44 protein-coding genes and 2 pseudogenes (2 of these 46 only partly in view) are annotated in these 57,671 nt (G+C 69.9%); 26 read left to right on the forward strand and 20 right to left on the reverse strand.

The features are described 5' to 3' along the window. The 9 genes and pseudogenes from ACZ4UU_RS14190 to ACZ4UU_RS14230 all read right to left on the reverse strand — a co-directional run. On the reverse strand, positions 1-1,852 hold the 5' portion of the coding sequence (locus tag ACZ4UU_RS14190) for a CocE/NonD family hydrolase (protein ID WP_468039693.1). The gene continues 806 nt to the left of window position 1, outside the view; only the first 1,852 of its 2,658 coding nucleotides appear in the window; its start codon is at positions 1,850-1,852; the stop codon falls past the left edge of the window. Between the two features lie 187 nt (positions 1,853-2,039). Next, positions 2,040-3,461 carry an APC family permease gene (locus tag ACZ4UU_RS14195; protein WP_468039694.1) on the reverse strand — a complete coding sequence of 474 codons (1,422 nt, stop codon included), beginning with the start codon at positions 3,459-3,461 and terminating at the stop codon, positions 2,040-2,042. 206 nt (positions 3,462-3,667) lie between these two features. Beyond that, positions 3,668-5,170 carry a CoA-acylating methylmalonate-semialdehyde dehydrogenase gene (gene mmsA / locus ACZ4UU_RS14200; protein ID WP_468039696.1) on the reverse strand — a complete coding sequence of 501 codons (1,503 nt, stop codon included), beginning with the start codon at positions 5,168-5,170 and terminating at the stop codon, positions 3,668-3,670. 14 nt (positions 5,171-5,184) lie between these two features. Next, positions 5,185-7,068: a 3D-(3,5/4)-trihydroxycyclohexane-1,2-dione acylhydrolase (decyclizing) gene (iolD, locus tag ACZ4UU_RS14205; protein WP_468039698.1), complete on the reverse strand. Its 1,884-nt coding sequence runs from the start codon at positions 7,066-7,068 to the stop codon at positions 5,185-5,187. Positions 7,069-7,189: 121 nt separating this feature from the next. Then, positions 7,190-7,300 (reverse strand): annotated as a pseudogene (locus ACZ4UU_RS14210) (5-deoxy-glucuronate isomerase); the annotation flags it as partial. Between the two features lie 19 nt (positions 7,301-7,319). Then, positions 7,320-8,210 (reverse strand): Cgl0159 family (beta/alpha)8-fold protein, encoded by an 891-nt coding sequence (locus tag ACZ4UU_RS14215; RefSeq protein WP_468039700.1) that lies wholly within the window; start codon positions 8,208-8,210, stop codon positions 7,320-7,322. Then, the gene (gene iolC / locus ACZ4UU_RS14220; protein ID WP_468039702.1) at positions 8,207-9,157 is read right to left on the reverse strand and encodes a 5-dehydro-2-deoxygluconokinase; all 951 of its coding nucleotides are present in this window, start codon (positions 9,155-9,157) and stop codon (positions 8,207-8,209) included. Before iolC ends, ACZ4UU_RS14215 begins: the two co-directional genes overlap by 4 nt. A 212-nt stretch (positions 9,158-9,369) precedes the next feature. After that, the gene (locus ACZ4UU_RS14225) at positions 9,370-10,239 is read right to left on the reverse strand and encodes a hypothetical protein (protein ID WP_468039704.1); all 870 of its coding nucleotides are present in this window, start codon (positions 10,237-10,239) and stop codon (positions 9,370-9,372) included. A 68-nt stretch (positions 10,240-10,307) separates the two neighbouring features. Then, the gene (locus tag ACZ4UU_RS14230) at positions 10,308-14,780 is read right to left on the reverse strand and encodes a P-loop domain-containing protein (protein WP_468039705.1); all 4,473 of its coding nucleotides are present in this window, start codon (positions 14,778-14,780) and stop codon (positions 10,308-10,310) included. Positions 14,781-15,153: 373 nt separating this feature from the next. Here ACZ4UU_RS14230 and ACZ4UU_RS14235 point away from each other — a divergent pair, with 373 nt between their 5' ends. Together ACZ4UU_RS14235 and ACZ4UU_RS14240 are read left to right on the forward strand one after the other, a co-directional pair. Next, positions 15,154-15,354 (forward strand): helix-turn-helix transcriptional regulator, encoded by a 201-nt coding sequence (locus ACZ4UU_RS14235; RefSeq protein ID WP_217208248.1) that lies wholly within the window; start codon positions 15,154-15,156, stop codon positions 15,352-15,354. A 62-nt stretch (positions 15,355-15,416) separates the two neighbouring features. Next, the gene (locus ACZ4UU_RS14240) at positions 15,417-15,983 is read left to right on the forward strand and encodes a GNAT family N-acetyltransferase (RefSeq protein WP_468039708.1); all 567 of its coding nucleotides are present in this window, start codon (positions 15,417-15,419) and stop codon (positions 15,981-15,983) included. On the opposite strand, the gene ACZ4UU_RS14245 is transcribed toward ACZ4UU_RS14240, so the two are convergent. Together ACZ4UU_RS14245 and ACZ4UU_RS14250 are read right to left on the reverse strand one after the other, a co-directional pair. Next, a complete protein-coding gene (locus ACZ4UU_RS14245) occupies positions 15,964-17,007 on the reverse strand; it encodes a zinc-dependent alcohol dehydrogenase family protein (protein ID WP_468039710.1) in 1,044 nt (347 codons plus the stop codon). The two genes, ACZ4UU_RS14240 and ACZ4UU_RS14245, sit on opposite strands and share 20 nt — an antisense overlap. 116 nt (positions 17,008-17,123) lie before the next feature. Next, positions 17,124-19,379: an MMPL family transporter gene (locus tag ACZ4UU_RS14250; protein ID WP_468039712.1), complete on the reverse strand. Its 2,256-nt coding sequence runs from the start codon at positions 19,377-19,379 to the stop codon at positions 17,124-17,126. Positions 19,380-19,539: 160 nt separating this feature from the next. Between ACZ4UU_RS14250 and ACZ4UU_RS14255 the strand changes: the two genes are divergently transcribed. From ACZ4UU_RS14255 to ACZ4UU_RS14265, 3 genes are all read left to right on the forward strand, one after another. Beyond that, positions 19,540-20,199 carry a TetR family transcriptional regulator gene (locus ACZ4UU_RS14255; protein ID WP_468039714.1) on the forward strand — a complete coding sequence of 220 codons (660 nt, stop codon included), beginning with the start codon at positions 19,540-19,542 and terminating at the stop codon, positions 20,197-20,199. A gap of 129 nt (positions 20,200-20,328) precedes the next feature. Beyond that, positions 20,329-20,568 (forward strand): heavy-metal-associated domain-containing protein, encoded by a 240-nt coding sequence (locus tag ACZ4UU_RS14260; RefSeq protein WP_468039716.1) that lies wholly within the window; start codon positions 20,329-20,331, stop codon positions 20,566-20,568. Positions 20,569-20,575: 7 nt separating this feature from the next. Beyond that, on the forward strand, positions 20,576-22,840 hold the full coding sequence (locus ACZ4UU_RS14265) for a heavy metal translocating P-type ATPase (RefSeq protein ID WP_468039717.1): 2,265 nt from the start codon (positions 20,576-20,578) through the stop codon (positions 22,838-22,840). A 678-nt stretch (positions 22,841-23,518) separates the two neighbouring features. Here ACZ4UU_RS14265 and ACZ4UU_RS14270 read toward each other — a convergent pair. The 4 genes from ACZ4UU_RS14270 to ACZ4UU_RS14285 all read right to left on the reverse strand — a co-directional run bounded on the left by ACZ4UU_RS14270 (position 23,519) and on the right by ACZ4UU_RS14285 (position 28,349). Beyond that, positions 23,519-24,808, reverse strand: coding sequence for a citrate synthase (locus ACZ4UU_RS14270; RefSeq protein ID WP_468039719.1), 1,290 nt, complete (start codon positions 24,806-24,808; stop codon positions 23,519-23,521). Between the two features lie 264 nt (positions 24,809-25,072). Next, positions 25,073-27,334, reverse strand: coding sequence for an SF1B family DNA helicase RecD2 (gene recD2, locus ACZ4UU_RS14275; protein WP_468039721.1), 2,262 nt, complete (start codon positions 27,332-27,334; stop codon positions 25,073-25,075). Positions 27,335-27,393: 59 nt separating this feature from the next. Then, a complete protein-coding gene (locus tag ACZ4UU_RS14280) occupies positions 27,394-27,717 on the reverse strand; it encodes a hypothetical protein (protein WP_468039723.1) in 324 nt (107 codons plus the stop codon). 266 nt (positions 27,718-27,983) lie between these two features. Beyond that, a complete protein-coding gene (locus ACZ4UU_RS14285) occupies positions 27,984-28,349 on the reverse strand; it encodes a cupin domain-containing protein (protein WP_468039725.1) in 366 nt (121 codons plus the stop codon). A 238-nt stretch (positions 28,350-28,587) separates the two neighbouring features. Here ACZ4UU_RS14285 and ACZ4UU_RS14290 point away from each other — a divergent pair, with 238 nt between their 5' ends. The 16 genes from ACZ4UU_RS14290 (at position 28,588) to ACZ4UU_RS14365 (ending at position 40,869) form a co-directional block, all read left to right on the forward strand. After that, positions 28,588-29,625, forward strand: coding sequence for a LacI family DNA-binding transcriptional regulator (locus ACZ4UU_RS14290; protein WP_383451506.1), 1,038 nt, complete (start codon positions 28,588-28,590; stop codon positions 29,623-29,625). Next, positions 29,622-31,163: a sugar ABC transporter ATP-binding protein gene (locus ACZ4UU_RS14295; RefSeq protein WP_468039727.1), complete on the forward strand. Its 1,542-nt coding sequence runs from the start codon at positions 29,622-29,624 to the stop codon at positions 31,161-31,163. The genes ACZ4UU_RS14290 and ACZ4UU_RS14295 overlap by 4 nt, the downstream gene beginning before the upstream one ends. Further along, on the forward strand, positions 31,153-33,108 hold the full coding sequence (locus tag ACZ4UU_RS14300; RefSeq protein ID WP_468039729.1) for an ABC transporter permease/substrate-binding protein: 1,956 nt from the start codon (positions 31,153-31,155) through the stop codon (positions 33,106-33,108). The genes ACZ4UU_RS14295 and ACZ4UU_RS14300 overlap by 11 nt, the downstream gene beginning before the upstream one ends. Before the next feature lie 94 nt (positions 33,109-33,202). Then, positions 33,203-34,105: a ribokinase gene (locus ACZ4UU_RS14305; RefSeq protein WP_468039731.1), complete on the forward strand. Its 903-nt coding sequence runs from the start codon at positions 33,203-33,205 to the stop codon at positions 34,103-34,105. Then, complete coding sequence (gene rbsD, locus ACZ4UU_RS14310; protein WP_468039733.1) at positions 34,102-34,491, forward strand: D-ribose pyranase; 390 nt, start codon at positions 34,102-34,104, stop codon at positions 34,489-34,491. Before ACZ4UU_RS14305 ends, rbsD begins: the two co-directional genes overlap by 4 nt. Positions 34,492-34,743: 252 nt before the next feature. Then, the gene (locus ACZ4UU_RS14315) at positions 34,744-35,130 is read left to right on the forward strand and encodes a DUF937 domain-containing protein (protein ID WP_468039735.1); all 387 of its coding nucleotides are present in this window, start codon (positions 34,744-34,746) and stop codon (positions 35,128-35,130) included. A 108-nt stretch (positions 35,131-35,238) separates the two neighbouring features. Next, positions 35,239-35,568 (forward strand): gas vesicle protein GvpO, encoded by a 330-nt coding sequence (locus ACZ4UU_RS14320; protein WP_468040198.1) that lies wholly within the window; start codon positions 35,239-35,241, stop codon positions 35,566-35,568. Positions 35,569-35,631: 63 nt separating this feature from the next. Then, positions 35,632-36,114: a gas vesicle protein GvpJ gene (gene gvpJ / locus ACZ4UU_RS14325; RefSeq protein ID WP_468039737.1), complete on the forward strand. Its 483-nt coding sequence runs from the start codon at positions 35,632-35,634 to the stop codon at positions 36,112-36,114. 8 nt (positions 36,115-36,122) lie between these two features. Next, positions 36,123-36,836, forward strand: coding sequence for a GvpL/GvpF family gas vesicle protein (locus ACZ4UU_RS14330; protein ID WP_468039739.1), 714 nt, complete (start codon positions 36,123-36,125; stop codon positions 36,834-36,836). A gap of 25 nt (positions 36,837-36,861) precedes the next feature. Further along, a complete protein-coding gene (locus ACZ4UU_RS14335) occupies positions 36,862-37,134 on the forward strand; it encodes a gas vesicle protein GvpG (protein ID WP_468039741.1) in 273 nt (90 codons plus the stop codon). Between the two features lie 22 nt (positions 37,135-37,156). Continuing rightward, positions 37,157-37,705 (forward strand): ABC transporter substrate-binding protein, encoded by a 549-nt coding sequence (locus ACZ4UU_RS14340; RefSeq protein ID WP_468039743.1) that lies wholly within the window; start codon positions 37,157-37,159, stop codon positions 37,703-37,705. Further along, a complete protein-coding gene (locus tag ACZ4UU_RS14345; protein WP_468039745.1) occupies positions 37,698-38,918 on the forward strand; it encodes an SRPBCC family protein in 1,221 nt (406 codons plus the stop codon). Before ACZ4UU_RS14340 ends, ACZ4UU_RS14345 begins: the two co-directional genes overlap by 8 nt. 38 nt (positions 38,919-38,956) lie before the next feature. Next, positions 38,957-39,418 (forward strand): gas vesicle protein, encoded by a 462-nt coding sequence (locus ACZ4UU_RS14350; RefSeq protein WP_468040200.1) that lies wholly within the window; start codon positions 38,957-38,959, stop codon positions 39,416-39,418. Continuing rightward, positions 39,415-40,218, forward strand: coding sequence for a GvpL/GvpF family gas vesicle protein (locus tag ACZ4UU_RS14355; protein ID WP_468039747.1), 804 nt, complete (start codon positions 39,415-39,417; stop codon positions 40,216-40,218). Before ACZ4UU_RS14350 ends, ACZ4UU_RS14355 begins: the two co-directional genes overlap by 4 nt. Further along, positions 40,215-40,484: a gas vesicle protein gene (locus ACZ4UU_RS14360; RefSeq protein WP_468039749.1), complete on the forward strand. Its 270-nt coding sequence runs from the start codon at positions 40,215-40,217 to the stop codon at positions 40,482-40,484. Before ACZ4UU_RS14355 ends, ACZ4UU_RS14360 begins: the two co-directional genes overlap by 4 nt. Continuing rightward, entirely contained in the window at positions 40,468-40,869 is a 402-nt protein-coding gene (locus tag ACZ4UU_RS14365) for a gas vesicle protein K (protein WP_468039751.1), read from the forward strand. The genes ACZ4UU_RS14360 and ACZ4UU_RS14365 overlap by 17 nt, the downstream gene beginning before the upstream one ends. 83 nt (positions 40,870-40,952) lie before the next feature. Here ACZ4UU_RS14365 and ACZ4UU_RS14370 read toward each other — a convergent pair whose 3' ends face one another. From ACZ4UU_RS14370 to ACZ4UU_RS14380, 3 genes are read right to left on the reverse strand one after another with little or no spacing between them, the layout of a single operon-like run. Further along, positions 40,953-41,750, reverse strand: coding sequence for a sugar phosphate isomerase/epimerase family protein (locus ACZ4UU_RS14370; RefSeq protein ID WP_468040202.1), 798 nt, complete (start codon positions 41,748-41,750; stop codon positions 40,953-40,955). Positions 41,751-41,803: 53 nt separating this feature from the next. Next, the gene (locus ACZ4UU_RS14375) at positions 41,804-42,958 is read right to left on the reverse strand and encodes a dihydrodipicolinate synthase family protein (RefSeq protein ID WP_468039753.1); all 1,155 of its coding nucleotides are present in this window, start codon (positions 42,956-42,958) and stop codon (positions 41,804-41,806) included. Continuing rightward, a complete protein-coding gene (locus ACZ4UU_RS14380) occupies positions 42,955-44,112 on the reverse strand; it encodes a Gfo/Idh/MocA family protein (protein WP_468039755.1) in 1,158 nt (385 codons plus the stop codon). The genes ACZ4UU_RS14375 and ACZ4UU_RS14380 overlap by 4 nt, the downstream gene beginning before the upstream one ends. Before the next feature lie 350 nt (positions 44,113-44,462). Between ACZ4UU_RS14380 and ACZ4UU_RS14385 the strand changes: the two genes are divergently transcribed. Then, positions 44,463-45,509, forward strand: coding sequence for a LacI family DNA-binding transcriptional regulator (locus tag ACZ4UU_RS14385; protein ID WP_468040203.1), 1,047 nt, complete (start codon positions 44,463-44,465; stop codon positions 45,507-45,509). A gap of 55 nt (positions 45,510-45,564) precedes the next feature. On the opposite strand, the gene ACZ4UU_RS14390 is transcribed toward ACZ4UU_RS14385, so the two are convergent. Both ACZ4UU_RS14390 and ACZ4UU_RS14395 read right to left on the reverse strand, forming a co-directional pair. Then, positions 45,565-45,789, reverse strand: a complete 225-nt coding sequence (locus ACZ4UU_RS14390; RefSeq protein WP_468039757.1) for a DUF397 domain-containing protein — start codon at positions 45,787-45,789, stop codon at positions 45,565-45,567. After that, the gene (locus ACZ4UU_RS14395; RefSeq protein WP_468039759.1) at positions 45,776-46,600 is read right to left on the reverse strand and encodes a helix-turn-helix domain-containing protein; all 825 of its coding nucleotides are present in this window, start codon (positions 46,598-46,600) and stop codon (positions 45,776-45,778) included. The genes ACZ4UU_RS14390 and ACZ4UU_RS14395 overlap by 14 nt, the downstream gene beginning before the upstream one ends. 297 nt (positions 46,601-46,897) lie before the next feature. On the opposite strand from ACZ4UU_RS14395, the gene ACZ4UU_RS14400 reads away from it, so the two are divergent. The 4 genes and pseudogenes from ACZ4UU_RS14400 to ACZ4UU_RS14415 form a co-directional block, all read left to right on the forward strand. Further along, positions 46,898-47,209, forward strand: coding sequence for a hypothetical protein (locus tag ACZ4UU_RS14400; RefSeq protein ID WP_468039760.1), 312 nt, complete (start codon positions 46,898-46,900; stop codon positions 47,207-47,209). A gap of 62 nt (positions 47,210-47,271) precedes the next feature. After that, a pseudogene (locus tag ACZ4UU_RS14405) lies at positions 47,272-47,484 on the forward strand (helix-turn-helix domain-containing protein); the annotation flags it as partial. A 669-nt stretch (positions 47,485-48,153) separates the two neighbouring features. Continuing rightward, complete coding sequence (locus tag ACZ4UU_RS14410) at positions 48,154-51,477, forward strand: laminin G domain-containing protein (protein WP_468040205.1); 3,324 nt, start codon at positions 48,154-48,156, stop codon at positions 51,475-51,477. A 104-nt stretch (positions 51,478-51,581) separates the two neighbouring features. Beyond that, a protein-coding gene (locus ACZ4UU_RS14415; RefSeq protein ID WP_468039762.1) for a polymorphic toxin-type HINT domain-containing protein crosses the window boundary here: on the forward strand, positions 51,582-57,671 show its 5' portion. 858 nt of this gene lie beyond the right edge of the window; only the first 6,090 of its 6,948 coding nucleotides appear in the window; its start codon is at positions 51,582-51,584; its stop codon lies beyond the right edge, outside the window.

The following is a 57,671-nucleotide window of genomic DNA, read 5'->3' on the forward strand; positions in this document are numbered from 1 at the left end:
GCAGGCCGAGCACCTGGCCCTTCTCCACCCGGAAGGACAGGTCCTTGACCGCGTACCGGTCGGCGGACTTCGCGTAGCGCTTGCTCAGGTCGGTGATCTGGAGCGGCACTTCGGCCAGTACGGGGTCGGGGGGAGAGGGTGCCGCGGTGCGGCGCCGTCCGGTCGCCAGCAGGGCCAGCGCGATCACCACGCCGGCCAGCGGCAGCCACCACACCCAGGCGGGCAGCCCCGTCGGCGTGTTCGTGTCCCCGAGCGGCGTCGGCACCGACAGGTCGCCCTTGAGGGAGACGGTGTACTTCGCCGGGGTCGTCGGGGAGGCGTAGCCGAGGTCGGTGGAGGCGAGGACCAGCCGCAGGCGGTGGCCGTCGTCGATCTCGTGGTCGATCGCCGGGAGCGTGAGGGTGACGTCCTTGCCGGCCTTCGCGCCCTCGACCTTGACGGGCTCGACGAGCTGCGAGGGCAGTACCTGACCGGCCTGGCCGCCGGGGCCGACGTCGTACAGCTTGGCGAAGAGCACGGCGTCGTCGCTCGTGGACCTCACATGGACGGTGGCCTTCGGCGACCCGGTGATCTGGAGGTCCTCGCGGACGGGCGCCGACTCGAACGCGGCGAACTGGCCGGGGAAGTCGAGGGACACGCCGATGCCGAGCGAGGACAGCTGGGCGAGGCCGCCGGCGCTGCCGAGGCCGGGGAGGGCCGACACGGCGGGCGGGTTGGCGCCGGCCGGGTTCTGGAAGCTCTGCTCCCGTCCGGTGAGGGCGATCGAGCGCCGGTCGCCCTCCAGACCGGGGTACTTGTCGGCGCTCACGCCGCTCAGCCGGGTCTCGCCGTCCCCGCTGCCGGTGCCGAGGATGCGGGTGACGCGGAAGGCGGGGCCGGTGTCGGTGCCCTTGTCGTCCTTGAGGTAGCGGTCGAACCAGGTCCGCACCCGTTCCTGGATCCGGCCCGTCTCCATGTCGCCGCCGTCGTGGCCGCCCGCGATCCAGTCGACGTCCACGGGGGCGCCGTTGGCCCGGATCGCCTTCGCGGCGGCGTCGGCCTGGTCCAGCGGGAAGAGGGAGTCGGTCTGGCCCTGCATCAGCAGGGTGGGCACCTTGATGCGGTCGCCGACGGCGGACGGCGAGCGTTCCTGAAGCATCCGCTCGGCCTGCGCGTCCGGGGTTCCGGACTCCGCGACCCGCTCGTACATCTCGCAGATCCGCGTCTCGAACTTGTCGCAGCCGCCCGCCGAGTTGACGAAGATTCCCGCCCAGAGCTTCTTGAAGACGCCGTTCGGGAACAGCGCGTCCGAGAGGTTCCAGTACGTGATCGCCGGGGCGATGGCGTCGACGCGGTCGTCGTGCCCGGCGGCCAGCAGCGAGATCGCGCCGCCGTAGGAGCCGCCCGCCATGCCCACCCGCGGGTCGCCGGCCTTGTCGAGCTCGACCTGGGGCTGCTTCGCCAGCCAGTCGAGCAGCTTGGATACGTCGGCGACCTCGCCCTTCGGATCGTTCAGGCCGACCTTGCCGGTCGACTTCCCGAAGCCGCGGGCCGACCAGGTCAGCACGGCGTAGCCGTCCCGGGCCAGGTCCTGGGCCTGCTGGCGTACGTCGCCCTTGCTGCCGCCGAAGCCGTGCGCCAGGAGGACGGCGGGGCGGCGCTCACTTCCGGCGGTCGTGAAGTACGAGGTGTCGATGCGTACCCCGTCGCCCATGTCCATGACGCGGTCGGCGCGGCGCACCGCGGGCGGGTCGTCGTCGGCGACGGCGGTCCATGTCCCGGCCCCGACGAGGACGACGACGGAGGCCGCGCCGGCGATCCACCGGCGCGGCCTCCGTACGCGCCCGCGCAGGCCGGGCAGTCGAAGATCCATGTTTCAACGGTACGGGGTGAAGCTGTCGGTCAGTTATCGACCGAGGGCTGAATCCCGGCCCCTTCCGTGGGGGTACGACGGGGGGTTTGTCTACCGCGTTCGTGGTACGGCGAGGGAGAGCTCGGGGCTTTCTGTGACCTGCCGGGTGCGGGTGCGTGGGGGTTGATCGCGCAGTTCCCCGCGCCCCTCAGGGGGTCTCCTCTGCCGGGATTGATACCAGCCAGCGCGATGCCCTTCGGGGGCGGAGGTACAGGGCCCAGTACAGGGTCGCCACCGCCGTGATGCCGCCCGTCCACAGCAGATACCTCATCTCCTGTTGGCTCAGGATGTACACCAGCACCGCGATCAGCAGGATCGGCATCGCCGGCCACAACGGCATGCGCCATGCCGGTACGTGGTGGTGGGCGCCGCGGCGGGACAGCAGCGCGGCGACCGCGACCAGCAGGTACATCCCCGTCACCGAGACGCCCGTGATGCCGTACAGGGTGTCGAGGTTGACGAAGCAGAGGACGGCGCCGGGGATGCCGACCGCGAGGGTGGCCACCCAGGGGGAGCCGAAGCGGCCGAGCTTGGCGAGGAGGCTGTTGACCGGGGTGGGCCAGGCCTTGTCGCGGGCCGAGGCGAACAGGACGCGGGAGTTCTGGATGACCATGACGATGCCGGCGTTGATGATCGCGAGGGCCACGCAGAGGCTGACGAAGGTGCCGACCGCGGAGTTGGACCAGGCGGTGACCATGGTGCCGATGTCGCCGCCGGTGAGTTCGCCGATGTCCGACGCGCCCAGGGTGATGGCGACGACCGGCACCAGGATGATCACGGCGGAGATCGCGAGGGTGGCGAGGACGGTGCGGGCGACGTTGCGGCGCGGGTTCTCCAGTTCCTCGGAGAGGTAGACAGCGGTCGAGAAGCCCTGGGTGACGAAGAGCGCGATGGCGAGTCCGGAGACGACCAGCAGGGCCGTCACGCCGTCCGTACGGCCGTCCGCGCCGGCCACCTCCATCGAGACGAGGCTGCCGGGTCCGCGCTCGGCGTGGGCGAAGCCCAGTACCGCCACGACGGCCGCCGCGATGACCTCCAGGACCAGGAAGACGCCGGTGATCCATGCGTTGGCGCGCAGGTCGAGCAGGCCGGCGAGGGTGGCGAGCAGCATGACGGCGGCGCCGGTCATCGACGGGTCCAGGTCGACGATCGGGGCGAGGTAGTCGGCCGTGCCCATCGCGATCACCGGCGGGACGATCATGACGACCAGCAGGGAGAGCACGAAGACCAGCCAGCCCGCCAGCCGTCCGGCAAGCGTGGACACCATCGCGTACTCGCCGCCCGCACTGGGGATGAGGGTGCCCAGCTCGGAGTAGCAGAACGCCACGGCGATACAGAGCAGCGAGCCGATGGCGATCGTCAGGGCGGTGGCGGTGCCGAGCGAGCCGAACAGGTCGGGGACGACCACGAAGAGGGTGGACGCCGGGGTGACGCAGGAGAGCGTGAGCAGCGTGCCGCCGACCACGCCGATCGAGCGCTTGAGCTTTTGGGGGCTGTCCTGAGGGCTGTCCTGGAGGACGTCCGGCGCCTCGACGACGGCGCCCTCGACAGAGGTGAGGGTGTCGGTCACGAGGTGGATGCAACATTGACGGAAACCGTCACGTCAATGGCTGATTAGCTACGGAATTCGTTGCCGGAAGGCCTTCTGACGCGTGTTAACGTTGCGTCAGAGCCGTGTACAGCACGACTTTCGAGCATGCGGGAACCGCAGCGCGGGCCCGCAAAAAAATGGGGCCGTCCGCGATCCGGACGGCCCCAGACGCTCGGGTCGGTGCGTCAGTGGTTGCGCGGGAAGCCGAGGTCGACTCCGGACGGGGCGTCCGCCGGGTCGGGCCAACGGGTGGTGACGACCTTGCCGCGGGTGTAGAAGTGCGTGCCGTCGTTGCCGTAGATGTGGTGGTCGCCGAAGAGCGAGTCCTTCCAGCCGCCGAAGCTGTGGTAGCCGACGGGGACCGGGATCGGGACGTTCACGCCGACCATGCCGGCCTCGATCTCCAGCTGGAAGCGGCGGGCGGCGCCGCCGTCCCGGGTGAAGATCGCGGTGCCGTTGCCGAACGGCGAGCCGTTGATCAGCGCCACACCGTCCTCGTAGGTCTCGGCGCGCAGCACGCACAGCACCGGGCCGAAGATCTCGTCCTGGTACGCCTTCGCGGTGGTGGGCACCTTGTCGAGCAGTGAGATGCCGATCCAGTGACCGTCCTCGAACCCGTCGACGGTGTAGCCGGTGCCGTCGAGGACGACCTCGCAGCCCTCGGCCGCGGCGCCGGTGACGTACGAGGCCACCTTGTCGCGGTGGACGGCGGTGATCAGCGGGCCCATCTCGGAGGTCGGGTCGTTGCCGGGACCGATCTTGATCTTCTCGGCGCGCTCGCGGATCTTCTCCACCAGCTCGTCGCCGATCGAGCCGACCGCGACGACCGCCGAGATGGCCATGCAGCGCTCGCCCGCCGAGCCGTACGCGGCGCTCACGGCGGCGTCGGCGGCCGCGTCGAGGTCTGCGTCCGGGAGGACCAGCATGTGGTTCTTGGCGCCGCCCAGCGCCTGGACGCGCTTGCCGTTGGCGGAGGCGGTGGTGTGGATGTAGCGGGCGATCGGCGTCGAGCCGACGAAGGAGACCGCCTTGACGTCCGGGTGCTCCAGGAGGCGGTCGACGGCCACCTTGTCGCCGTGCACGACGTTGAAGACGCCGTCCGGCAGACCGGCCTCCGACAGCAGCTCGGCGATCTTGATCGAGGCCGACGGGTCCTTCTCGCTCGGCTTGAGCACGAAGGTGTTGCCGCACGCGATGGCGATCGGGAACATCCACATCGGGACCATCGCCGGGAAGTTGAACGGCGTGATGCCCGCGACGACACCCAGCGGCTGCCGGATCGACGAGACGTCGACACGGCTGGCGACCTGCGTCGACAGCTCACCCTTCAGCTGCACGTTGATGCCGCACGCGAGGTCGACGATCTCCAGGCCGCGGGCGACCTCACCGAGGGCGTCGGAGTGCACCTTGCCGTGCTCGGCGGTGATCAGCTCGGCGATGGCGTCCCGGTTGGCGTCCAGCAGCGCCCGGAACTTGAACAGGATCGAGGTGCGCTGGGCCAGCGAGGACTGGCCCCAGGTCAGGTACGCCTCCTTGGCGGCGGCGACCGCGGCGTCCACCTCGTCGACCGAGGCGAACGCGACCTTCGTCGTGACCGCGCCGGTGGCCGGGTCGGTGACCGGCCCGAACGTGCCCGACGCGCCTTCGGCGGTCTTGCCGCCGATCCAGTGGTTGACGATCTTCGTCATGCCCAGTAACTCCTTCACAAGTGGCGGCGTCGGGTCGAGACGTGCCGTTCGTACAGCTCGCGGGCCTTGACCGCGGACGCTCGGCTCGCGGTCTCGGCCACGGGAACATCCCACCAGGCCTGCGCGGGCGGCGCGCCCGACACTGTGTCTGCCGTTTGGGTCTCGACGTAGACACAAGTGGGAGTGTCGGCCGTGCGGGCCTCGGCGAGCACCTCGCGCAGGGCGCTCACGGTCTTCGCGCGCAGCACCCGCATGCCCAGGCTGGCGGCGTTGGCGGCCAGGTCGACGGGGAGCGGCGCGCCCGTGAAGGTGCCGTCCTCCGCGCGGTGGCGGTACGCCGTGCCGAAGCGCTCGGCGCCGGTCTCCTCCGACAGTCCGCCGATGGACGCGTACCCGTGGTTCTGCACCAGCAACACCTTGATCGCGATCCCCTCCTGCACGGCGGTCACGATCTCCGTCGGCATCATCAGATACGTGCCGTCGCCGACCAGCGCCCAGACAGGCCGGTCCGGGGCCGCCAGCCGCACGCCGATCGCGGCCGGGATCTCGTAGCCCATGCAGGAGTAGCCGTACTCCAGGTGGTACTGGTCGCGCGAGCGCGCCCGCCACAGTTTGTGCAGGTCGCCGGGGAGGGAGCCGGCCGCGTTGATGATCACGTCCGACTCGTCCACCAGAGCGTCCAGGACGCCCAGCACCTGCTGCTGCGTCGGCCGTACGTCCGGTTCGTCGGCCTCGTAGCAGGCGTCGACGCGCTGCTCCCAGCGCTCCTTGTCCTCGGTGTACTCGGTGACGTAGGAGGCGGGGACCCGGTAGGCGTGCATGTCCAGCGCCGCGGTCAGCTCCATCAGCCCGCTGCGGGCGTCCGCGATCAGGGGCATCCCGGCGAGCTTGTGGCCGTCGTAGGGCGCGATGTTGAGGTTGAGGAAGCGGACGCCGTCGCCGGCGAAGAGGGTGCCGGAGGCGGTGGTGAAGTCGGTGTAGCGGGTGCCGACGCCGATCACCAGGTCGGCGGTGCGGGCGAGTTCGTCCGCCGTCGCCGTACCGGTGTGGCCCACGCCTCCGACGTCCTGGGGGTGGTCGAAGCGCAGGGAGCCCTTGCCGGCCTGGGTGGCGGCGACCGGGATGCGGGTGGCCTCGGCGAACTCGGCGAGCGCCTCCTCGGCGCGACTGTGGTGGACGCCGCCGCCCGCGATGACCAGGGGCCTGCCGGCGGACCTGATCGCCCGTACGGCCTCGGCGAGTTCGGTCGGGTCGGCGCCCGGCCGCCGTACGACCCAGGTGCGCTCGGCGAAGAGGTCGTCGGGCCAGTCGTACGCCTCGGCCTGGACGTCCTGGGGCAGCGCGAGCGTGACGGCGCCGGTCTCCACGGGGTCGGTGAGGACCCGCATGGCTTGGAGAGCTGACGGAATCAGGGATTCCGGGCGGGTGATCCGGTCGAAGTACCTCGACACCGGCCGCAGACAGTCGTTGACCGACACATCGCCGGCGTACGGCACTTCGAGCTGCTGGAGGACCGGGTCGGCGGGGCGGGTGGCGAAGATGTCGCCGGGGAGGAGCAGGACCGGGAGGTGGTTGACGGTCGCGAGCGCGGCGCCGGTGACGAGGTTGGTGGCGCCGGGGCCGATGGAGGTGGTCACGGCGTGCGTGGAGAGGCGGTTCGACTGGCGCGCGTAACCGACCGCCGCGTGCACCATCGCCTGCTCGTTGCGGCCCTGGTGGTAGGGCATGACATCGCCGTACTCGACGAGCGCCTGGCCGATCCCGGCGACGTTGCCGTGGCCGAAGATGCCCCAGGTGGCGCCGATCAGGCGGCGCCGTACGCCGTCGCGCTCGGTGTACTGGGCGGACAGGAAGCGGACGAGCGCCTGTGCGACCGTGAGCCTCGTCGTTGAGGTCATCGGTTACCTCCGTGTGGTCCGGATGGAAGCAGATCCGCCACTTCCTTACGGCTCAGCCGCCCCGTATGCCTCAGCCGCCCTGTAGGCCTCAGCCGCCCCGTTCGACTCGATGTACCGGGTCGGGGACCTCCGGCGCGGGGCCGTAGCGGGCGGGGAGTCTTCGCTCGCACTTCGCTCCTGCCAAAGCAAAGCGGCTTCCCGCGCCGGAGGCGTTCTGTGGGTGGAACGTACGGCTCGTGGTCATGGCGACCTCACAGCAGTCCTACGGCAGTGTCCACCGCGGCGGCAACGTCCCCGTCGGCCGGGTAGAGCAGCGAACGGCCCACCACCAGGCCCTGCACGGTGGGCAGTTGGAGGGCGCCCCGCCACTTCTCGTATGCCCCGGCCTGTTCCTCCGCGGAGCCGCCGACCTCGCCGCCGAGGAGTACGGCGGGCAGCATGGAGGTCGCCATGACCTCGGCCATGTCGTCGGGGTTCTCGGTGACCGGCAGCTTCAGCCAGGTGTAGGCGGAGGTGCCGCCGAGGCCCGAGGCGATGGCGATGGACTTGGTGACGGCCTCGGCGGACAGGTCGTTGGTGACCTTCCCCTCGGGGGTGCGGCGGCTGAGGAACGGCTCGACGAAGACCGGAAGTCGGCGCGCCGCCATGTCGTCGATGGCGCGGGCGGTGGACTCCAGGGTGGTGAGGGAGCCCGGGTCGTCGTAGTCGACGCGCAGGAGCAGCTTGCCGGCGTCGAAGCCGAGGCGCTCGATGTCCTCGGCGCGGTGGCCGGTGAAACGGTCGTCCAGCTCGAAGCTGGCGCCCTGCAGGCCGCCGCGGTTCATCGACCCCATGACGACTTTGCCGTCGAGCGCGCCGAGCAGCAGCAGGTCGTCGAGGATGTCGGCGGTGGCGAGGACGCCGTCGACGCCGGGGCGGGACAGGGCGAGGCAGAGGCGTTCCAGCAGGTCGGCGCGGTTGGCCATGGCCAGGCCGCGGCCGCCGACGCCGAGCGCGCCGCGGGCCGGGTGGTCGGCGGCGACGATCATCAGGCGGCCGCTGCCCTTGATGAGAGGCCTGCGTACGCGCCGGGCGGCGGCCTCCGCTATCGCCTCGGGGTGCCGGGTGCGGGTGCGGACGAGTTCCGCGATGTCGACGGTCACTTGACGGCCCCCGCGGCGATGGCGGCCTCGATCTCGTCCGGCGTCGGCATCGCGGAGGAGCACTCCAGACGGGAGGCGACGATGGCTCCGGCGGCGTTGGCGTGCCGCATGATCTTCTCCAGGTCCCAGCCCTCGAGCAGCCCGTGACAGAGGGAGCCGCCGAAGGCGTCACCGGCGCCGAGTCCGTTGAGCACGTTCACGGGCAGCGGCGGGACCTCGGCCTGGTCGCCCTTGCTGTTGACGGCGAGGACGCCCTTGGGGCCCTGCTTGACGACCGCGACCTCGACACCGGCGTCGAGGAGGGCGCGGGCGGCTGCGTGCGGTTCGCGTACGCCGGTGGCGACCTCCACCTCGTCGAGGTTGCCGACGGCGACGGTGGTGTGCTTGAGCGCCTCCGCGTAGAAGGGGCGGGCCGCGTCCGGGTCGTTCCAGAACATGGGGCGCCAGTCGAGGTCGAAGACCGTCGTACCGGACTTGGCGCGGTGCGCGAGGGCCGCGAGCGTCGCCGTACGGCTGGGCTCCTCGCTCAGTCCGGTGCCGGTGATCCAGAAGATCCGGGCGTCGCGGATGGCGTCGAGGTCCAGCTCGTGGGCGTCGATCTCCAGGTCCGGGGCCTTGGGCTGCCGGTAGAAGTAGAGGGGGAAGTCGTCCGGCGGGAAGACCTCGCAGAAGGTGACCGGGGTAGGCAGTCCGGGGACCGGGGTGACCCAGCGGTCGTCGACGCCGAAGCCCCGCAGGGCCTCGTGGAGGTAGGTGCCGAAGGGGTCGTCGCCAGTGCGGGTGATCACCGCGGTACGGCGTCCCAGGCGGGCCGCGGCGACCGCGACGTTCGTCGCCGAGCCGCCGAGGAACTTGCCGAAGGACGTGACCTGCGGCAGCGGGACGCCGGTCTGCAGCGGGTAGAGGTCCACGCCGATCCGGCCCATGGTGATCAGGTCGTACGCCATCGGTGTCCCTCGGTCTCCCTCGTCGCGGCTGTACTGCCGACTGCGCGGGTCGGCCCTCCAGGGCTTTGTAGCCCTGCTGGGGGAGGCCTGTCAATGTTTTGTCCGGACATTCGAACGAAGGCATTCGTACGTGTCGGTCTTCTCCGGGATCGATGAAGCCACCGCCTCGGTGTTCTGTCAGCGCGTCTCCCTTCGAGGCGGGTATCGGTCGGTCAGGTGACGTAGGGGGTGATGGCCGCGGCCAGGAGGCCGTTTGCCAGATACCCGCCGAATCCGTGAACGCCCAGCCCGGTGTCGCAGACGGCGTCGTCGTCGACGGGGAACACGCGGCCCAGCTTGGGCGGAACCGCCACCAGGTCTCCGGTGCCGGCGATGTTCACCCAGCGCGCCAGCCCCGAGGGCTTCGCTCCTCGCCCCGCGCGCAACGCAGGCTCCAAGCGGCGTGCCAGAGCCGGGACCCTGAGCGGCGAGCCGACCGTGACCAGCAGGTCCACCTCCAGGTCCGGGTAAGCGTGCAGCGTTTCGTAGGTGACGTACGCACCCAGCGAATGCGCGATCACCACCGCGGGCTTCTCACGCCGGATCACCCCGGACACGCGTTCGCGCACCAGACGGCGCCGCTCCGGCCAGGTCGTGTACGCCTCCACCTCGCGCAGGTTCGCCACCAGGGTGCGCTCCAGACGACCGATCGTCTGCTCGCGCACCGCCGCGGTGAGGCGTCCGCCGCGTTCGTCCACCAGCCAGCCCAGCATCTGCCGCAGCGGGGCCAGCCCCACGTTCTGCGGATCCGCCGGCATTTCGGCGCCGGCAGCGGCCAGCCACGCCGCCACCTCCGATCGTTCCGCGGCGCTGAGATCGTCGAAGCCTTCCGGCTGCTGGAACGACTGTGGCTCCCCGGGCACCTTCCGCCGCAGCAAGTCGGCGTAGTAGGCCATCGTCACGTCGGGGACGTCCACCGCCAATTCGCTCAAGCTCTCGGCCAACCTCGGCCGACAGTCCGAGACCCGCCGCGCCGCGGCTTCGTCCGGTGTCGCTTTGCGGACGTGGTTGAAGATGCCGTGCACCAGCACGATCGATGTCATCGAAGTCCCCCTGTCATCGACGGTGATTCGTCGTCACACACACTCGAACCGTGCACGGCTTCGAGGCCTCACAGGTCACGGGGATGGCCGGGCGTCTTCCAGGCATAACAGATGACCTCGCGCCCACAGACGAGAACGCCGAACTCCCCTGTCCCAGCCACCGCGATCCCCTCGTCCGGCAAATGCAGGACCTCTTCGAGAATGAGCCGGTCCTCGGTCGCCCAGATCGCCGCGGTGTTGTCCGTGCTCACCGTGATCACCCGACTTCGCCCCCCGATCTGTACGACGGTGGCCGCATTGACCCAGCTCCCATGCGCGGTCAGTTCCTGCAGATGCTCGCCGGTGAGCGGATCCCACACCCTGACGGTGGCGTCGTCGCTGGTGGTGAGGGCCAGCGTACGGTCGCGGGCATGCGCGAACACCACGCCGGTCACCCAGTCACGGTGCCCGGCCAAAGTGTGTATGCGTTCACCGCTGAGGGGATCCCACACTATGGCCGTCCTGTCCTCACTGCCCGTCATGGCGAGGGGACGGCGGCCCTCCATGAAGTTCAGCGCGCACGAGGTCAGCGGTCTGGTGTGGCCATGGAGGGAGCGGAGAAACCGCCCAGAGGCGACGTCCCACAGCGCAGCGCTCTTGTCCCTGCTGGCGGTGAGGGCGATGGACCGGGATCTGAGACGGCCGGCGCAAACGGCGACCACGAGCCCCGTATGGCGTCTGGCTGAGCGAAGTTGCGCGCCCGTCACAGCGTCCCAGAAGGCGATCGATCCATCACCGTCCGCGGTGATGGCCAGCGATTGCTCCCGGGTGTTCGCCAGGGCGGCCCCGTGGATGCTGCTGGATTGGGTCGTGAAGGTGTGCAGACGTCGTGCCGTAGCGAGATCCCAGAGGATCGCGGTCTTGTCGTCACTGGTCGTGAGGGCGACGGCACGACCATCGACGTCACCTGCGGCCACCGCGTTCACCCGTTTGGTGTGCGCGGTGAAAACCTGCTGGTCCTGTACGGCGAGATCCCAGACGACCCCCGTTCCGTCGTGGCACACCGTCACGGCCACCGGTTTGCCGGCTGATTCGGGGACCGCCACTTTCGTCAGGCGTTTCGTGTGACCGGCGAATTGCCGGATGTAGTTCCCGGTGTTCAAGTCCCACATGATGGCGGTCTGATCGACGCTCGTCGTGATGGCGACAGGCCTCGCGGACACCTCGGCCAAGGCGACATCCGTGATGGGGCTCACGTGCCCCTTGAGAGCGAGAGGCGGTCTACCGGGACGCAGGACGTTGACGACCCTGTCATCCGCCGTCGCTATGAAGAATTCTTCGCCGCGATCAAGCCCCGCCAGAACTCCCGCGCGACCGGCCACCGAGTTCCATGAACCAGAAGCCTTGCCCGTCTTCACGTCATACGCGCCGACGTGCTTTCCTTCACTCGCGGTGACGGCGTGCTCCCTGCCCATCATCGTCACCACGATCACGCTCGTCACAGCAGTGGAGCCGTGACTGAGCAGATGTAACGCCTTCCCCGAACTCATGCTCCACACAATGGCGTTACCGTCAGCGCCCACGGTGACCACATGGGGATCTCCTCCGTTCCCGGCGACGGCAATCGCGTTGATCTTCTTGCTGTGGATCTTGGGCTTTTCCTTTTCGGCCTTTCCTTCGGTATCCGTGCTCTCCTTCCGAGTGCTCCCTTCCGGGGGCGCCTGGGGATCGGGGAAGGTGAGCAGATGCGAGCCGGTCAGGAGATCCCACGACCTCGCTGTCTTGTCCTCACTCCCCGTGATCACTGCGGGGCGGCCATCGAGTTCGGCCATGGCGAGGGCCGTGACCATCCCTTTGTGTCCGACCAGGCAGTGCATCCGCTGCCCCGTCCCCAGATCCCACACCGTGGCTGTGTCCTTGGACGCCGTGACGGCGAACGAGCGGCGGCCGTACTGTGCCACGGCGAGAGCCGTTATCTCCCCGGGATGCTGCCTGAGCGCGCGTATCTCTTCCCCCGTGTCCAGATTCCAGATGATCGCCGCTCCATCGGCTCCCGCGGTGATCGCGACTTCGAGTTGCTCACCGTTCGCTGCCCACACATGCGTTGTCGCGACGTGCGTGACCGAATCCGTGTGTCCCGTCAGCGTGTGCAATCGGGCGGAACTGCCCTGGCTGTTGGTGGCCCACCGAGCAACGGCTGAGGTGACTCGGCGGTCGACGGGCAGGTTGCCCAGAGCCTCCGCCAACGACGGTTCGCGCCAGGCCGCCGCGTCCAAGGCCAACAGGCTGCGTCGTGCGCCCAGTTCATGACGGTGGCGATGATGCGTCGTGTGGGAGCGATAGATCGTTGCGATACGTGCCGAGCGGGGGTCTGTGGCCTTGTTCAGATGACGCTTGAGGTCGTCGGGGGAGACGTGCAGCAGGAAGGAGGGATCGTCCAGCAGCCCGGCCAGTTCGTCGCACGCCGCCGCATGCTCGGCGGCGTGTCGCAGCAGGTACGGGTGAGCGCGGTCCCAGTCAGGGGTGTTGTCGTCAGCCGTCGGGATGGCGGCGATGAGGGCACGGTGCAGCGCGGTGAGGTCGGTGCGGCCCTTGGTGTGGTCGGTCAGGGCCTGGTGGAAGTACCGATAGAGCAGGCACTGATCGTCCTCGGGAGTGGTGCGGAGGTAGAAGGCCGCCTTGGCGAGGGCGCGACGGGTGTCGGCGAGGGGGCGTGCGCTCTGGGGGCCGTCGGCCGGGTGCTGGGCCAGGGCGGCGGCGTGGATGAGGTCGAGTGGCATGCCTTGGCCACGAGCCTGACCGAGGACGTTCAACACTGTGCGCATCCACGGCTCCCTGTCCGCCAACGTGTTGACGTGCAGGTCGAAGACCTCCGTGATACTGCACGGCGGGGCAGCATGGGCTTGATGGGGAGTGGTGAGGAGATGGTTGGCGTAGAGGGAGGCCACGAGAAAGGCCCCGTGGTCGCTGTACTGGGCGAGCCGGTCGGCTGTGCGACGGAGCTCGTCCCGGGGAAAGCGGCGGCGCGGCAGGAGCCGGCACAGATAGGTGTCGAGATCGTCGGCGAGGACACTTCGGTCATGCATGGTGACCGGGTCGAGGTCGAGCTCCGCATCCGGGTGCTCGGCCAAATGCTGCCGCAGCGCGGGCAGCGAATCCCACCACTTCCTGGTCCCGATCATGACGCGGCAGCCGCCCCCGGCGGCTTCAAGAGGCAGGAGCAGGTCATCGAGTACGGCTGCGGGGTCTGCTGCCTCGTCGAGGGCGTCCAGCAGCACGAGAACGTCTCCGGCGGCGCGCAGCTCGTCAAGGAGCAGCCGCACGTCTGAATGGGGCGTGTCCTGGCGGGTATGGGCCCGGCCGGAACTCCGTTGCTGCTGCAGCTGATGTCGCAGGGAGTCGGTGATCTGCTGAAGCGTGAGCTGACGGGCGTGAACGGCGAGAACGATCTCCGGCTGCCGTGGGTCGAAGTACTCGACAACGCGGGCGATGCGGTCACCGAGGGGTTCGAGTTCGGGGTGGAGTGCGCATGCTGTGACGCCGAGGAGTGCGGACTTGCCGCTGCCGGGACCGCCGGTGACCACCAGTAGCCCGCCCTGTCCGGCGTTGCCGACCCATTCGTGAATACGATCCAGCTGGGAGCGTCGGCCGGAGAAGAGAATGTCGTTCGCGGTGGGAGTTCCGGCGGCGCGCGTGGCGAAGTGCAGCGGGTCGAGATCGGGTGAGCAGCCGAGCGCGAATTCCCTCAGCCTCGGATCCATACCGGCCAGCAGGTCTCGGTGCGGCGTACGGCTGTGCGCGGGGTTTCGGAAGAACGGCTGCGGTTCGGCGTCGGCCTGGACGTGAGCGGTGCGGACGATGGTCTGCCGGGCGCGCCCGGCGGCTCGGTCCGTGCGGGCGAGGTGCCGGTCGACGGCGGTGGCGAGGGTCTCGACAGGTACGTGTCTGAGGGTTGGGGTGATGTCGAGGTCGCCGTCGGCGAGCTGCTGAAGGACATGAGCAGCCGCGACGGTGAAACGGGCGCCGTAGGTGATCGCGTCGCTGGTGCAGGCGCCGATGATCCAGACGTTGCGTGGTGCGTCCTGGCGGCGTCGGGCGGCGAGGTCGATCAAATGCTGCTGGACGAGGGCCTGACCGGCCGCGCAGACGTCCAGGAGGAACAACACGGGACGTCCGCTGTTCTCGGCCGTCTCCAGGAGTTGCCCGAAGCTGACACAGGTGTCGGACAGCAGTTCATCACAGGCCTGACCGCCGGAGGCGGCCAGATACAGGCCCCCGCTTCGCGCCTGGACGCCGTGACCGGCGAAGTGCAGGACAAGGGTCTCCCCGGGCCCGGCCGTTCGGCGCAGCTCCTTCCACCGCTGTAACAACTCGGTCGCATCGCTCTCCAGCAGCAGTTCCCTGCTCTCCGTGGCGCCTGCCCGCTCCAACGCCGAAGCCATCTCCCGCACCGGCTCGGTCAGGGCCGGCAGCGGTGCGAACCTCGCGATCCCGTCAGCCTGTTCATCCTCGGTCTCATAGGGCTCTGGGAAGTCCCCGACTCCCGCCACAAGCACCTTCACCTGGCGCCTCCCGCCCACCCCGACCGCAAGGTTCCTCACCACACGCTACCCGGATCCACACCAATAGCCCTGTCGCGGACAAAGCCTGAGGCAACGGACCTGCCACGAACGGCTGCGCGGCGAGACATCATGTCAACGCGCCGCGCCCTTGTATCCGCGGGCGCCTTTGCGTCAGCCGTGTCACGAAGGCCGCTTTCCTGTTACGCATGTCGCATGTACGCGGCCCCTGTGTCACACCCGGCGCACAGCCCCTGTCCGCCTCTCACCGGGCGTCGTTGACGGGGCACAGGCTTTGTGATCGCCAGCGCAGCGCACGGTACCCCCGACGACCGCCCCAGGTCGCCGCCGCGGCGCGCGCAGGGAGGTGCAACCGATGACCGACCGAACGCTCTGGTCCTACAAGGAGATCGCGGCGCACATCAAGGTGCAGCCGGACACCGTGCGGTCGTACCGCAAGCACGGGTTGCTGCCGCCGCCGGACCATGTGGAGGGCGGCAAGCCCTTCTGGTACCCGGACACCGTGCGGGCGTGGGTGGAGTCCCGACCGGGGAACCGGGGCCGAAGGGTGGATTGACGTCCCGGCGTCGCGGAAAAACAAGCTGTGCCCCATCTGACCAGTGGGGCACAGTGCTGGTCATGCGCAGCTTCTCCGTCAAACCCACGCTCACCGGCGACAGGACCGTGCTCCGGCCGTTCACCGGGGCCGACGCGGACGTCATGTGGGAGATCATCGAGGACCCCGAGGTCGAGCGCTTCACCTTCTCGCCGAACAACGAACTCACCCTGGAGCGGGTGCGTTCCTGGTACGGCTCGCTGTCCGGCCGGCCCGACCGTCTCGATCTCGCCGTCACCGACCGCGCCACCGGCGAACTCGTCGGCGAGGTCGTCCTGTACGAGTGGGATCCGCACGCCCGCAGCTGTACCTTCCGCACCCTGATCGGCCCGCGCGGCCGCGACCGTGGCATCGGCACCGAGGCCACCCGGCTCATCGTCGGCTATGGCTTCGAACAACTCGGGCTGCATCGGATCGAGTTGGGTGCCTACGGTCACAACCACCGGGCCCTGCGGGTGTACGAGAAGGTCGGGTTCGTGAGGGAAGGGATCCGCCGGGAAGCGCAGACGAGGGACGGTGAGTGGCTGGACGAGGTCCTGATGGCCGTCCTCGACCACGAGTGGGCCGCCCTCAACTCCACGGCTCGATAACCGTCACCCCCGCCCCGGGCGCCGCCCCCATCGCCGTCAGCGCGGCCGGTACCGCGTCCAGCCCGATCGTCGACGTCACCAGCAGATCCGGCCGCAGCACACCGGCCCGGACCAGCTCCAGCATGGGCGGGTAGGTGTGCGCCGCCATGCCGTGGCTGCCCAGCAGTTCCAGTTCCAGGGCGATGGCGCGGGCCATGGGGACCGGTGTCGTGCCGGACGTGGAGGGCAGCAGGCCCACCTGGATGTGCCGGCCCCGGCGCCGCAGGCCGTTGACGGAGGCCGCGCAGGTGGTGGGTGAGCCGAGGGCGTCCAGGGAGAGGTGGGCGCCGCCGGCGGTGAGGTCGTGGATCGCGGCCGCCGTGTCCGGCACGCCCGACGCGTCCACGCACTCCGTCGCCCCGAACTTCCGCGCGAGCTCCAGGGCCCGCGGTGAGACGTCCACCGCGACGACCCGCGCGCCCGACGCCGCCGCGATCATCACCGCCGACAGGCCGACCCCGCCGCAGCCGTGCACCGCGACCCACTCCCCCGCCGCCACCCGGCCCTGCTGCACGACCGCCCGGAACGCCGTGGCGAACCGGCAGCCCAGCGAGGCCGCCGTCGCGAAGGACATCTCCTCGGGTACGGCGACGAGATTGACGTCGGCGTGGTCCAGCGCCACGTACTGGGCGAAGGATCCCCAGTGGGTGAAGCCGGGCTGGGTCTGCCGCTCGCACACCTGCTGATCGCCCTCCGCACACGCGGCACAGCTGCCGCACGCGCACACGAACGGCACGGTGACCCGGTCGCCGGGACGCCAGCCGGTCACCCGGTCGCCCACCGCCTCGACGACACCGGCGAGTTCATGGCCCGGCACATGCGGCAGCGCGATGTCCGGGTCGTGCCCCTGCCAGCCGTGCCAGTCGCTGCGGCACAGCCCCGTGGCCTCGACCCGCACGGTCACTCCGTGGGGAGCGGGGCGCGGGTCGGGCACCTCCCGTACCTCGGCCGGCTCCCCGTACCGCTCGAACACCACTGCCCGCATGCCGCTCTCCTTTTCGCCGCGCCGCTCAGGTACACGGAGATCATCGCGAACGCCAGACGCTCCGTCGGCCCAGCGGGTAGGGCGCCCGTGCGATCGGCGCAACCCCGCGTCCCAGGTCAGCCGCGTGCGCTCGCCTTCTCCCGCTCCGGCGCGGGCGCCGTGGCCGGGACCGGTGCCGACTCCCCCTCACTCAGCCCGAACCGCTCGTGGAACCGTCGCAGCGGACCCGGCGCCCACCAGGTCGCCCGCCCCGTGAGGCGCATGACCGCCGGGACCAGGAGGCTGCGGACGATCATGGCGTCCATCAGCACCGCCAGGGCGATCCCGAGGCCGAGCATCTTGGTGTTGGTGACCCGGGAGGTGCCTATCGCGACCATCACGACCGCGAGGATCACGGCTGCCGCGGTGATCAGTCCGCCCGTGCGCTGAAGGCCGTGCCGGACCGCCTCGTCGTGGTCGCCGGTCGTGTCGTACTCCTCCTTGATGCGCGACAGCAGGAACACGCCGTAGTCCATCGACAGTCCGAAGGCGACACAGAACATCAGCACCGGGAGGGTCGTCTCGATCGAGCCGGGGCTGGTGAAGCCGAGCAGGCCGGACAGGTGGCCGTCCTGGAAGACCCAGACCACCGCGCCGAACATCGCCGTCAGGCTGAGCGCGTTGAGCACCACCGCCTGGATCGGGATCAGCACGCTGCCGGTCAGCAGGAACACCAGCAGCAGGGTGACGATCGTGATGAAGGCGACCGCGAGCGGCAGGCGTTCGGCTATCGCGTCCTTGGAGTCGACCAGGACCGCCGCCGCGCCGGTCACCTTGGTGTCGAACGGGGCCCGGGTGGCGCGCAGGTCGTCGACCAGCCGCTGAGCCGGGTCGTCGACCGCCTCGCCCTTCGGCAGCACCGTGAAGTACGCGGACTCGCCCTTGACCAGCGGTCCGTCGACCCGCAGCACCTCCGGGAGAGCGGCGATCCGCTCCTTGTAAACCGCGTACTGCGCCGGCGTCGCCCGTCCCTCGGCGAGCACCTCCAGGCCGCCTCCGGGGCTGCCCGGGAAGCCGTCGCGGATGTGCTGCTGCACCACATGGGACTCGGCGCTCGACGGGAGCTGACGGTCGTCGGCGGTGCCGAACTTCACGCCCAGGAAGGGCAGTCCGAGCAGGACCAGCACGGCGGTGGTGCCCAGGGCGAAGAAGGGGGCGCGGCGCATGACGAGGTTCGCGGTGCGGGTCCATGCCCTGCCCTCCGTCGCACCGGCCGTCGGGGCGGGCGGAGTTTTCGCCTGTCCTCGCCGGAACAGCTTGCGCAGGTCCAGGGCGTTGACCCGGTGGCCGAGCAGCACCAGTGCGGCCGGGAGCAGGATCAGGGCGGCCGCCGCGGCCAGCAGGACCACCGCGATCCCGGCGTAGGCGAAGGACCGCAGGAAGTACTGCGGGAAGAGCAGCATCGCCGCGAGGGACACCGCGACCGTGAGGGCCGAGAAGAGGACGGTGCGGCCGGCCGTGCGCAGGGTCGTGCCGACGGCTGTGAGCGGTTCGGCGCCGGTGGCGAGTTCCTCGCGGAAGCGGCGGACGATGAACAGGGCGTAGTCGACGGCGAGGCCCAGGCCGAGGGCCGTGGTGAGGTTCATCGCGAAGACCGACACGTCGGTGACCTCGGTGAGGCCGCGCAGCACCGCGTTGGTGCCGAGGATGGCGACGATGCCGATGCCCAGCGGCAGCAGGGCGGCGACCGCGCTGCCGAAGACCATCACCAGCAGCACCAGGGTGACCGGCAGGGCGATCACCTCGGCCCGGACCAGGTCCTCCTGGATGGTCGTCTGCATCTCGTGGCGCACCGCGACCGGACCGCCGACACTGACCTCCACCGGCCCGTGCGCACCCCGGAACTCGGACGCGATGCGGTCCAGGGTCTCCCCCGCCTGCTTCTCATCGCCGGTGATGCGGGCGGCGATCAGCGCCTCGTGGCCGTCCTCGGCGCGCAGGGCGGGAGCCGCCGAGGCGTCCGCCTGCCAGTAGGAACCGACCCCGGTGACGCCCTTCTCCTCGGCCAGGCGCGCCGCTGTGCGCCGGGCCTCGGCGGCGACCGCGGGGTCGTCCACGGAGGCGTCGCCCGCGTCCACGAGGAGCAGGAGGTTGGGCTGGGAGGCGGGGAACTCGCGCTCCAGTGCCCTGGTCGCGTAGGTCGACTCGGCGTCCGGGTCCTCCCAGCCGCCGCTGCCCAGCCGGTCGGCGACGCCGCTGCCGGCCAGCACGGCGAGCGCGGTGATCACGAGGGCCACGAGCAGCGACAACCGGGGCCGGGCCGTCACGAAGCGGGTCCAGCCTCCGACGCGGGTTGGCCCTCCGGCGCCGGGTGGCCTGTTGACTTCGGTCATCGTGCGGTGTCCCCTCACCCTGATCCGTGCCGTTCACAACCGGGCAGCATGGAGCCGTCACTGCCATAGACTGACAAACACGAGTCATCGCTCGCGTTCTCCAAGAATGCGAGCGACCACTCGCGTTTGTCAATCGCGTTCGGAGAGCTGGGGATAACGCGTGTCCGCCAACCAGGAGAAGGAGCGGCCGCGCCGCCGTCAGGCGCGCGGCGAGCGCCGCATCGCCCAGCTGCTCGAGGCCGCGGCCACCGTCTTCACCACCGCCGGCTACACGGCCGCCAGCACCAACGCCATCGCCCGCGAGGCGGGCGTCTCGCCGGGCACGCTGTACCAGTTCTTCCCGAACAAGGAAGCCATCGCGATCGAGCTGGGCGAGCGGCTCATGCGCGAGATGCGCGAGGCGTACGGCGAGGCGCTCGCCCCGGTCGACCCCACGACCCCGCTGGAGGAGGCGGTAGGCGCGGCCGTCGACCGGTTCATCGCCTTCAACTGCGAGCACCCGGTGTTCTTCGCGCTGATGCACGGCCCCGACATCCCCGGCCGGATCACCGAGGAGCACGACGCCCTCCACGCGACCCTGCTGTCCCGGATCGAGGGCCTGCTCTCCTCGTTCCTGCCCGACGCCGCCCCGGCCGACCTCGCCCGGACCTCCCACATGTGCCTGGGCCTGTACAAGGCGGGCCTGGAGCTGATCCTCGCCCACGAGGGCGCCGAGCGGGACGCCTATGTCCAGGAGCTGAAGCACGCCCTGACCCGCTACCTCGAACCACTGGTGGGCGACCGGCTGGGCCGCCCCGCCCCGACCCGGTCGGCGACGTGACATCCGGCGCCCACGCCGTGCCGTCAGGTGCCGACCCGCCTTGGAGAAATACCCCGTAGGGGTATATCTTGGCAGTGGAGGGACCCCGCGGGTCCCGTCAACCCCACATGCCTCGACGAGGAGAACGACATGACCGCGCAGACCGACGCCCCGGGTTCCGTCACCGCCGTGTACAAGGTGAGCGGCATGAGCTGCGGACACTGCGAGGGAGCCGTCTCCGGTGAGCTCTCCGAACTCCCCGGCGTCAGCTCGGTGAAGGCCGTCGCCTCCACCGGCGAGGTCACCGTCGTCTCCGCGGCCGCGCTGGACGAGGAGGCCGTGCGCGCGGCCGTCGACGAGGCGGGCTTCGAACTGGTCGCCAAGATCTGAGCCCGAGATGCCCCGCACCACCGACCAACCCGCGATAGCCGGGGCGGCCGCCACCTCCGCCGCCCCCGCCGAAGTCGAGCTGCTCATCGGCGGCATGACCTGCGCCTCCTGCGCCGCCCGCGTCGAGGAGAAGCTCAACCGCATGGACGGCGTCACCGCCACGGTGAACTACGCGACGGAGAAGGCGAAGGTCAGCTTTCCCGCGGGCATCGAGGTCGCCGACCTGATCGCCACGGTGGAGAAGACGGGCTACACGGCCGAGGAACCGGCTCCCCCGCGGCCCGAGCCGCAGGAGGCCCAGGAGGCTCGGGAGGACCCCGAAGCGTCCTCCTACCGGCACCGCTTCACCGTCTCCGCCCTGCTCGCCGTACCGGTCGTCCTGCTGTCGATGATCCCGGCCCTGCAGTTCGACAACTGGCAGTGGCTCGCGCTCACCCTCGCCTCGCCGGTCGTCGTCTGGGGCGGGCTGCCCTTCCACCGGGCCGCGTTCACGGGCGCCCGGCACGGCGCGGCCACCATGGACACGCTGATCTCGATGGGCACGCTGGCGGCGTACGGCTGGTCGCTGTGGGCGCTGTTCCTGGGCGACGCGGGCATGAGCGGCATGCGCGACGACTTCGAGTTCACGGTCGCGCGCGTGGACGGCTCCTCGCAGATCTACCTCGAAGTGGCCTGCGGGGTCGTCACCTTCCTCCTCCTCGGCCGGTATCTGGAGGCGCGTGCCAAGCGCCGCGCGGGAGCCGCGCTGCGGGCGCTGATGGAGCTGGGCGCGAAGGACGTGGCCGTGCTGCGGGACAGCCGCGAGGTCCGCGTGCCGGTGGACCGGCTGGTCGTCGGCGACCGGTTCGTCGTACGACCCGGCGAGAAGATCGCCACCGACGGCATCGTCGTCGAGGGCGCCTCGGCGGTGGACGCCGCGCTGCTGACCGGTGAGTCGGTCCCGGTGGACGTGACGGTGGGGGACGCGGTGACCGGGGCGACCGTCAACGCCGGGGGCCGGCTGGTCGTGGAGACGACCCGGGTCGGCGCCGACACCCAGCTCGCGCGGATGGCGAAGCTGGTGGAGGACGCGCAGAACGGCAAGGCCGAGGTGCAGCGGCTCGCCGACCGGATCTCCGCGGTCTTCGTGCCGACGGTCATCCTCCTCGCGGTCGCCACCTTCGGGGCCTGGCTCGCCGTCACCGACGACACCGCCGCCGCGTTCACCTCGGCCGTCGCGGTGCTGATCATCGCCTGCCCGTGCGCGCTGGGCCTGGCCACGCCGACGGCCCTCATGGTCGGTACGGGACGCGGGGCGCAGCTGGGCATCCTCATCAAGGGCCCCGAGGTGCTGGAGTCCACCCGCCGGGTCGACACCGTCGTCCTGGACAAGACCGGCACGGTGACCACGGGCCGGATGACCCTGCAGAAGGTGTACGCCGCCGAGGGCACCGACGAGGAGGAGGTGCTGCGGCTCGCGGGCGCCGTGGAGCACGCCTCCGAGCACCCCGTCGCGCGGGCCGTCGCCGCGGGCGCGCAGGAGCGGCTCGGGCGGCTGCCGGAGGTCGAGAGCTTCGAGAACGTGGCCGGGCGGGGCGTACGCGCACGCGTGGAGGGCCGTGACGTGGCCGTGGGGCGCCTCTTCGACGCGCTGCCCACCGGGCTGGCCCGCGCCAAGGCAGAGGCCGAGAGGGACGGCCGTACGGCCGTCGTGGTCGGCTGGGACGGAACGGCGCGGGGTGTGCTCGCCGTCGCGGACGCGGTGAAGGAGACCAGCGCCGAGGCGGTGCGCGAGCTGCGGGCGCTGGGGCTGACTCCGGTGCTGCTGACCGGGGACAACCGGGCGGTCGCCGAGTCGGTCGCCCACGCGGTCGGTATCGATGCCGATCAGGTGGTCGCGGAGGTCCTGCCCGAGGAGAAGGTCGAGGCGGTACGGCGGCTGCGGCGCGAGGGACGGTGCGTGGCCATGGTCGGCGACGGCGTCAACGACGCGGCCGCTCTTGCCACCGCTGATCTGGGTCTCGCCATGGGGACGGGGACGGACGCGGCGATCGAGGCGAGCGATCTGACGCTGGTGCGCGGTGATCTACGGGTGGCGGCGGACGCGATCCGGCTGTCGCGGCGGACGCTGGGCACGATCAAGGGCAACCTCGTGTGGGCCTTCGGATACAACATCGCCGCGTTGCCGCTGGCCGCGGCGGGGTTGTTGAACCCGATGATCGCGGGGGCCGCGATGGCGTTCTCGTCGGTGTTCGTGGTGACGAACAGTCTGCGGCTGCGGACGTTCCGGTGAATTCGTAGTAAGAACCCCACTGGGTCCCTCTGGAGTCCGGCGCCCCGCTCACATAAGCTCTTCACAAGGCTCGCGCATCATCCTTACGCTTGGGTCCCGATCGCCATATCGGGGCTCTTGCGTATCTAACGGACATATGCAAGAGACGCAAATCACAGTGATGTGAACGTAACCATCGAAGGGGTTCGAAGGTCTAAATTGACGATGTCAGGCAGCGTCTTGGGGGGCGCTTACTGGCATCTGAGGATGTCTTGGGGGACTTCCTCAGAGTTGCGTTGCCGGGGCACGTACTTCGGGAAGCTTTGAGCGGCCCTCCCGAGCGTGCGCTGTCCCGGCAGACCGCATCCACCCATGAGTACGACGAGTTTTGCTCGTTCTGCTCAATGGCAGCACAGAAAGACAGCGAATTCAGGCGCTGGTCTCTCAGACGCCCGGCCGGATCCCGTGGGGGGAATCCGCACCGGGACATGGGAAGGCGCCCTGGACGTCGGCCCGTGGGGGGACCGCCGCCAGGGCGCCTTCTGTTTTTCGCCTACGGAGGCGCAGCACCCCAAAGGGGCCGCAGGCCCCTGAAGGGGCGCGGGGCGGTGGCCGATATGCGGCTCCGCCGCGTGGGCGCGACCGGCCACAACCAACCCGCAGCCGACCGACAACCCCCTCCGCGCCCCGAGCGGAGCGCTACCGCTGCTCCACGGGAACGAAGTCGCGCTCCACGACACCCGTGTAGATCTGGCGCGGGCGGCCGATGCGGGAGCCCGGCTCCTTGATCATCTCGTGCCACTGGGCGATCCAGCCCGGGAGGCGGCCCAGGGCGAAGAGGACCGTGAACATCTCGGTCGGGAAGCCCATGGCCCGGTAGATCAGGCCGGTGTAGAAGTCGACGTTCGGGTAGAGGTTGCGCGAGACGAAGTACTCGTCGGAGAGCGCGTGCTCCTCCAGCTTCAGGGCGATGTCCAGCAGCTCGTCGGACTTGCCGAGGGCGGAGAGGACGTCGTGCGCCGCGGCCTTGATGATCTTCGCGCGCGGGTCGAAGGACTTGTACACCCGGTGGCCGAAGCCCATCAGGCGGACGCCGTCCTCCTTGTTCTTCACCTTGTTGATGAAGGAGTCGACGTCGCCGCCGTTCGCCTGGATGCCTTCCAGCATCTCCAGCACGGACTGGTTGGCGCCGCCGTGCAGCGGGCCCCAGAGGGCGGAGATGCCGGCCGAGATCGACGCGAACATGTTGGCCTGCGACGAGCCGACGAGGCGGACCGTCGAGGTCGAACAGTTCTGCTCGTGGTCCGCGTGCAGGATCAGCAGCTTGTCCAGCGCGGAGACGACGACCGGGTCGAGCTCGAACTCCTGGGCCGGCACCGAGAAGGTCATCCGCAGGAAGTTCTCGACGTAACCAAGGTCGTTGCGCGGGTAGACGAACGGGTGGCCGATCGACTTCTTGTACGCGTACGCCGCGATCGTCGGAAGCTTGGCGAGCAGCCGGATCGTCGAGAGGTTGCGCTGCGTCTCGTCGAACGGGTTGTGGCTGTCCTGGTAGAACGTGGACAGCGCGGAGACGACCGAGGACAGCATGGCCATCGGGTGGGCGTCGCGCGGGAAGCCCTTGTAGAAGTTCTTGACGTCCTCGTGCAGCAGGGTGTGCTGCGTGATGTCGTTCTTGAAGTTCGAGAGCTCGTCGACGGTGGGCAGCTCACCGTTGATCAGCAGGTAGGCCACCTCCAGGAAGGTGGAGCGCTCGGCCAGCTGCTCGATCGGGTAGCCGCGGTAGCGGAGGATGCCCGCCTCGCCGTCGAGGTAGGTGACGGCGGATTTATAGGCGGCGGTGTTGCCGTAACCGCTGTCCAGCGTCACCAGACCGGTCTGGGCGCGGAGCTTGCCGATGTCGAAGCCCTTGTCGCCGACGGTGCTGTCGATCACCGGGTAGGTGTACTCGCCGTCGCCGTACCGCAGTACTACAGAGTTGTCGCTCACGTCTTCCCTCACCGACGTTGTGCCTCATCTTCGAGGTTGCCCTGACTGTCTCTACCCTCCCCCATTCGGCTCAGGAGAGTGCACTCGGGGTCGACCATTGGGCCTATTGGCGGCACTGAGTGCCGCCAACTTGTCATCCTGCCCGCTGTTTTCCCCATCCGGAAGTGCTCTGTGACCTTCACGACTCGTTTGATCGATCATTTTTTTCGATGCCTCACGAACCGCCAGGTCAGGAGGGTGACCTCCGACGGTCCCCGAACAAGATCAGAAACCGGCGAGCCGGAAGTCGAGCGCCGTGCAGCGCCGGCCCGCCGACACCGTGCGCACCGCCTGGCCGAGGGCCTTGCGCGACCCCACGAGAACGACCAGTTGCCTGGCGCGGGTCACCGCGGTGTACAGCAGGTTCCGCTGGAGCATCATCCATGCCCCGGTCGTGACGGGGATCACCACGGCGGGATATTCACTTCCCTGTGAACGGTGGATCGTCACCGCGTACGCGTGCGCCAGTTCGTCCAGTTCGTCGAATTCATACGGAACCTCCTCGTCCTCGTCCGTCAGTACGGTGAGGCGCTGGTCGACCGGGTCGAGCGAGGTGACCACGCCCACGGTGCCGTTGAAGACGCCGTTCTTCCCCTTGTCGTAATTGTTGCGAATCTGGGTGACCTTGTCGCCGACGCGGAACACCCGGCCGCCGAACCGCTTCTCCGCCAGGTCGGGCCGCCCGGGGGTGACGGCCTGCTGGAGCAGCCCGTTCAGCGTGCCCGCGCCGGCCGGGCCGCGGTGCATCGGGGCCAGCACCTGGACGTCCCGTCGTGGGTCGAGGCCGAACTTGGCCGGGATGCGCCGGGCCGCCACGTCCACGGTGAGCCGGCCGGCCGCCTCCGTGTCGTCCTCGACGAAGAGGAAGAAGTCCTTCATGCCGTCGGTGACGGGGTGCTGTCCGGCGTTGATGCGGTGCGCGTTGGTCACCACGCCGGACTGCTGGGCCTGTCGGAACACGCGCGTGAGGCGGACCGCGGGGATGGGGCTGCCGTCGGCCAGCAGGTCCCGGAGGACCTCTCCGGCGCCGACGCTGGGCAGCTGGTCCACGTCGCCCACGAAGAGCAGATGGGCGCCCGGCGGTACGGCCTTGACCAGCTTGTTGGCGAGGAGCAGGTCCAGCATGGACGCCTCGTCGACCACCACCAGGTCGGCCTGGAGCGGACGATCCCTGTCGTACGCCGCGTCGCCGCCGGGCTTGAGCTCCAACAGGCGGTGGACGGTGGAGGCCTCGGCTCCGGTCAGCTCGGCGAGGCGCTTGGCGGCGCGGCCGGTGGGGGCGGCGAGCACGACCCTGGCCTTCTTCGCGCGGGCCAGCTCCACGATCGAGCGGACCGTGAAGGACTTGCCGCAGCCGGGGCCACCGGTCAGCACGGCGACCTTCTGCGTCAGCGCCAGCTTGACGGCGGCCTCCTGCTCGGGGGCCAGGTCCACGCCGGTCCGGCCCTTGAGCCAGCCCAGCGCCTTGTCCCAGGCCACGTCACGAAAGCCGGGCATCCGGTCCTCGTCGGTGCGCAGGAGGCGCAACAGCTGGGCGGAGAGGGCGAGTTCGGCCCGGTGGAAGGGGACGAGGTAGACGGCCGTCACCGGTTCCGAGCCGCCGCCGGGGCCGGGGACCTTCTCCCGTACGACACCGGGGTCGCCGCCGTCGTCGGGGACCTGGGCCAGCTCCGCGAGGCACTCGATGACAAGCCCCGTGTCGACCTGGAGCAGCTTCACCGCGTCCGCGATCAGCTGCTCCTCGGGGAGATAGCAGTTGCCCTGGTCGGTGGCCTGCGACAGCGCGTACTGGAGGCCCGCCTTCACGCGCTCCGGGCTGTCGTGCGGGATGCCGACGGACTGGGCGATCTTGTCGGCGGTGAGGAAGCCGATGCCCCAGACGTCGGCCGCGAGCCGGTAGGGCTGGTTCTTCACGACGGAGATAGAGGCGTCGCCGTACTTCTTGTAGATCCGCACGGCGATGGAGGTGGACACCTCGACGGTCTGGAGGAAGAGCATGACCTCCTTGATCGCCTTCTGTTCCTCCCAGGCGTCGGCGATCTTCTTGGTGCGCTTGGGGCCGAGTCCGGGGACCTCGATGAGCCGCTTGGGCTCCTCCTCGATGACCGTCAGGGTGTCCAGGCCGAAGTGCTGGGTGATGCGGTCGGCGAAGACCGGGCCGATCCCCTTGACCAGGCCGGAGCCGAGGTAGCGGCGGATGCCCTGGACGGTGGCCGGGAGGACGGTGGTGTAGTTCTCCACCGTGAACTGCTTGCCGTACTGCGGGTGGGAGCCCCAACGGCCCTCCATTCGCAGGGACTCGCCGACCTGGGCGCCGAGCAGCGCGCCCACGACCGTGAGGAGGTCGCCGGCTCCTCTGCCGGTGTCGACGCGGGCGACCGTGTAGCCGTTCTCCTCGTTGGCGTAGGTGATGCGCTCCAGGACGCCTTCGAGTACCGCCAGTCGCCGCTCGCCGCTCCCCGCCTGGCTCCCCACCTCATTGGACATGATCCGACGCTACCGCCCGGCACCGACAACGGGTCGCTCGTCGGTGCCGGGAGGCGGGGTCAGTTCTCGTTCACGAGCACGCAGGTCCCGACCACGTAGCCGGTGACGCCGCTCCTCGTGACCTTCACCCAGCGCTTGCTGACGATGCCGCACTTCTCGTACGAGGAGCTGCCGTAGTACATCGTGCAGGACGCCGGTGCGCTCTGGCCCTTGTTGAGCTGGGCGAGCGCCGTACCGCTGGTGCTCGTCGTGGACCGGATGAGCACGGTCTCCAGGGCCTTCGCCGTACAACCGGCCGCGGCCGCCGGAGCGGCGACGACGAACGACGTCCCGACCAGGGCCGCGGCCCCCATGGTGGCACCGAGCATCCGAGCTGCGCGCATTGCCTGTTTCTCCCCGTTCGATTGGCGCGGGCATGCCACCCGCAACGACCGGGAGGCAGCCTAGCCTGCGCCGGGCGAGGACCTGACGGAATTTCACGAGCATTCCGGGGGCGGCGCCCGACTGCGACGCCGGCCGCCGTCAGGCCCGGACAGCCCTGGCGAAGATCGTTACCGGCAGCCCGCTGCGCCGGGGGCGTGCCGAGCGCGGTGACCGGCCGCCACCGTGGCGCCACGCTCCACGCCCCCGTGTCTCAAGGCTCCGTCGCTCACCCCGCCTGCGACCTCACGTGGTCCAGGACCGCCTGGAAGTCCTCGGACGGCGAGAACTCGACGAACTCGCAGTCCTCCAGGGCCACGGGGACATGGCCGGGCCCCCAGTAGTACGCCTGGCCGGCCTCGTATTGCTCCTCACCCTCGGGGGTCAGCATCCGCAGCCGGCCCTTGAGCAGATAGCCCCAGTGCGGGCACGGGCAGGCGTCGCCTTCGAGGCCCTTGAGGGCGGGGCCCATGTCCGTGCCCTCCGGCAGGCTGACGTAGCCGACGGACATGCCGCCGCCGATGGGCTGGGTGCGCACCTCCACGCCGTCACCGCCGAGGGTGACGGGTGTGCTGTCGCGCGTCGCTGCCGTCATGACTCCTCCGCTCCGGCCCACGAGGACGAGGGCCTTGCATCGGGAACGACCCCCTGCCCTTCCAGCGTGAACCCGCCCGGGCGTGCGCCGCGACATCACGATCCGGTCTCGGGATGTGGTTGAGGGCTTGATTAACCCCCGTGTAATCGATTCCAATCCTCCGTACACGTCGATGTAATCGATTCCACGAACATCGGACCTCGACACCACGAACGATCCACGAGGAGGTGGAGCGGCGATGGCGAGCATCAAGGACGTCGCTGCCGAGGCGGGCGTCTCCGTCGCCACGGTCTCGCGCGTGCTGAACGACCATCCGTCGGTCAGCGCCGAGGCACGCGCACGCGTGCTGGCCGCCGTCGAGGCCCTGGGCTACCGCCCGAACGCCGTGGCCCGCTCCCTGCGCACCGACCAGACCCACACCCTCGGCCTGGTCATCAGCGACGTGATGAACCCCTACTTCACCGAACTGGCCCGCTCCGTCGAGGAGGAGGCCCGCGCGCTCGGCTACAGCGTGATCATCGGCAACGCCGACGAACGGCCCGACCTCCAGGACCACCACGTACGGAACCTGCTGGACCGCCGTATCGACGGCCTCCTCGTCTCCCCCACCGACGGCGGCTCGCCGCTGATGCTGGACGCCGTCCGCGCGGGGACCCCGATGGTCTTCGTGGACCGGTGGATCCCGGGCGTGGACGTGCCCGTGGTGCGGGCCGACGGACAAGGCGCCGTACGGGATCTCGTGGCTCATCTGCACGGGCTGGGGCACCGGCGGCTCGCGATCATCGCGGGGCCGGCGGCGACCACCACCGGGCGCGAACGTGTCGAGGCGTTCCGGGAGGCGCTCGGGGCGTACGGGCTCGAACTGCCCGACGCCTACATAGGCCAGGGCGACTTCCAGGCCGACAGCGGGCGCCGGGTCACCGAGGGCTTCCTCGACCTGCCCGAGCCGCCCGAGGTCGTGTTCGCGGCCGACAACCTGATGGCACTCGGCGCGCTGGACGCCGTACGCGCGCGTGGCCTGCGCGTGCCGGACGACCTCGCGCTGGCCGCGTTCGACGACATCCGGTGGTTCGTGCACACCGACCCGCCCATCACCGCCATCGCCCAGCCCACGGGCGAGCTGGGCCGGGCCGCCGTACGGGCCCTGGTCGACCGCATCGAGGGACGGCCCGGCGAGTCCGTCACCCTCCCCGCCCGTCTCGTCGTACGCCGCTCCTGCGGCGAACCACCGGCTTCACCGGAGCCGTCCCCCGCAACGAACAGGAGCCAGTCGTGAGCAACGCGGACGAGTTGCTGCGCATCGAGGGCATACGGAAGACCTTCCCGGGCGTGGTCGCCCTGGACGGCGTCGACTTCGATCTGCGCCGCGGCGAGGTGCACGTCCTCCTCGGTGAGAACGGCGCCGGCAAGAGCACCCTCATCAAGATGCTCTCCGGCGCCTACACGCCCGACGCCGGGCGGATCCTGGTGGGCGGCGAGGAGACGCGCATCCACGGTGCGCAGGACTCCGAGCGCCTCGGGATCGCCACCATCTACCAGGAGTTCAACCTCGTTCCCGATCTGACGGTCGCCGAGAACATCTTCCTGGGGCGCCAGCCCCGCCGCTTCGGGATGATCGACCGGAAGAAGATGGAGGCCGACGCCGAGGTGCTCCTCGCGCGCGTGGGCGTGAACGTGTCGCCACGCGCGCGCGTGCGTGAACTCGGCATCGCGCGCCTGCAGATGGTCGAGATCGCGAAGGCGCTCAGCCTGAACGCGCGAGTGCTGATCATGGACGAGCCGACCGCTGTGCTCACCTCGGAAGAGGTGGACAAGCTCTTCTCCATCGTGCGCAAGCTGCGCGAGGACGGCGTCGGGATCGTCTTCATCACGCACCACCTGGAGGAGATCGCCGCGCTGGGAGACCGGGTGACGGTCATCCGGGACGGCAGGAGCGTCGGGCAGGTCCCCGCCGCCACGCCCGAGGACGAGCTCGTACGGCTCATGGTGGGGCGCTCCATCGAGCAGCAGTACCCGCGTGAACGGGCCGACCGCGGTGCCGCGTTGCTGTCCGTCGAGGGGCTGACCCGCGACGGCGTCTTCCACGACGTCAGCTTCGAGGTGCACGCCGGCGAGGTGGTCGGCATCGCGGGGCTGGTCGGCGCCGGCCGTACCGAGGTCGTGCGGGCCGTGTTCGGGGCGGATCCGTACGACAAGGGGGCCGTGAAGGTCGGCGGTTCCTCCCTTCCCAAGTACGACGTCAACGCGGCGATGACCGCGGGCATCGGGCTCATCCCCGAGGACCGCAAGGGCCAGGGCCTGGTCCTGGACGCGTCCGTGGAGGAGAACCTCGGCCTGGTGACGCTGCGGTCGGCCACGCGCGCGGGGCTCGTCGACCTCAAGGGCCAGCGCGAGGCGGCGGCGCGCATCGCGGGGCAGCTCGGCGTGCGGATGGCGGGCCTCGGTCAGCATGTGCGCACGCTCTCCGGCGGCAACCAGCAGAAGGTCGTCATCGGCAAGTGGCTGCTCGCCGACACCAAGGTGCTCATCCTCGACGAGCCGACACGCGGTATCGACGTCGGCGCCAAGGTCGAGATCTACCAGCTCATCAACGAACTCACGGCCGCGGGCGCCGCCGTCCTGATGATCTCCAGCGATCTGCCCGAGGTCCTCGGCATGAGCGACCGGGTGCTGGTGATGGCCCAGGGCCGGATCGCGGGCGAACTCTCCGCCGACGAGGCCACGCAGGACTCCGTGATGGCACTCGCCGTCAGCAACCCCACCAGCGATCTCACCACCGACAAGACCGGAACGGAGGCCCCCCGTGGCCACTGACACGCTCAAGAGCTCGGCGGGCGCGAGTGGCGCCCCGGGCGGCCTGCGCCGCCTCCTCCTCGACAACGGCGCGCTGACCGCGCTGATCGCCCTCGTCATCGCGATGTCGGCGCTGTCCGGCGACTTCCTGACGGCGGACAACCTGCTCAACGTCGGCGTGCAGGCGGCCGTGACCGCCATCCTCGCGTTCGGCGTGACCTTCGTGATCGTCTCGGCGGGCATCGACCTGTCGGTCGGCTCGGTGGCGGCGCTGTCGGCCACCGTTCTGGCCTGGAGCGCGACCTCGCAGGGCATACCGGTCGTCCTGGCGGTCGTCCTCGCCGTCGCGACCGGCATTGCGTGCGGCCTGGTCAACGGCATCCTGATCTCGTACGGGAAGCTGCCGCCGTTCATCGCGACGCTGGCCATGCTGTCGGTGGCCCGCGGTCTGTCCCTGGTCATCTCGCAGGGTTCGCCCATCGCCTTCCCCGACTCGGTCTCGCACCTCGGCGACACCCTCGGCGGTTGGCTGCCGGTGCCGGTGCTCGTGATGGTCGCGATGGGTCTGATCACGGCGTTCGTGCTGGGGCGGACCTACATCGGCCGCTCGATGTACGCGATCGGCGGCAACGAGGAAGCGGCCCGGCTCTCCGGTCTGCGGGTGAAGAAGCAGAAGCTCGCGATCTACGCCTTCTCCGGCCTGTTCGCCGCCGCCGCGGGCATCGTCCTCGCCGCCCGGCTCTCCTCCGCGCAGCCGCAGGCCGCGCAGGGCTACGAGCTCGACGCCATCGCGGCGGTCGTGATCGGCGGCGCCTCGCTGGCCGGTGGCACGGGCAAGGCGTCCGGCACGCTGATCGGCGCGCTGATCCTGGCGGTGCTGCGCAACGGCCTCAACCTCCTTTCGGTGTCGGCCTTCTGGCAGCAGGTCGTCATCGGTGTCGTCATCGCGCTCGCCGTCCTGCTGGACACGGTGCGGCGCAAGGCGGGGGCCACTCCGGCGGCGGCCGGTACCGGCTCGCCAGGCAGCCGCGGCAAGCAAGCGGCGACCTACGTGCTCGCGGCTGTCGTCGCGGCGGCGATCGTGGGTGCCACGTCCCTGCTGCACGGCGGTTCGTCGGCGACGTCGACGCAGAAGGTCGGTCTGTCGCTGTCGACGCTCAACAACCCGTTCTTCGTGCAGATCCGGGCCGGTGCCGAGGCGGAGGCGAAGAAGCTGGGCGTCGACCTGACGGTCACCGACGCGCAGAACGACGCCTCGCAGCAGGCCAACCAGCTCCAGAACTTCACGTCCGAGGGCGTCGACTCGATCGTCGTCAACCCGGTCGACTCGGACGCGGCGGGCCCCTCCGTGCGGGCCGCGAACAAGGCCGGCATCCCCGTCGTGGGCGTCGACCGGGGCGTGAACAAGGCCGACACGGCGGCGCTGGTCGCCTCCGACAACGTCGAGGGCGGCGCGCTGGGCGCCAAGGCACTCGCCGAGAAGCTGGGCGGCAGGGGCACCATCGTGATCCTCCAGGGCCAGGCCGGTACGTCCGCCAGCCGTGAGCGCGGCGCGGGCTTCGCCGAGGGACTCAAGGCCTACCCGGGCATCAAGGTCGTCGCCAAGCAGCCGGCCGACTTCGACCGCACCAAGGGCCTGGACGTCATGACCAACCTCCTGCAGGCCCACCCGGACATCGACGGCGTCTTCGCCGAGAACGACGAGATGGCACTGGGCGCGATCAAGGCGCTCGGCGACCGGGCCGGGAAGGACGTCCAGGTCGTCGGATTCGACGGCACTCCGGACGGCCTGAAGGCCGTCGAGGCGGGCACGCTGTACGCCTCCGTCGCCCAGCAGCCCAAGCAGCTCGGGAAGATCGCCGTGGACAACGCGGTGCGGGCGGCCGAGGGCAAGAAGGTCGCGGAGACGGTCAAGGTGCCGGTGAAGGTGGTCACCAAGGAGAACGTCGCCGGCTTCGGCGGCTGACACAAGGGGAACGGCGAGCGGGTGGGCGGCCGTTGCACCAGCACGGGGCCGCCCGCCTCGACTCATCACGGGGACCTATCAGGGGAGCAACCTCATGTACGACTACGACCTCCTGGTCGTAGGGTCGGCCAACGCCGACCTGGTGATCGGCGTCGAGCGTCGGCCGGGGGCCGGGGAGACCGTGCTCGGCTCCGATCTGGCCGTCCACCCGGGCGGCAAGGGTGCCAACCAGGCGGTCGCGGCCGCCCGGCTCGGGGCCCGTACGGCCCTGCTGGCCCGGGTCGGCGACGACGCGCACGGAAGGCTGCTGCTCGACTCGCAGCGGGCGGCCGGCGTCGACACGGTCGGTGTCCTGGTCGGCGGCGCGCCGACCGGCGTCGCGCTGATCACGGTGGATCCGTCCGGGGACAACAGCATCGTGGTGTCGCCGGGTGCGAACGGCAGGCTGACTCCGCAGGACGTACGGGCCGCCGCGAGCCTGTTCCAGGCGTCGAGGGTGGTGTCGGTCCAGCTGGAGATCCCGCTGGAGACGGTCGTCGAGGTGGTGCGGGCTCTCGCGGACGGCAGCCGTTTCGTCCTGAACCCCTCCCCGCCGCGCCCGCTGCCGCCCGAGGTGCTGGCGGCCTGCGACCCGCTGATCGTGAACGAGCACGAGGCGAAGGTGATCCTCGGCGACTCGGCGGTGGGCGAGACGCCGGAGGACTGGGCGCGGATCCTGCTCGCCAAGGGCCCGCGCTCGGTGGTCGTGACGCTGGGCGCGGAGGGTGCGCTGGTGGCCTGCGCGCAAGGCGTGACGCGGGTCGCGTCCGTGAAGGTGGACGCGGTGGACACGACGGGCGCGGGCGACGCGTTCACGGCCGCGCTGGCCTGGAAGCTCGGGACCGGCTCGGCCCTGGGCGAGGCGGCGGCGTACGCGGCGCGGGTCGGGGCGGTGGCCGTGACCCGGGAGGGCGCCCAGGTGTCGTTCCCCACTGCGGCGGAGGTCGAGGCGCTGTGAAGAAGGCCGGGATCCTGAACCGTCATCTCTCCGGCGCTCTCGCCGAGCTGGGCCACGGTGACGGGGTGCTGGTGTGCGACGCGGGCATGCCGATACCCGACGGTCCCCGGGTCGTGGACCTGGCCTTCCGGGCCGGGGTGCCGTCCTTCGCCGAGGTCCTGGACGGTCTGCTGGCCGAGCTGGTGGTGGAGGGCGCGACGGCGGCCCGGGAGATCCACGAGGCGAACCCTTCGGCGGCCGCGCTGCTGGCCGGGGAGTTTCCCGGGCTGGAGCTGGTCACGCACGAGCGGCTGAAGGAGCTGTCGGCCGGGGCGCGGCTGGTGGTGCGGACCGGGGAGGCACGGCCGTACGCGAATGTGCTGCTGCGGTGCGGGGTCTTCTTCTGACCCGCCGACCGTGAAAACGGTGGGAACGTTTCGAGGGGCCCGGTCCGTCGACCGAGCCCCTCGGGGTTTCCCCTCCCCGTCAGAACCCCCGCGATCCCCCCAGATCCCCCTCCAAGAGTCCTGACCCCAAGTACGACCCGCCAGGTACGGGAAGGGTTGTACGGTCTCCGCGGATTTTTTTCGGCGAATCTTCGGCGCCCCCGGCGCCCCTTCGGCGTGCCCTGCAATCCGGACAGACGTAGCGTTTCAGACATGCAGGAGCTAGACGAAAACCCCCTGACGTCCCTCCAGGACGACGTGCTCGACGAGCTCGGCGACGACCGGATCGCGGACATCGCGGTGCTGCTGGACACGGACGAGGCAGGGGCCCGACAGATGGTCGGTACGACGGTGGCGGCGCTGTCCGGCGAGGCGGAGACCGTGGCGACGCCGCACGAGGCCCCGCTGACCGGCGTGGCCACGCTGGGCGGCTTCGCGACCGGCGGGCTGATGGCCGGGCTGCTGGCCGAGGAGGCCAGACCGGTCGCGGACGCGGTGGCCCGCAGGACGGGGCTGGCGCGGGGTGCCGTGTCCCGGGTGGTGGAGACGGTGGTTCCGGTGGTGCTGGCGGTGCTCACGAAACGGGCGGCCGGGAAGTAGGCGCCCGGCGGAAAGCGGTGGTCGCGGGGTCACTGGTCGCGGGATGAGCCGAGTGGCGTGGGCTCTGTGTGAGTCCGAAGATTGAGGGGTACACCGAGAGGGTGATTGATCACGAGTGATCGTGAGCCGCGCAAGGCTCGTTCCTCAGCACGGCAGGAGTCCGCCGGAGAGCGGGTGTCCGCCGCCGATGCGATGCGGTCCGCGATCGAACAACTCAGTGAGCTCTTGGGGAGGGCTCCCGAGTCGGTTTCCTCGCTGAGGCCGACGGACCAGGGCTGGGAAGCCGATGTAGAGGTCGTGGAACTGGAACGCATTCCCGAGACGACCAGTGTGATGGCCAGTTACCAGGTGGTTCTGGACCCGGAGGGGAAACTGCTGGCGTACGAGCGTGGGCGTCGCTACACCCGCGCTCAGGTGGACAGGAAGGACGGCCGCTAGGGGAAGACGCCCCGTAGGTCGCTCGCCCTTTCGCCGGGAAGTCGGGCCGGAAGGGAAGTCACCGTGACGGTGGTGCCACAGGGCAACAGTGGTGGTGTGCCCGCCGCAGCAGGAGGCGGCGGTTCGGGAAATCTGTACGACGTGCTGGAACTCGTCCTGGACCGGGGCCTGGTCATCGACGCGTTCGTCCGGGTCTCGCTGGTGGGCATCGAGCTGGTGAAGATCGACGCGCGGGTGGTCGTCGCCAGCGTCGACACGTATCTGCGCTTCGCCGAGGCGGCCAACCGGCTGGATCTGGAGTCGGGCAGGAAGGCGCCGTCCCAGCTGACCGACATCGTCGAGGGCTCGGTCGAGAGCGGGGCACACGGCAAGAGCAAAGGCGCGCTGTCGGGCGCGGTCGAGGCGATCACCGACTCGCTCAAGGGCGGCGATGACGAGGCCGAGGAAGAACACGCCGAGCGCGAGCGCAAGCCGGCGCGCGAGAAGCGGCAGGAGCGCGGCGAACGCCGCTCTGAACGCCGTTCCGCACGGGACCGGGAGGAGTGAGCGAGCCCATGTCCGTGTATGTGTACGCGATCACCAAGGACTCGCACCCGCTGGACCTGGGCGACACCAAGGGCGTGGGCGATCCGCCGGGTGAGCTGCGCACGGTGCGCGGCGCCTCCCTGTGCGCGGTCGTCAGCGAATGCCCCGACGATCTCTCGGTGGCCCGCCGGGACCTCCAGGCACACCAGAACGTCCAGGAGCGGCTCTGGTCCGAAGGGCCGACCCTGCCGCTCAGCTTCGGGTTCGTCGCCGCCGACGAGGAGGCCGTGCGCGGCGTCCTGGAGGAGCGGGCCCAGCTGTACGCCCAGCGTCTCGACGAGCTCGCCGGGCGGTCGGAGTTCAACGTCAAGGGCGTCCTGGACGAGGACACGGTCGTACGGGCCGTCCTGGAGGACAACACCCAGGCCCGTGAGCTGAACCGACGGACCCTGGAGGGCGGCGGGACGTACGACGACCGGCTGGCGCTCGGCCAGTTGGTGGCCCAGGAGGTGCAGGGCCGCCAGGACGCGCTCGCCGAGGAGGTCCTCGCCGGGCTGCGGCCGCTCGCCGAGGCCGAAAAGGTCGCGCCGCCGTCGCAGCAGTACTTCGTGAGCGCGTCCTTCCTCGTGGAGGACGACAGGGCCGAGGAGTTCGGGCGGGCCGGACAGGAGCTGGCCGAACGCTACGGCGAGGGCGTGGAGCTGCGGCTGCGGGGGCCCCTGCCGCCGTACAGCTTCGTCTGAGCCGCGACTCGCGAGTGGAGGTGCCGTGGGACTGGTCACCGGGATCCTGACGCTGCCGTTCGCTCCCGTGCGGGGCATCGGCTGGGTGCTCGACAAGGTGGTCAAGACCGCCGAGGACGAGTACTACGACCCGGCTCCCGTGCAGGAGGCGCTCGTGAACCTGGAACGGGCGCGGGACGAGGGCGGTGTCGACGACGAGGAGTTCGCACGGCAGGAGCAGGCGCTGCTGCACCGCCTGGAGGAGATCAGGGCCTACCAGCTGCGACAGGGCGGCCAGGGCACAGGGCCCGGGCTGTGACGGCCCGGAAGGAAGACAGGTCATGAACAACGCCAAGATCGGCACCGCCCTGCTGGGCGGCTATGTGCTGGGGCGGACCAAGAAGGCGAAGCTCGCCATCGGCCTCGGCGCACTGCTCGCCGGATCGCGGATCAAGCCCGGGCAGGTCGGCAAGGCCCTCCAGGACTCCCCCTTCCTGCACACCCTCACCGACCAGGTGCGCTCCGAACTGACCGACGCGGGGAAGGCGGCGGCGACCACCGTCCTCAGCGCCAAGGCCGACAACCTGGCCGACGCCCTGCACCAGCGCACCGCGGGCCTGCGGGAGCGGGGCCAGGAACAGGAAGCGGACGACGAGGACGAGACCGACGCCGATGACAGGGACGCGGCCGAGAACGAGGACGAGGCCGAGGACGAGGCCGAGGACGAGACGGAGCCCGAGGAGGAGCCCGAGGAAGAGCCCGAGGAGAAGCCTCGGCAGAAGCCCCGGAAGGCGGCGTCCCGCCGTACGAAGAAGACCTCCACCTCGCAGAGCCGCTCACGCGGCGGCGGCTCCGCGCGGTCGAGCAGGCAGGGGCAGGACGATGGCTGAGCGCAAGGGAACGGGACGCGGCTCGGGCGGCGGCACGGGAACCCTGTCGAAGGCCGGCGAGCGCGTGCCGGGGACGGACCGGCTGAAGGACGAGCTGGAGAACTACGTCCAGGCCCGGCTCCAGGTCGCGCTGGAGGGCATGGGTCACCGGCTCGGCGAGGGCGCGCGAAAGCTGAGCGAGGCGCACGTCGGCCCGCGCGGGCTGATGGGCGCGGTGGCCAAGGGCGGCAAGAAACTGGGCGATCACCTGCCGTCGGGAGTGGGGGCGCTGACCTCGACGGCCTCCCACGCGAAGGACACGGCCGCGCACGCCAAGGACGCGGTGGTGGACAAGGCCAAGGACGCCGCCGGGCAGTTGCCCGGGCAGAGCCGCGACAAGGACCCCGGCGACGACCCGGACAGCATGGGCAAGGGGATCACCATCATCGAGGACATCGATGTGGGCGTGCCGGTGCGCGAGGCGTACGACCAGTGGACGCAGTTCCAGGAGTTCGACCGGTTCGCCAAGGGTGTCGTCGGCATCGAGCAACAGGACGACACCACGGCCAGATGGCATGTGAAGGTCGCCAAGTCCAATCGCCGCTTCCGGAGCACCATCACGGAACAGGTGCCCGACGAGCGCATCGCCTGGACGAGTTCCGGGGACAAGGGCACGACCCAGGGTGTCGTCACCTTCCACCCCCTCACCGACAACCTCACCAAGGTGCTGCTGGTCCTGCGGTACTTCCCCAAGGGGCCGGTCGAGCGGGTCGGCAGCTGGATGCGGGCCCAGGGGCGTCGCGCCCGGCTCGACCTGAAGCTCTTCCGCACCTTCGTGATGATGCGCGGGGAGGCCACCGGAGGCTGGCGCGGGGAGATCCGCGAGGGCGAGGTGGTGCGGGAGCCGGAGGAGGTCGAGGAAGCCGAGCGGGAGGAGGACGGCGAGGACGAGGAGGGCCGGGCCGAGCAGGAGCAGTACGACGACCAGGAGGACCAGGAGGACGACGACCGCGTGGCCGCCGAGGACGACGACGAGGAGTACGACGAAGAGGACGAAGAGGACGAGGACGCCGAGGACGACTGGGAGGAGGACGAGGACCGGGACCGGGACCAGGACGAGGACGAGGACGACGACCTGGTCGAGGAGAAGGACCGAGAACCTGACGACCGCTACGACGATGACACAGACGACGCCGAAGACACCGACCGGGAAACGAGGTCGAGTACCCCGTGACCGAGCCCGTCCCCACCCGCTCCACGCCGTCAAGGGCGATGTCCCCGTACGGCGAGTCATCCGGCGCGAACCTCGCCGACATCCTTGAACGCGTGCTCGACAAGGGCATCGTCATCGTCGGCGACATCAAGATCAACCTGCTGGACATCGAGCTGCTCACCATCAAGCTCCGCCTCCTGGTGGCCTCGGTCGACAAGGCGAAGGAGATCGGCATCGACTGGTGGGAGCACGACCCCGCGCTCTCCTCCCGCGCCGACCAACGGCACGACCTGAAGGAGCAGAACGAACGGCTGCGCGCCGAGGTCGAGGAGCTGCGCCGCAAGGTCGAGAAGTCCGAGCGGGCCGAGTCCGCGGGCGAACTGCCCGAGCGCGACTCTGGATCGGCCGGTCGACGCCGACCCCGTGAGACGGACCGGGAATCCGGCGCCGAACCGCGACGTCCCCGGCGCAAGAAGGACGACGCGCAGGACCGAGACCGGAACCGAGACCGAGAGCCGTGAACGGGCAGCGCCTCAGCTACGCCTACGCCGTGGTCAGGTCGTCCGCCCCCACGGCACAGCGGGCGCGGGCGGCCCTGGCCGGCCTCCGGGGTGTGGCGGACGCGCCCGTCATCCTGGTCGGCTCGGGCACGGTGGCCGCAGCGGTGAGCGCGGTGCCCGCAGCGGAGTTCTCGGAGGCGGCCCTGAAGTCACGGCTGGAGGATCTCGACTGGCTGGAGTCGACGGCCCGCTCCCACCACCTGGTCATCGAGACACTGGCCGCCCGCACGACGGTTCTCCCCCTGCGGCTGGCCACGGTCTACCTCGACGACAGCCGGGTCGAACGGATGCTGGGCGAACGGCAGGAGGCCTTCAGCGCGCTGCTCGACCGGTTCGACGACCATGTGGAGTGGGGCGTGAAGGTGTACGCCGAGATCCCCGCGGCCTCCGACCCCGCCGAGCCGGGTCCGTCGGCCCCACCGGACACGGGACGCGCGTATCTGCGCCGCCGCAGGCAGCACCGTCAGGCACGCGAGGAGACCTGGCGGGCCGCCGAGGAGGCCGTACGGCGCACGGAGCAGCGGGCGCGCGGTCTCGCGGTGGAACGTGCCCGGCACCGTCCGCAGCAGGGCACCCTGGCCCGGCTCCCCGGCGAGAACGTCGCCAACGACGCCTACCTCGTCCCGCGCCTGGCGGCCGAGGAGTTCCGCGACCGCATGCTGCACGCCGCCGACGACCTGCCCGGCGTGCGCGTGGAGGTCACAGGCCCCTGGGCGCCGTACTCCTTCACCGCCCCTCTCGAAGAGGTGCGGCAACCGTGACCGAGCGCGGCGCGTACGACGACGAGCATCCGCTCGCCGGAACCCAGGTCGCGCTGATCGACCTGCTCGACCGGCTGCTGAGCGGCGGGGTCGTGATCACCGGGGACGTCGTCCTGTCGATCGCGGACATCGACCTGGTGCGGGTCTCGCTGCGCGCGGTCGTGATCGCCATTCGCGAGCAGGTGGAGGAGCAGTGGGCACCCGTCCTGCCGGACCGGTCGCCCACGCGGTACGACTACGGCGGCCACGGTGCCGACCCCGGCTGACCGCCCGCCCCCCGACCGGCTGCGGGAGGTCGCGGACGCCGCGCACCGCGCCTTCTCCCTGCTGCCCGCCCAGCCGGACGACGTGGCCCCGCCGACCGCGGGCCGCTCGGCGGCACGCCGGCTGCGTGCCGATCCCGACACCGTGGAACGCGACCTGGTCAGGCTGGTCCTCACCATCGTCGAACTGCTCCGCCAGCTGATGGAGCGCCAGGCCCTGCACCGCGTCGACGAGGGCGACCTGACCGAGGAACAGGAGGAACGCCTCGGCCTGACCCTGATGCTGCTCAACGACCGGATGACCGAACTGTGCGACCGCTACGGCCTCACCTTGGAGGACCTCAACCTCGACCTGGGCCCCCTGGGCACCCTGCTCCCACCCCCGTGAGGCGCCGGAGAACCGCCGCCCCTCATCCTGCGGGACGCCGACGGCCCGCATGCCGTCGGCGTCCCGTGGCCCCCGTCGCCGCGCTAGCCCGCGTGCTCCACGAACCGCGCCGCCGTCTCCGCCAGCAGCTCACGGCCGTCGCGGGCCCACAGCTGGTCGTTGAAAAGCTCCACCTCGATCGCGCCGGTGTACCCGGCGGCCTCGACGTAGCCCTTCCACTCCCGCATGTCGATCGAGCCGTCGCCGATCTGGCCCCGGCCGTTGAGGACGCCCTCCGGCAACGGGGTGATCCAGTCGGCGAGTTGGAAGGTGTGGATACGGCCGCCCGCGCCCGCCCGGGCGATCTGCGCGGGCGCGTTGTCGTCCCACCAGATGTGGTACGTGTCGACCGTGACGCCGACCTGCCGGGCGGGGAAGCGCTCGGCGAGGTCGAGGGCCTGGGCGAGGGTGGAGACCACGCAGCGGTCCGAGGCGAACATCGGGTGCAGCGGCTCGATCGCCAGCTTCACCCCGTGGTCCTCGGCGTACGGGCCGAGCACCGCCAGCGCGTCCGCGATCCGCTCCCGGGCGCCGTGCAGGTCCTTCGAGCCGGCCGGGAGGCCGCCGGAGACCAGCACCAGCGTGTCGGTGCCCAGCGTCGCCGCCTCGTCGACCGCGCGCCGGTTGTCGTCGAGGGCCCTGGCCCGCTCGTCCGGGTCGATCGCGGTGAGGAAGCCGCCGCGGCACAGGGTGGTGACGGTCAGACCGGCGTCGCGGACCAGCTTGGCCGTCGCCTCCAGGCCGTACGCCTGGACGGGCTCGCGCCACAGGCCGATGTTCGGCACGCCCAACTGCCCGCAGGACTCGACCAGTTCGGGCAGGCTCAGCTGCTTCACGGTCATCTGGTTGATGGAGAAGCGGGACAGGTCCTGCTCACCGCTCACCGGGACAGCGCTCACTGGGCCACTCCGTACAGGGACAGCAGGTTCTTCATCCGCTCCTCGGCCAGCTTCGGGTCCGGGAACAGGCCGAGGCCGTCGGCGAGTTCGTAGGCGCGGGCGAAGTGCGGGAGGGAGCGGGCCGACTGGAGCCCGCCGACCATGGTGAAGTGCGACTGGTGGCCGGCCAGCCAGGCCAGGAAGACCACGCCCGTCTTGTAGAAGCGGGTGGGCGTCCGGAACAGGTGGCGGGACAACTCGACGGTGGGGTCGAGGAGTTCACGGAAGCCGCCGACGTTCCCCGTGTCCAGTACCCGGACCGCCTGCGCCGCCAGCGGGCCCAGCGGGTCGAAGATGCCGAGCAGGGCGTGGCTGAAGCCCTGCTCGTCGCCCGCGATCAGCTCGGGGTAGTTGAAGTCGTCGCCGGTGTAGCAGCGCACGCCCTGCGGGAGCCGGCGGCGGATGTCGATCTCCCGCCGGGCGTCCAGCAGGGAGACCTTGATGCCGTCGACCTTGTCGGGGTGGGCGGCGATGACCTCCAGGAAGGTGTCGGTGGCCGCGTCCAGGTCGGACGAGCCCCAGTAGCCCTCCAGCGCCGGGTCGAACATCGGGCCGAGCCAGTGCAGGACCACCGGCTCGGTGGCCTGGCGGAGCAGATGGCCGTAGACCTCCAGGTAGTCCTCGGGACCGGAGGCGGCGGCCGCGAGGGCGCGGGAGGCCATCAGGATGGCCCGCGCGCCTGACTCCTCGACGAGGGCGAGCTGCTCCTCGTACGCCGCCCGGACCTCGGCCAGGGACGCCGGGCCGGTGAGCTGGTCGGTGCCGGCGCCGCAGGCGATCAGCCCGCCGACCGCCTTCGCCTCGGCGGCGCTGCGCCGGATCAGCTCGGCCGCGCCCGCCCAGTCCAGGCCCATGCCGCGCTGGGCGGTGTCCATGGCCTCGGCGACACCGAGCCCGTGGGACCACAGATGGCGGCGGAAGGCGAGGGTGGCGTCCCAGTCGACGGCGGCGGGCGAGTCGGGCGACACGTCGGCGTACGGGTCGGCGACCACGTGCGCGGCCGAGTAGACCGTACGGGAGGTGAAGGGCGCGCCCGGGGTGAGGGCGAGGGGCTCGGTGCGCGGCTCGTAGGCCCGCATCCCGCCCTTGAAATCAGGCAGTCGGATCGTCACAGCTGGATCTCCGGAACGTCGATACGGCGGCCCTCGGCCGAGGACTTCAGGCCCAGCTCGGCGAGCTGGACGCCGCGGGCACCGGCGAGGAGGTCCCAGTGGTAGGGGGCGTCGGCGTAGACGTGCTTGAGGAACAGCTCCCACTGGGCCTTGAAGCCGTTGTCGAACTCGGCGTTGTCGGGGACCTCCTGCCACTGGTCGCGGAAGGAGTAGGTCGCCGGGATGTCCGGGTTCCAGACCGGCTTGGGGGTGAGGGAGCGGTGCTGCACGCGGCAGTTGCGCAGACCCGCGACCGCCGAACCCTCGGTCCCGTCGACCTGGAACTCGACCAGCTCGTCGCGGTTGACGCGGACGGCCCAGGAGGAGTTGATCTGGGCGATGGCGCCGCCGTCGAGCTCGAAGATGCCGTAGGCGGCGTCGTCGGCGGTGGCGTCGTAGGGCTTGTCGTTCTCGTCCCAGCGCTGCGGGATGTGGGTGGTGGCGATGGCCTGCACGGACTTGACCCGCCCGAAGAGCTCGTGCAGCACGTACTCCCAGTGCGGGAACATGTCGACAACGATGCCACCGCCGTCCTCGGCACGGTAGTTCCAGGACGGGCGCTGGGCCGTCTGCCAGTCGCCCTCGAAGACCCAGTAGCCGAACTCGCCGCGGATGGAGAGGATCCGGCCGAAGAAGCCGCCGTCGATGAGGCGCTTGAGCTTGAGGAGCCCCGGCAGGAAGAGCTTGTCCTGGACGACGCCGTGCTTGATGCCGGCGCCCGCGGCGAGCCGGGCGAGCTCCAGGGCTCCTTCGAGACCGGTCGCGGTCGGCTTCTCCGTGTAGATGTGCTTCCCCGCCGCGATCGCCTTCTTGATCGCCTCCTCGCGGGCGGAGGTGACCTGGGCGTCGAAGTAGATCTCGACGGTCGGGTCGGCGAGGACGGCGTCCACGTCGGTCGAGATGTTCTCCGGGTCCAGGCCGTGCTGCTCGGCGAGCGCCTTGAGGGCGTGCTCGCGGCGGCCGACCAGGATCGGCTCCGGCCACAGCACGGTGCCGTCGCCGAGGTCGAGACCGCCCTGCTCACGGAGGGCCAGGATGGAGCGGACCAGGTGCTGGCGGTAGCCCATGCGCCCCGTCACACCGTTCATGGCGATACGCACCGTCTTGCGTGTCACGTCATTCCCTTCGTAGGCGTCGTACACAGCGTCGTACGCGGTTCTGCGTGCCGCGTACGCCCCTACCCTGTTGAGCGTCACAGCAAGCGCTTTCTATGCGATAAGAAGCTAGCCTCTGACCAGGGGTCCGGACAAGACCGTGACCGGGTTGAGTTGTTCGAGGGGACGAACAACGGGGGTTCTTGGCCGTAAGGTCTGCTCGACATACACGGAACCGTGGCCGCTGACGGGCTGTCTACGAGGAGGCAGGCCTGTCTGTGAGCGGTACGAGCGTGAGCAGTGAGCGTGAGCAGTACGAGCGTGAGCGGTACGAGGTGGTACGACGAGATGCGCGACCGGAGGACGACGAGATGACGGTGACCCTGGCGGACGTGGCGGCCCGCGCCCAGGTCTCCCCCGCGACGGTGTCGCGCGTGCTGAACGGGAACTATCCCGTAGCCGCCTCCACCCGGGAGCGGGTGCTGCGGGCGGTGGACGAGCTGGACTACGTGCTGAACGGGCCGGCGAGCGCACTGGCGGCCGCCACCTCCGACCTGGTCGGCATCCTGGTGAACGACATCGCCGACCCCTTCTTCGGGATCATGGCGAGCGCGATCCAGTCGGAGATCGGCGGGCCGGGCGGCCGGGCGGGCGGTGAGCGCCTGGCGGTGGTCTGCAACACGGGGGGTTCGCCCGAACGCGAGCTGACGTACCTGACCCTGTTGCAGCGGCAGCGGGCCGCCGCCGTCGTACTGACCGGTGGGGCGATGGAGAACGCGCCGCACGCGGCGGCGGTCGCGTCCAAGCTGCGCAAGCTGGCGGACGCCGGGACCCGGGTCGTGCTCTGCGGCCGCCCGCCCGCACCCGACACCGGCGCCATCGCGCTGACCTTCGACAACCGCGGCGGCGGCCGTGAACTGACCGAGCACCTGATCGGCCTGGGCCACCGGCGCCTCGGCTACATCGCGGGCCCGGAGGAGCGCACGACGACCCGGCACCGCCTGGAGGGCCACCGCGCCGCCCTGGAGGCGCACGGCATCGAGGAGGACCCCCGCTGGACGGTGTACGGCCGCTACGACCGTCAGTCCGGCTACGAGGCGACGCTGGAACTGCTGCGGCGGGACCCGTCCCTGACCGCCGTGGTGGCCGCCAACGACTCCGTCGCGCTGGGCGCGTGCGCCGCCCTGCGGGACTCCGGGTTGCGGATTCCGGAGGACGTGTCGGTGGCGGGGTTCGATGACCTCCCCTTCAGCATCGACGCGGTGCCTTCTCTCACGACGGTGAGGCTGCCGTTGTCGGAGGCGGGGGCGCGGGCCGGCCGGATCGCGATGGGGCGGGAGGAGCCGCCGCCCGGGGGGATCGCGACGATTCGGGGGGAGCTGATGGTTCGGGGGTCTTCTGGGGGGCCTCGGGCGTAGGAGTGGTCCGCTTGTGGGTCGGCGTCCGCCGCGAAGCCGGACGCCGACGCATTGCTCAGGCGCCGATGCGGCCCTTCTTCACCGCGTCAATGAAGGACGTCCAGCCGTCCGGGGAGAAGAGCAGCGCCGGGCCCGTTACGGCCTTGCTGTCGCGGACCGGCACGGTGGCGTGGCCTTGGGCGACTTCGAGACAGTCGCCTTGGTCGCCGCCGCTGTAGCTGGACTTGTACCACCCGGTGAGGGTGGACGAGTCGGAGACCGTGTGCTCACTGCTGACCATGCTCGTGTTCCTCTGCTGCCGCCCTGACGAGCGCCAGGGACTCCTGCCGCGACAACGCGTCGCTCAGCGCAAGAGCGTAGGCGGTCTGACTGGCGGCCACCAGCGCCGGATCGTCCATCAAATGGCCGGTGAGAAAGGCTTCGACGTAAGCCACCGGGGCAGAGTCCTCAAAGCTCATGAGAGTGAGGTAACTCTGCTGGAGTGCGTGTGCCCCAGCACCGTACGGCAGCACATGCAGCCGCAGCCGCCCCGCCTCAGCCATGTCCGCGACCTTGTGCAGCTGTTCGGCCATGACCTGCGGGCCGCCGACACGGCGCCGAAGCACGGATTCGTCAAGCAGTGTCCAGACGACCGCATTCAACGGCCCGTCGAGAATCCGGGCCCGCTTTGTTCGAATGACAACTGCTTCGTCAAGTTCCTCCACCGTGTGGTTCGGCTGGTACGCACGGAACAAGGCACGCGCGTAGCCGTCGGTCTGGAGCACACCTGGAATCAGGGAAAGTGCGAACTGCTGGATCAGCGTGGCCTGTTGCTCCAGTTCGGCCACGGCCGCAAAGTGGTCGGCGTACTTCGACTCCAGATCCTCCAGCCAGCGGGCGAAGAATCCGTCCGTCTGCAATGCCTGGTCGATCCGCTGCGCGTCATCCGGCTTCGGCAGTCGCCTCCCCGCCTCGAAGTGGCTGATCAGCGTGGGTGAGCACACGACCCGATCCCCCAGCTCCTCCTGGGTAAGGCCTGCGTTCATCCGCCGCAGCCTCAGCTCCTCTCCGTACTTCTCCCGTGCCGTCCGAGGCTTCCGGCGTGCGTCCATGCAGCCAACTCCCTTTCTTGACCGGCGCGATGTCAAGTCCCAGCCACTAGCAGCGTAACCAGCCACGACCCCACTCTGTGAGTGATTCGCAACAGAGCGCATTCACGAGAGGCAGGCCGCCATGTACGACCTCATCGCCCGGCTCCTCAAGCAGTTCCGACGACGGTTCAGCCCGACCACCCACCAGACGGGGAATCTCACCCGGCGCGTACCGGCATCGCGGCGCGTGCTGTTGATCGCGGAACCCGGCATGAACCTTCGACCGCTGCTGCCCCGTCTCCCCCTCAGGTGGGGCATGTGAGCAACGAACCACGCCTGCTGCCCTGGGCCACGCCGGAAGGCAACCCCGCCTATGTCGTGGGCGACGGCACCGGCCGAGTCTCGCGCCTCGCGGACGAGATCGAAGGCCTCCAGCTCGGCATGGCCGACGAACTGCTCGCCCACGCCGCCACGCTCCTCGCGGAGCCTCGCGTGACCGGCGGAGAACTGCGCTATATCGCCGGTTGCCTCAGAGACTCGTTGAGAGACGTCAGACGGGTGGCGGAGAGCAGAGGGGCGCGACTGGGGCGGGGGGACTCCGCCTCGGACGGCGGCGCCCTGCCCTCTTGACGCCGTCATGGTCCGAGTCCCCGACACCCCGCGAGGCCGGCCTCGCCGCGCCAGCGTGGGGCATGCCGCATGCGCTCGTGGTGTGGATGACCATGCTCGTCGCCACGCGTGACAGCGACCGGCGCTGCAAGCTCCGCCCGTGCCAGCGCGCGATAGTGGCACTGGTGTACCTGCGCGAGCACACCACCCTCGCGAAGATCGCCGCCGGGTTCGGGATCAGCGAGTCCACCGCTCACTCCTACACCAGCGCGGCCGTCCACCTGCTAGCCGAACGTGACACGAGGGCATCTCGCGCCCGCCGTTCAGCAGACAGCCGTTATTGATCTTGGTGTGCTGCTTTGGATGCAAGAATGTGATCTTGCGGCATACAACCCCGGCTAAACGTTGCCTTCCTCACATGACCTTCCGGAACTTGGCGTGTTGATGTCCGTTTTCCGCCCGTTGACCTGGCGCTCTGTTGGGGCGTTAGTTACCCCTGGCTACTCTGTGAATCTTGTGGGTGGGGTGTGGCGGGGATGTGGACCCGATTGCGGGGCGGGCGAGGAGTGCGGCCCGGGCGGAAGGACCGTGCGGAGGATTCCGGCGGGCGGCGTGGCCTCGGTGCGAGCGCGGGGTTGACCGCTGCGGTGTGTGCGGCTGTGGTGGCGTCGCTGGTGCCGGGCCCGGTGGCCTCTGCGGCGGGTGATGAGCCGGCCGCTCCGGCGTTGTCCGAGGGGCAGAGGGCTCTTGAGCAGGCACAGGCGTCCGGTCAGCGGGTGGAGGTGACGGGGGAGCGTACGGAGCGGACCACGGTGTTCGCGAACCCGGACGGTGCCACGTTCACGCTTGAGGAGTCGGTGGTGCCGGTGCGTGTTCCGGTCTCCGGCGGTGGCTGGGCGGCGCCGGATCCGACGCTGGAGAAGCGGTCGGACGGCACCGTGGCCCCGAAGGGGGCCGCCGTGCAGATGGTGTTCTCCGGCGGTGGTGACGCTGCCCCGCTGGCGCGGATCGAGGACGCGGGCCGCTCGCTGGCCCTGGACTGGCCCGGTGCCCTTCCCGCCCCGCGCCTGGAGGGGGCCAGCGCTGTCTACCCGGAGGTGCTGCCGGGCGTCGACCTTCAGGTCACGGCAACCCCGGAAAGCTTCCAGCACGTGCTGGTGGTGAAGAACCCCGAGGCGGCAGCCGGCGAGGAGCTGAAGAAGCTCACCTTCGGCCTGAACACCAGCAACCTGACCGTCCGTGAGGGCGCCGCCGGTAACCTGGCCGCAGTCGACGGCAACGGCACGACGGTGTTCAAGGCGCCCCCGGCGCGGATGTGGGACTCCGCCGGCCAGGACACCGCGGGCGGCACGCAGCCGCAGCTGCTGACCGCTGACGAACCCGGCACCGCGAACGCGGCCGGCACCCAGCCGGACGAGCCCGCAGATCCGTCGGAGACGGCTCCGTCGGGATCGGGCCTGGAACCGGGCCAGGGGGACACAGTGGCCCGGATGGACGTCGAGGTCGACGCCGAATCCCTGTCGGTCATCCCGGACACGCAGATGCTGACCAGCACTGATGAGTCGGCGTTCCCGCTGTTCATCGACCCCACCGTGACATGGGGCGAGTCGGAGCGCACCCTGCTGCGCAGCGACGGCTACGAGTCCTACGGCTGGGGCAACGGCGACGACGGCCAGGGCAAGGGAGCCGGCAAGTGCGGCACGTGGAACGGCTACTACTGCGGGCCGGGCTATGTGCAGCGCCTGTACTTCGAGTTTTCACCCTCCAGCCTGAAGGGCAAGCAGGTCCTGGACGCCACCTTCCGGGTGACCGAGCCCTGGGCGTTCCAGTGCGACCTGCGCCTGGTGGACCTGGTGCGCACCAACAACATCTCGTCTTCGACGACCTGGTCCTCGCGGCCGAAGGAACTGGACTGGATGGTCGACCGGTGGGTGTCGGCCGGTCGTGGTTCCCTGTGCGACCCTGACTCGCCGGACGCGCCGATCGAGTTCAACGACAACCCTGAGGAACCCAACGAGAACCTGACCCCGACCGTGCGAGACTTCGCGGCCGGCAAGTTCTCCCGCCTCACGCTGGAGATCCGCGCGAACAACGAATCGGACACGGCCGCCTGGAAACGGTTCAAGGACGACGCGGTGCTGGCGGTGGACTTCGTGGGCCTGCCGGACAAGCCCACCGGTGTCGGCCTGCAGGCCGGTGGTACCAGCACGACTGCGGTGTGCGAGCGCAGTGAGAGCGATCCGGCGATCGTGTCCGACCCCACGCCCCTGTTGAAGGCCACCGCGCAGACGAAGCCGGGCGGGGAGAAGGACGCACAGCTGCGGGTCTACTTCGACGTCGATGTGCAGAACGCCGACAAGACGTGGACGGACGTCAGCCCGGGCAACGGCTCCCTGAGCCCCTCCACCGGTTATGTAGGCGACGGACGGGCCCTGTCGCTGACGTGGTCGAAACTGGCCGACGGCAAGCTGTACCGCTACCACGCGTGGACCTGGTCCTACTACGGTGCCAAGTACCTCTCCAGTGCGCCCTCCGACGGCTACTGCTACTTCCGGGTCGATTCCATGCCGCCGAAGGCGCCGCAGGTCACCATCGCCAACCCGTACACCGAGTGCACCAGCAGCGCCTGCGTGGCAGGCGGCGGCCCGGGCGTGGTGGCATCGTTCACGTTCAATCCCGCCACGGGCGACGCGAACAGCGCGTACCAGTACAAGCTGTCCTCGGCTGCGGCGTGGTCTGACGAGCTGACGGGCGCGACCGCTACAGCGAAGGTCACACCCACCCGTGGTGGCCTGTACCGCGTGTACGTGCGGGCCAAGGACAGCCTCGGCTGGGGTGAGCAGTCCGTGACCGACTTCCTCGTTGACTCCGGTGAGGCCCCCATCGGCCGCTACCACTTCGACGAAGCCTCCGGGGCCGCGGTCGACTCCGCCACCGTCGACGGACGCGACGACGCGACCCTGAACGGGCAAGCAGTCCGGGACGACCGCGGCCGCCGCGGCGTGATCACCCACGACGCCCAGGACAACCCGCTCCAGGCCCCGGTCACGGACAAGGGCCTGGACCTGAACGGAACCACCGGCTACGCGGCCACCAGCACCTCGGTGGTGGACACCCGCGCCTCCTACACGGTCTCAGCCTGGGCCATGCTCAAGCCGGGCGTGGCGCAGAACCAGACCGTCCTGGGCCAGGACGGCGGCTTCTACAGCGGCTTCTACATCACCTACCGGGAGGCGGAGAAGACATGGACGCTGAGCACCTCACCCGCTGACGATGCAGGCGGCAACATCACCGAGCAGAAGGTGACGGCCACACAGTCGGCCGCACGCGGCGTGTGGACCCACCTCGCTGCGGTCTACGACGCCGCAACAAAGCAGATCAGCCTTTATGTGAACGGTCGTCTGCAGGGCAGCGCCACGGTGTCGGCGGCGTGGGCGGCTGAGGGCCCGCTGCAGATCGGCCGTGTGCTGTGGCGCGACGCCTACACGGACTACTTCGCCGGTTCTATCGACGAGGTCACGGTCTGGCAGCAGGCCCTGACCGGCGACCTGATCGCCGACGAGGCCCGGCTGATGAACTCGCCGGACCGTGCAGCGGTGGAACTGGTGGCCGACTGGTCGGCCGACCGCGGCAGTGGCACCACCGTCCCGGACACCACCTCCGGCTACGGCCGGTCGCTGGCCCTGTCCGGCGGCGCGGTCCTGGACGGCGAGGCGATGGTGTTCGACGGCACGGACGACGCGGCCGCCACCGCGGGGCCGGTGGTCGATGACACGGGCTCGTTCACCGTCACCACCCTGGCAGCCCTCGACTCGGCCAAGCTCCTGGCCAAGCCGGTCGGCTACACCGGCCAGGTTCTGGGCCAGCGCGCTGTGGACGGTTCGGCCTGGGGCATCTGGTTCGAGCGGACCGGTAGCACGACCGTGTTCGACGAGGAGACTCTCGAGGAGAAGACCGTTCCGGAGGGGTTCTGGCGCTTCGGCCGTCTCAATGCCGACGGCAGCTTCAGCGCGGTTGCGTCCAGTGAAGCAGCGGTGATGGACGGTATGGTCCGGCTGACCGGTGTCTTCGACGCCCAAGCAGACAAGGTCAGCCTCTACCTGAGCGGCAACGCCAACGGGGAGCCGCAGGCGTTCACGGCGAAGGCCGGAACGGGCGAGTTCACCCTCGGCAAGGGTTTCTCCAAGGACGCCTGGCAGCACTATTTGCCGGTCAGTGTGGCTGAGGCACGTGTGTGGGCGGGTGCGATGGCCACTGAGCAGCAGGTCGGCGAAACCGTGGGCGACTGACGAGGCACCCGGTGAGGACAGCCGCCGACGCGGCAGGCCCGGCGGCGGGCTGTGACCAGCGTGCGGAACTACTTGGGATTCAGGAATTGAGTGGGGCGAGAACCATGGTCTTTGGCATAGGCACCTCAAGGCAGCGTAGGGAGGGTGCTCGGCGCAGAGCGGGCCGGCTGCTGGCGCAGTCGCTGGCTCTGGCGCTCGTCGTGCCTACCGGCCTGGCCCAGGTGGCGCAGGCCGTTGAGCCGGACGGCCTGGGACGACCCGATGTGGTCAGGACGCCGACGACCGAGGTCAAGGCATTCGACGGGCCTGGCGCGAAGAAGGCCCGCGCCAAGGTCGCCGCTGAGCGCAAGACCAACACCGCGCAAGCCGAACAGGCGGCCAAGGAACGGAAAGCCGACTGGCCACATGGCGGCGCCGCAACCCTTACCCTCAAGCCCGGTACGCAACGCACCGCGGCACCGGCCGGCGTGCCCGTCACGCTGAAACCGCGAGCCCTGACCAAGCAACGCTCCTCCGCAGCTTCAGCGGCGGCCACCGGCGATGCGCGGGTCACCGTTCTGGACCAGAAGGCAGCCCGCAAGGCAGGCGTCACCGGCATCCTGCTGACGGCGGCCGCGCAGAATCCGGGCTCGGCCCGCCTGAGCGTTGACTACTCCGCGTTCGCCTCCGCCATCGGCGGAGGCTGGTCCCAGCGCCTGCGAATCGTGCAACTGCCGGCCTGCGCGCTGACGAGCCCGCACAAGCCGGAATGCCGCGAGCAGACGCCGCTGCCGTCGGACAACGACCTCAACGACCAGACCGTCTCAGCACAGGTCCCCCTGACGCAGCGGACACAGGGCGGCCCGTCCACCCAGCTCCTGGGCGAGGCGGAAAGCGCCGCGACCGGCGCGACGGTCCTGGCGGTCACCGCCGCCTCTGCAGGCTCCGGCCAATCCCCCAAGGGCGCGGGCGACTACTCGGCGACGAAGCTGTCGGAGTCCTCCTCCTGGCAGGCCGGCGGCAGTTCGGGCTCCTTCACCTGGTCCCACGGCTTCACCATGCCCCCCGCCGCGGCCGGCCCCGTGCCGCCCCTGTCCCTGTCCTACGACTCGGGCAGCGTCGACGGCCGCACCGCCACCACGAACAACCAGACCACCACGGTCGGCGAGGGTTTCACCCTCACCGAGTCCTACATCACCCGCACCTACGGATCCTGTGACGACGACGGCCACGACGACGTCTTCGACCAGTGCTGGAAGTACGACAACGCGAGCCTGGTCCTCAACGGCAAGTCGACCCGCCTGATCAAGGACAACGCCACTGGCAATTGGCACCTCGCGGACGACGACGCCTCCACCGTCACCCGCTCCACCGGCGCGGACAACGGCGACGACAACGGCGAGTACTGGACCGTTACTACCGGCGACGGCACCAAGTACGTCTTCGGCAAGGACAGACTCGACGGAGCCGGCACCCAGCGCACCAACTCGACCTGGACCGTCCCGGTCTTCGGCGATGACTCCGGCGAACCCGGCTACACCTCCGGTGACGCCTTCGCCGACCGCGCCCTGACCCAGGCCTGGCGCTGGAACCTCGACTACATCGAAGACACGCGCGGCAACGCATCCACGTACTGGTACACCAAGGAATCGAACTACTACGAGAAGAACAAGGCCACCACAGCGGACACCGCTTACGTCCGCGGCGGCTACCTCAACCGCATCGAGTACGGACTGCGCAAGGACGCCCTGTTCACCGACAAGCCGGACGCCAAGGTCACCTTCACCTACGCCGAGCGCTGCACCGCCTCCGACTGCGACAGTCTGACCGAGGACACCGCGGAGAACTGGCCCGACGTCCCGTTCGACGCGATGTGTTCCAAGGACGACGACGAATGCAACGCGGCCGGCCCGTCCTTCTTCACCCGCAAGCGCCTCACCGACATCGACACCTCTTCCTACAACGCCACCAGCAGCGCCTACGACCCGGTGGACTCCTGGGCGCTGACCCAGAAGTACCTGGACGGCGGTGACATCGGTGACAGCTCCGACCAGGTGCTCACCCTCACGTCACTGAAGCGGACCGCGAAGGCCGGCGACACGGCCATCACGGTCGACCCCATCACCTTCACCTACCAGATGCGCCCGAACCGGGTCGACGCCACCGACGACATCCTGCCCCTGACCCGCCCCCGCATCTCCACCGTCACCTCCGAGACGGGCGCGATCACCGAGGTAACGCTCTCCTCCCCGGAGTGCGTGCGCAGCGAGGTCCTGGGCGTCGCGCCGGACACCAACACCCGCTCCTGCTACCCCCAGTACTGGCACATCAACGGCGCCGAGAACGCGGCGATCGACTGGTTCCACAAGTACCGCGTCACCGCCGTCGGCGTCCACGACCCGGCCGCCGCCAACCCCGCCGTCGAGCACGCCTACTCCTACAGCGGCGCGGCCTGGCACTACAACGACGACCCCTTCACGCCGAAGAACGAGCGGACCTGGTCGGACTGGCGAGGCTACCGCCAGGTCACCGCCTACACCGGCGCCGCTGGCGGCACCCGCTCCAAGACTGTCTCGCTGTACCTGCAGGGCATGCACGGCGACAAGGAGAAGGATGGCACCAAGTCCGTGAGCATCGAGCCGCTGCTCGACACGGACGTCGACGTCCCGGCCGTCACTGACAGCGACCAGTACAAGGGCGCGCTGCGCCAGCAGGTCACCTACAACGGCAGCCAGCCCATCAGCAGCACCGTCCACGACTACACCTTCAAGAACACCGCCACTCAGACGGTCCCGGACGCCGCTGACCACACCGCCCTGTGGGCCCGCGGCACCACTACCTACACCAGCACCTACCTCACCGGCTCCAAGAGCTGGCGTACCCACGTCGCCACCAAGCGCTACGACGACCTCGGCATGGTCAGCTCCGTCGACGACTACGGTCAACGGGGCGTGGGCGGCGACGAAACCTGTACCCGCACCTGGTACGCCCGCAACGCCGACGCAGGTATCACCAGCCTGGTTTCCCGCACTCGCACCGTCGCTGAGCAGTGCTCGGTCACCGATGCCAGTCTGAACCTGCCCGCCAACAGCAGTACCCGCGGTGACGTCCTGGCCGACACCGCGATCGTCTACGACACGGCCGATGCCACGACCTGGCTGGCCACCCAGAAACCTGCCAAGGGCCAGGTCACCTGGACCGGCCGGGCCACCGGCTACACCACCACGCCCGCAGGTGACGGCCAGCGTCTGCCCTTGGGCTGGCAGACCACCGCCACCACAACCTACGACGCGCTCGGCCGCCCTCTGACCGTCACCGACACCGTCGGCCACACCACCTCCACCACCTACACCCCCGCCGACTCAGGTCCCCTCACCCGAACGCTCACAACCGACCCCAAGGGCTACCGCTCAGTCAGTTTCCTCGATCACCGCCGTGGCCTGCCACTGCGCAGTTACGACATCAACTCCAAGAAGACCGAGCAGCACTATGACGCGCTCGGCCGGGTCACCGGCGTGTGGCTGCCCAACCGCTCCAGTGGCAGCCAAGGCCCGAGCGTCAAGTTCGCCTATCACCTCGACAACAGCAAGCCGTCCTGGGTGTCGTCCTCCACGCTCACCAACGACGGCGAGACCTACAACACCAGCTACACGCTTTTCGACGCGCTTCTGCGGCCGCTGCAGGTCCAGTCGCCGACGCCTGAGGGCGGGCGGCTGCTGACCGACACCCGGTACGACACCCGCGGTCTGGCCTACGAGACCTACGCGGACATCTTCGACACCACCAGCACACCCAACGGCACATACACCCGCGCCGAGTACGGCCGCGCACCCCAGCAGACGGAGACCGTCTTCGACGGCGCCAGTCGGCCCACCACCAGCACCCTGTACATCAACGGCGTCAAGAAGTGGGCCACCACCACCAGCTACACCGGCGACTCCACCGCCACCACTGCCCTCGACGGCGGCTCCGCACAGCGCAGCATCACCGACATCCGCGGCCGCACCACCGAAACCCGCTCCTACGCCTCGGTGAACCCCGCTGACACCGACTTCGGCACCGGCCCGGGCGCCACCTTCACCTCCACCAGATTCACCTACGCCCTCGACGGCCGCCAGAAGACCATCACAGGTCCCGACGGCGCCACCTGGACCTACAGCTACGACCTCTTCGGCCGCCAGACCAGCGCCGACGGCCCCGACAAGGGCAAGGCCACCACCCAGTACAACGCGCTCGACCAGGTCATCAAGACCACCGACTCCCGCGGCAAGTCGATCCTGAGCGCCTACGACGAACTCGGCCGCCCCACCGGCACATGGGCCGGCTCCAAGACCGACGCCGACCAGCTCACCGGCTACACCTACGACACCCTCCTCAAGGGCCAGCCCGCCACCTCCACCCGCTACGTCGGCGGAAAGAACGGGGCCGCCTACACCCAGGCCATCACCGCCCACGACACCATGGGCCGCGCCACCCACACTGAACTGCGCCTGCCGGCCAGCGACCCGTTCGTCGAAGCCGGACAGCCCGCCACGCTGAAGTTCGAAACGGCTTACAACATCCCCGGCGCAGTGCAAAGCACCAGCCAACCCGCGCTCGGCGGCCTGTCCGACGAGCAGACCTCGTACAAGTACGACCACTTGGGCAACCTGACGTCGATCGGCAGCTACGTCACCGACATCGACTACTCCGCCCTGGCCCAGCCGCAAACGCTGACCCTGGGCACCGGCGCCACCAGCGTCTACATCGCCAACACCTTCGAAACCGGCACAGGCCGCCTGACCAACAGCTACGTCCAGGACCAGATCCACCCCTACCGGCCCCAGGACCTCACCTACACCTATGACCAGACCGGCAACGTCACCCAGATCCGCGACAACACCACCCTCGGCGGCACCAGCAGCGCCGACACCCAGTGCTTCACCTACGACGCGCACCAGCGCCTGACCGAAGCCTTGACCCCCGCCTCCCAGCAGTGCACCGACACCCCCAGCGCCACCGCGCTCTCGGGACCGGCCCCCTACTGGACCAGTTACACCTACAACACCGCGGGCCAGCGCAGCACCGAAACCCAGCACACCAGCACCGCCACCACCAGAACCACCTACTGCTACACCAACACCAACCAGCCCCACACCCTCACCGGCACCACTACCGGAACCGACTGCAACACCCCCGAACGCACCTACACCTACGACACCACCGGCAACACCGCACAGCGCCCCGGCACAGCCGACAACACCACTCAGAACCTGACCTGGTCGGAAGAAGGCAAGCTCACCCGCCTCACCCAGGACGACCAGTCCACCGACTACCTGTACGGCGCCGACGGCACCCTCCTCATCCGCACCACCGAAAACGGCGAACGCGTCCTCTACGCCGGTGCCACCGAACTCCACCTCCGCGCCGACGGCACCACCTGGGCCCAGCGCTACTACGCCGCAGACGGCATCACCGCCGCCATGCGCTCCAACCAGACCGGCACCACGAAGGTCACCTACCTCGTCGCGGACCACCACGGCACCTCTCACCTGGCCATCAACCGCGACAGCGCCCTCACCTTCACCAAGCGCTACACCACGCCCTTCGGCGCGGACCGCGGCAAGCCCCAGTACGGCCCCTGGCCCGACGACAAGGGATTCCTCGGTAAGACCCGGGACGCCACAACCGGCCTCACCCACATCGATGCTCGCGAATATGACCCCACCTTGGGCCAGTTCCTCAGCGCCGACCCCTTGCTGGAAGCCGACAAGCAGCAGACTCTCAACGGCTACAGCTATGCGGCCCAAAACCCCCTCACCTACTCTGACCCCAGCGGTATGGGGCTTGCGTGCGGGGGAGCAGGTGGTTCCGCAGACGCGGAAGCCTGCCCGACACGCCCTGATGGGACCGCAGGCAACGGGCGACCCAACGAGGGCGTCGACTACTCCAAGCCACGCCCCTATCACCCCTGCAACAGCAACTGCGGAACAGCCTGGGTGTCTGCTCATTCCCCAGCCGGCAACGACGTCGTTGAACTGAACACGGCGTTCTCCGAGTACAGCCCGAACGGTCATGGACCAGACGGCGACTACTGGAACACACCATTCATGCAGGACGGCGGACCAGGCCAGGCATGCTTTGGCCGACTCGCCTGCGCCAAGGCATTGAGGTACCTGATACACGACGATGCAGACGTGGCCGAGGCCAAGCGCATAGCCGCTACCTACTGCCTC

Source organism: Streptomyces sp. NPDC028907 (assembly GCF_055564995.1).

Excerpts from the sequence above, each read along its gene's own strand:
- mmsA (WP_468039696.1), bottom strand. The coding sequence starts at position 5,170 with ATGACGAAGATCGTCAACCACTGGATCGGCGGCAAGACCGCCGAAGGC.
- iolD (WP_468039698.1), bottom strand. The coding sequence starts at position 7,068 with ATGACCTCAACGACGAGGCTCACGGTCGCACAGGCGCTCGTCCGCTTC.
- iolC (WP_468039702.1), bottom strand. The coding sequence starts at position 9,157 with ATGGCGTACGACCTGATCACCATGGGCCGGATCGGCGTGGACCTCTAC.
- ACZ4UU_RS14225 (WP_468039704.1), bottom strand. The coding sequence starts at position 10,239 with ATGACATCGATCGTGCTGGTGCACGGCATCTTCAACCACGTCCGCAAA.
- ACZ4UU_RS14235 (WP_217208248.1), top strand. The coding sequence starts at position 15,154 with ATGACCGACCGAACGCTCTGGTCCTACAAGGAGATCGCGGCGCACATC.
- ACZ4UU_RS14240 (WP_468039708.1), top strand. The coding sequence starts at position 15,417 with ATGCGCAGCTTCTCCGTCAAACCCACGCTCACCGGCGACAGGACCGTG.
- ACZ4UU_RS14245 (WP_468039710.1), bottom strand. The coding sequence starts at position 17,007 with ATGCGGGCAGTGGTGTTCGAGCGGTACGGGGAGCCGGCCGAGGTACGG.
- ACZ4UU_RS14250 (WP_468039712.1), bottom strand. The coding sequence starts at position 19,379 with ATGACCGAAGTCAACAGGCCACCCGGCGCCGGAGGGCCAACCCGCGTC.
- ACZ4UU_RS14260 (WP_468039716.1), top strand. The coding sequence starts at position 20,329 with ATGACCGCGCAGACCGACGCCCCGGGTTCCGTCACCGCCGTGTACAAG.
- ACZ4UU_RS14265 (WP_468039717.1), top strand. The coding sequence starts at position 20,576 with ATGCCCCGCACCACCGACCAACCCGCGATAGCCGGGGCGGCCGCCACC.
- recD2 (WP_468039721.1), bottom strand. The coding sequence starts at position 27,334 with ATGTCCAATGAGGTGGGGAGCCAGGCGGGGAGCGGCGAGCGGCGACTG.
- ACZ4UU_RS14280 (WP_468039723.1), bottom strand. The coding sequence starts at position 27,717 with ATGCGCGCAGCTCGGATGCTCGGTGCCACCATGGGGGCCGCGGCCCTG.
- ACZ4UU_RS14285 (WP_468039725.1), bottom strand. The coding sequence starts at position 28,349 with ATGACGGCAGCGACGCGCGACAGCACACCCGTCACCCTCGGCGGTGAC.
- ACZ4UU_RS14290 (WP_383451506.1), top strand. The coding sequence starts at position 28,588 with ATGGCGAGCATCAAGGACGTCGCTGCCGAGGCGGGCGTCTCCGTCGCC.
- ACZ4UU_RS14305 (WP_468039731.1), top strand. The coding sequence starts at position 33,203 with ATGTACGACTACGACCTCCTGGTCGTAGGGTCGGCCAACGCCGACCTG.
- ACZ4UU_RS14315 (WP_468039735.1), top strand. The coding sequence starts at position 34,744 with ATGCAGGAGCTAGACGAAAACCCCCTGACGTCCCTCCAGGACGACGTG.
- ACZ4UU_RS14330 (WP_468039739.1), top strand. The coding sequence starts at position 36,123 with ATGTCCGTGTATGTGTACGCGATCACCAAGGACTCGCACCCGCTGGAC.
- ACZ4UU_RS14340 (WP_468039743.1), top strand. The coding sequence starts at position 37,157 with ATGAACAACGCCAAGATCGGCACCGCCCTGCTGGGCGGCTATGTGCTG.
- ACZ4UU_RS14345 (WP_468039745.1), top strand. The coding sequence starts at position 37,698 with ATGGCTGAGCGCAAGGGAACGGGACGCGGCTCGGGCGGCGGCACGGGA.
- ACZ4UU_RS14350 (WP_468040200.1), top strand. The coding sequence starts at position 38,957 with ATGTCCCCGTACGGCGAGTCATCCGGCGCGAACCTCGCCGACATCCTT.
- ACZ4UU_RS14370 (WP_468040202.1), bottom strand. The coding sequence starts at position 41,750 with ATGACCGTGAAGCAGCTGAGCCTGCCCGAACTGGTCGAGTCCTGCGGG.
- ACZ4UU_RS14385 (WP_468040203.1), top strand. The coding sequence starts at position 44,463 with ATGACGGTGACCCTGGCGGACGTGGCGGCCCGCGCCCAGGTCTCCCCC.
- ACZ4UU_RS14390 (WP_468039757.1), bottom strand. The coding sequence starts at position 45,789 with ATGGTCAGCAGTGAGCACACGGTCTCCGACTCGTCCACCCTCACCGGG.
- ACZ4UU_RS14395 (WP_468039759.1), bottom strand. The coding sequence starts at position 46,600 with ATGGACGCACGCCGGAAGCCTCGGACGGCACGGGAGAAGTACGGAGAG.
- ACZ4UU_RS14410 (WP_468040205.1), top strand. The coding sequence starts at position 48,154 with ATGGTGTTCTCCGGCGGTGGTGACGCTGCCCCGCTGGCGCGGATCGAG.